Origin of the sequence: Polynucleobacter sp. MG-Unter2-18, from assembly GCF_018687675.1 — a bacterium.
Classification (GTDB): domain Bacteria; phylum Pseudomonadota; class Gammaproteobacteria; order Burkholderiales; family Burkholderiaceae; genus Polynucleobacter.
Map to the genome: position 1 here is coordinate 630,504 of NZ_CP061302.1, position 56,723 is coordinate 687,226.

The window sequence follows — 56,723 nt, forward strand, 5'->3', positions numbered from 1 at the left end:
GGAGATGCGAGCGCGCCATTCTGATGCAGAAATTCAGGCGATACTCAAGGGTCAGATTGGAGAACACCTGTTTGTGAATGAATATTTAATTGCTACTCCTACAATCATTGGATTGCCCCTAGTTGGTAAGGATGCATGTCGATGAGTCGTGTGATTGCCTTCTGTTTTTTATTGTTGGCCTCGGTGCTGGGTTATCTCCATATTGACAGTCGCCCAGTATGGTCACCGTTTGCAAGCGATTACCCAATCAATAATGCTAACCAACATGAAGATGCATCTGAGGTCACTGAGAATCCTGCGCCAGTAAAGACGCTGAAAAATCCTGCGCCAGTAAAGTCACTAAGATCCGTTCAGCCTAGCCTTCTGACAGACTGGTTGCCTGATACTGGAGATCCTTCAGTGCATGCCGCGTCTTTAATTGCGCTCAAGGATGGCACGGTGAGGGCATTCTGGTTTGCAGGTACCCGAGAAGGTGCTCCCGACGTAGCCATCTACACTTCTGTTTTTGATTCGAAGGCATCTCGATGGAGCACCCCAACAGTTGTGGTGGATCGCGTTAGTGCTGAAAAAGGCTTGTCTCGTTACATCGCCAAATTAGGCAATCCTGTTCCAGCCAGAATGGCCGATGGCCGTATGCAATTATTTTTCGTAACGGTTTCTATTGGGGGTTGGGCAGGCAGTTCAATCTCTGCAATGATTTCAGATGATGAGGGTTTAACTTGGGATCGGCCTACGCGCCTAATCAGCTCCCCACTGATTAATCTCAGCACCTTGGTCAAGTCACCAGCCATGCCATTTGTGGATGGGCGCTTGGGTTTACCTGCCTATCACGAGTGGATTGGCCGCTTTGGCGAGTTTCTAAGAATTGATGCAAGCCAGGTAATTGATAAGCGACGCATGAGTTCGGGTAGAGGCGCAATTCAGCCGGTAGTTTTTGCTGATGGCCAGCAAGAAGCAGAAGCTTTCTTTCGTCAAACTCGACCCAGTTCCCAGCCAAAGCAAATCCCTGTAAGTCAAACCAAGGATGCTGGACAATCTTGGTCAGTAACAAAAGATCTTGAGATTCCAAATCCTAATTCCGCGCTGGCTGCACTCACTTTAGCCAATGGCACGAGATTGATGGTCTTGAATAATATTGAGACAGCACGCTATCGATTGGTGATGGTAATGCGTGAGCCAAACTCCCTTCAATGGCGAGTAGTGCAGGTACTAGAGGATGATGAATCTTTGCTCAATGATCAGCATCGTGAATTTTCCTACCCGTATTTAATTTCTACTAATGGTGAAGATGCTCATCTTACTTACACTTGGAATAGAAAAAAGATTAAGCATGTTTATTTTCCAGCTGTCTGGTTTAAGCATGCCGTCAGTAGTCTTAAAGAAAAGGAAGCGCAATGATGACTCCTTATTTACAACTAATCGCTCTATTAGAGATGTCGCTTACCTGTGCGGTAGTGCTCATTATTCTCTCGCAAAAACTATCTTCAAAAGAGATTCCATTTGTGATTCGTCTGCTCGCAGCTGTCTTACTGGTAAATCTATTTTTCTGGCCACTCGGAATGTCGCTTGAGTTGCCTTTATCTGCCTATGTTCGTGGGGTGACTGGTGAGCTCAGTATTGTGACAATGCTATTGCTTTGGAGCTCCGTCCTTCCTGATGCCAAAAAGACGCCACTGGGATTTAAAGTACCGGTGGCATTGATTGCGATTGTGTTTTATCCCTTAGCGTTAGGTCTTGGGATGCTCGATCCCTATGCTTGGGGTTATGGCTCTATCGGGCTTTTAATCGCCATTATCTTCTTTGCCATACTGTGCGGCCTTGCTGCCTGGACTAAGGGCGTGTGGATCCTGTCTATTGCGATTATTGCGTGGGTAGCTCATTGGCATGAATCTGCAAATCTTTGGGACTATCTTTTAGATCCCTTCTTGGCTATTTGGGCTCTGCTAGCAATCCCGAATGCGATATATCAGAAGCGTCGCGAGAGAGCCCAGTCAGGCTATCTGTTTAGTGCGGGCTAAGGGGTGAGTTAGTGCATCAGTAGATCGGTTACTTTTAGGTAACAAAAAAGCCAGCAGAAATTTGCTGGCTTTTTTGTTTACCGCTATTCCGGAATTAATCTGGAATATTGGCTTTACGAATGACTGGACCCCAAACGTTGATTTCTTTATCAAGGTGGTCCTTGAGGCCATTGGCGGATACTTTATCCATTGATACGATATCAATGTTGGCATCATCCAATCGCTTCTTCACATCCGGATTATTCAATGCTTTCTTGAGTGCAGCATTGATTTTGTCCAGAACTGGTTTTGGAGTACCTTTTGGAGCATACACACCGTGCCATACTTTTACTTCAAAGCCTTTGAGACCTTGTTCGTTCAAAGTAGGAACGTTAGGAATGGCAGGTAAACGCTTCATTGTGGTTGTACCAAATGCCTTCACACGACCATCCTTAATGTAAGGAATGGTTTGTGTTGTCTGGTCGCACAAGAGGTCAACTTGACCGCCTAAGAGGTCAGTCAAAGCAGGGCCAGTTCCTTTGTAAGGGATGTTGGTCAAGCGAACGCCCATACGACTTTGAAATAATAGACCGCAGAGCTGTGACACAGCGCCTGGACCGGCATTTGCCATAGTTACTTTTGATCCGTTCGCTCTAATGTAAGCTTCCAGCTCTTTAAAGTTGTTTGCTGGCAAATCTTTTTTACCGAGCAATACCATTGGTACGTCAGCAACTTGGCCGATGTACTCAAAGCTAGTCATTGGGTCATACGGCAGTTTGTCGTACAAGGCTTGTGCAGTAGCCATACCCATGTGATGAATGTAGATCGTGTAACCATCTGGTGCTGCGCGTGCGACCTTAGTGGAAGCAATCGTGCCACCTGCACCAGGGACGTTCTCAACTACCACTGTCTGACCTAAAGACTGGCCCATTGGCACCGCAATTAAACGTGCGATTGAATCAGTCGGTCCGCCGGCTGCAAAAGGAACAACCAAGGAAATAGATTTCGTTGGCCAATCTTTTTGGGCGGATGCAATATTGCTGCCCAATAAAGTGCTGGCGCTGACAACTGCAGCAATTCCAGCAAAGAGGGTTTTCTTTAATTTCATTTAAGTCTCCGTTATTGTTTGATGCTTACTAATTTTGCCACTATTAAATGCTATCGGCTTTAGGGTTTACCAGCAATCGCTAGAGTTCTTTGGGCCAGCAGAACAACTGGACGGTCAATCATGCGGCCATCTAATTTCACTGCACCTCCTTTGGATGCCTTGTCTGCCTCGATAACGCGATGAGCCCAAGACACTTCTGCAGCAGTAGGCATAAAGGAATCCTTCACTAGGGAAACCTGTTTAGGGTGTATGCACAGCTTGCCACCAAAGCCCATTCTTTTGGCACGCTCCGCATCTTCCGTAATGCGCTCAATATTGTCAGTAGAGGGAGTAACCCCGTCTATTGGAGGGGCAATTTGGGCTAAGCGTGAGGCCAACACAATCTGAAAGCGTGCAGTTTGTAGTTCAGTTTCTGGTGCATCACAAACCATCCCTAGATCTGCTTGTAGATCGATATTGCCTAATGCTAGGCGCAATACTTGTTCAGAGTTTGCGATTTCATTTAGGCGATCAAGACCGATGGCAGTCTCAATCATCGGAATGATGGCTGTGTTTGGAAGCATTTGTGCTGCACCATTAATTTGATCGAGTGACTCACTTTTTGGAATGAGTAAGCAAGCTACATCTAACTCTTGAACCAAAATCAGGTCTGCCGCATAAAAATGACTGCCAGGAGAATTTGAGCGAATAATCAGACGCTTTTTTTGTTCTGCGGTAAATGAAGGCCAATCAGCACGTATTGCAGCACGGGCAGATTCCTTGTCTTCCTGGGCAACCGCATCTTCTAAATCGATGATGACGCCATCAGCACCACTATCGAGTGCTTTAATAAATCGCTCTGGACGCGTTCCTGGAACGAATAAGAAAGTGCTGCTAAAGCCGATAGGTGTATCAAGTGGATTCATGTATGTGGCTTTATAAAATATGAGGCAGAGATTTAGGAGATCAGCATGCCTATCTTGGACTGCTTGCGGATATTCCACAAGCGCTCAATAGCAGCGCTCATCTCAGTGGGACTTGCGCCGCCACTAAATGCAGCAAGGCGCATAGCCTTATCGGTAATTTCAGCGCGGCTGAGAGTATTGCCAGGATCACCTTTGGGTTCGTCAACGCGACCTTCTAAAACCTCGCCACTATTTAAATAGACTTTGACTTTGCCAATCCAGCGTTGAGGATAGGCGCCATCCACTTCGGGATCCAGAATCATCGTGACGCGATCACGGAATGCGCAAATGGCTTGATCATGAAAGTGTTGATCAAATTCTTGTAGGCCTGCAAATTGATAGTGAGCAATTAAGGCTAATACAGTCCCCATAGAGAACTTAGATTGGTGCACAGTCGCAGGATCAGTCACTGGGCCAAGCACATCAATTGCACCCTGATGAACTAAGGTTTCTACTTTAGCGATATCGCTAGGCTTGAGGTGATGTGTCAGCATCACTTGTAACAATGCATCTGCGGCAGGGTGAGTATGACGACATGAGGCATGATATTTAAAGCTCGTCTCAGCTATAGTCCAGCGACTACCCAATCGATCAATCAGCTTGCTAGGATCTGCATCACTCGACATGCCAGCTGCTAAACCTTGCTTGCCTTCCAAAATATGTTCGGCACCCGTAAACCCAGATTGCGCTAGGTAAGCTGACATCAAGCCAGTAGAGGCAGCGTGCGCAGTATGCAGTTGCTTAGAGTCAGCGGCATCGCGCAGAAATTCCCAAAGGCCGGCCGATTGCGTTCCTGCTGAACCAAAGGCGTGCAGCATTTGTGTTGGGTTTAGTTTGAGTAGATGACCTACTGCAGCGGCAGCAGCCAAGGTGCCTGCAGTACCAGTGGTATGAAATGTTTTGTAGTGTGATCGACCTAAAAATTCACCAACCCGAATACCGACTTCATAGCCTGCAACGGCGGCTACCAAAAGATCTTCACCTGATGCACCAATCGTTTGCGCCGTTGCTAATGCTGCAGGAAATACTATTGTGCCTGGATGAAAGACGGAGCCATTGTGAACATCATCTTGCTCTGCTACATGTGAAGCTGCTGCATTTGCAAGTGCTGCCAAGAAAGGGCTTGAGCTCTGACGATTAATCAGAATTTCAGCAGAACCAGGATTAGCGGTATTAAAGCCGCCCATGTTTTGCGCAAACTGCGTCATCGTTTCTACTGGGCGCGATCCTTTACCAGCAATCGCAGAGCCGAACCAATCGACTAGTAAATCTTCGGTGCGCGCAATTACCTCTTGAGGAATATCGCCAATCTTTAATTCAGAGGCAAATGTAGCTAAGGCTTTAGATAAGTGTGAAGTAGTCATTCAGTCAATATTTCCTAAGCTAAAACTGCAGTGGCTTGCATGGTGAGCCAGCCTTCGTGATCCTCGGCCCAAATGGAGATCGTTTTTCCAGAAGTATCTCTCTCCAAATCAGGCTTGGCACTGACCTTAAATAAATTGATATCAAAAGTAGGGCGTATGGCGCGGAACTCAAAGCTCTTGAGCGTGCAGCCTGGAATACTTTGGCGTACAAGATCCACTAGCAAAGTGGCAATTAATGGCCCATGAACAATTAAGCCAGGATAACCCTCTACTTCAGTAACGTATTTGCGATCGTAATGTATGCGATGGCCATTAAATGTTAGTGCTGAGTAGCGGAATAACAAAACATCATCAGGGGTAATTGTTTTAGACCATGTCGCTCCAGTAGGGGCTGGTGTTGGTGCAACTGGCTTATCGTCTGGTCCGGGAGCATCGCGATACACAATGTCATGCTCTTCAACTAAGGCCAAGCCATTTTGATTAGAGATAGTATGTTTGACCAATACAAAGATAAGATCACCAGTGCGACCCGCTTTGTGTGTAACGGATTCAATTCTAGAGACGCGTTCGATTTCATCGTCAACTGCCAGAGGCGCTAACCATTCAACTCGACTACCGGCCCACATGCGACGCGGCAATGGTACGGGGGGCAAAAAGCCACCACGCTTTGGGTGACCATCAAGGCCAATTTCGGATTGAAGAGCGCAAGGTAAAAAATAGAGCCAATGCCATAACTCTGGCAGAAAGGTTCCTGCAACGGGCGCAACGTCAGGTCGATCGAGCGTTGCTGATAAAGCTCTGACAGGTGCCGCAGTGATAATGTCTTGAAGGGTCTCAGTTTTACCGAGCCATTCCTGGAGATGAGTAATAGTTTGGGGTTCGATTCGCATAAGTTCCATTATGCCAATTTCAGCCCCTAATAAAGTCGACTTAGATCAATAAACTGGCTAACAAATAGCTCAGTAAGCCGGCTAGAGCAGAGCCAGTTAATACACTAATCACCCCTTTTTGAAACTGAAAGAGTGCCACAGCTGCAAGCAGGGCAATCACCATCGAAATCCATGAGATTGAACCTCCAAGGCCATGCGGAAAAAAGACGTGATACGCAAAGAACAAGCCCAGATTGGCGATGACGCCAACTACTGCTGCAGAGATTGCTGTGAGGGGCGCAGTAAAGCTCAGCTTGCCATGTGTAGATTCAATCAGTGGACCACCGACTAGCACCAGGAAAAAAGACGGTAAAAAAGTAAACCAGGTAGCTACGCAAGCACCAAGCACCCCAAACCAAAATGGATTGCTATTACCAATCAGATGCTGAATATGGCCGGCGAGGTAACCAACAAAAGCCACCACCATGATGAGTGGTCCTGGAGTAGTTTCTCCGAGCGCTAAACCATCCATCATCTGACCTGCACTGAGCCATTGAAATTGATCTACTGCGCCTTGGTAGACATAGGGTAGAACTGCGTATGCACCACCAAAGGTGAGGAAGGCGGCTTTAGTGAAGAACCAAGCAATTTGCGGGTAGAGTGTTTTCCAGCCAAAGATTAGTACCAAGGAAATAAACGGAATTAGCCAGAGCGCAAGAACAACCGAGCCATGCAATGCCAGTTTCTTTTTAGAGAACTTAGCGTGGTCTGGAGTAGGGGTGTGATCATCAATCATTGCGGGAGCGTGCACCTCTGTTGATTTATCGTGGGCTGCAATTTGCTGAAAATATTCTGGGTAGCGTCTACCGCCCCAAACGCCCATCAAGGCAGCACAAACAACAATCAGTGGAAATGCAAGGTTAAGAACAAAGATCGCCAGGAAAGATCCGAGCGCGATCATACGCAGCGCTTGATTGTGAATCGTGCGCTTACCAATCCGCACTGCGGCATGGAGGATGATTGCGGTGACGGCGGGTTTGATGCCAAAAAAGATTGCGGCAATCCAAGGAACTTGTCCAAAGGTAAGGTAGACCCAAGATAGTCCGATCAATATCAATAGTGAGGGTAGTACAAAGAGGGTGCCTGCGATAACACCACCCCAAGTGCGGTGCATTAGCCAGCCGATGTAAGTGACTAACTGCTGGGCTTCAGGTCCCGGCAGTAACATGCAATAGTTGAGCGCATGTAAAAAACGCCGCTCTGAAATCCAGCGACGCTTTTCAACTAGCTCTTGATGAAGGACTGCGATTTGTCCTGCGGGCCCACCAAAACTAATAAAGCCCAGTTTGGCCCAAAACTTCAGGGCCTCGCGCAGTGGAACGCTCAAACTTCGTCCATGCCACCAACCACTTGGCTAAAGCCGTTATCGACATAAATGATTTCAGCAGTGATGCCGTTTGCTAAATCAGATAGTAAGAAGGCAGCAGTGTTACCGACATCATCAATCGTGACATTGCGACGCATTGGAGCAGTTTGTTCAACTGCTTCCAAAATCTTGCCAAAGCCTTTAATGCCGGCGGCAGCCAACGTTTTAATTGGGCCAGCAGAGATTCCGTTAGCGCGAATGCCTTTAGGTCCAACCGAGCCGGCGATATAGCGTACCGAGGCTTCAAGTGAGGCCTTAGCAAGCCCCATGGTGTTGTAGTTAGGAACGTTGCGTAAGCTGCCGAGGTAAGTCAGCGTCAATAAAGAAGATTTGTCACGCAACATGGGTAGAGCTTCTTTTGCCATCGCTGGGAAGCTGTAAGCAGAGATGTCGTGAGCTATTTTGAAGCCTTCACGAGAGAGACCTTCTAAAAAGTCGCCAGCAATGGCTTCACGTGGTGCAAAGCCAATCGCATGAACAAAACCATCAAACTGCGGCCAAGTCTTAGCTAAATCCTTAAAAAGGGCGGAAATTTGCTCATCGCTACCAACGTCGCAGTCAAAAATCAGTTCGGTATTGAATTCTTTAGCAAAATCGACAATACGATCCTTAAAGCGCTCTCCAACGTAGGTAAAGGCCAGTTCAGCCCCTTCGCGATGGCATGCCTTGGCAATACCGTAGGCAATAGAGCGGTTAGAAAGAAGGCCGGTAATCAGAATTTTTTTGCCAGCGAGAAAGCCCATATTGTGTCCTTTGCTTCAAATGTGATTTGCTATCTACAATTGTTGCATATATGCCCATGCTCCCCGCCATCCGCCAAATCCCCAATTTGCTACTCTTAGCCCTTCTGGCTGGGGTGGCGCTTAATTCGGCTCATGGCGCGCAGGGGATTGCTCAATACGGTAAGCCCAAATACGCTGATGGATTTAGCCATTTTGATTACGTCAATCCTCAGGTGCCTAGGGGTGGTACCTTAACTTTGCCTAACCCCGATCGTCGCACTAGCTTTGATAAGTTCAATCCATTTACGCTGCGTGGCGTGACAGCCCCTGGTATCGCTCAACTGATGTTCGAGTCTTTGGCGGTGGGTAGTGCAGATGAGGTCTCTAGTGCCTATGGTCTGATTGCTGAAGATATTGCAGTGGCGCCTGACAAGATGTCAGTGGTATTTCGGATTCGACCTGAGGCAAAGTTTTCAGATGGCAATGCGATTTTGGCCGGTGACGTAAAGCATAGCTTTGATACCTTGATGAGCTCACTTGCCAATCCACAATTTAAAACGGTGTATGCCGATGTGAAGCAAGCAGTAGTTGTCTCGGACCGCGTGATCCGCTTTGACTTTAAGAATCGCAATCCTGAATTACCAGTGATGGTGGGTACCGTACCGGTGTTCTCTCGCAACTGGGGTAAGAAGCCCGATGGCAGTATTACCCCATTTGATAAGTTGACCTTTGAGCACCCAATAGCCAGTGGACCGTATGTGATTGAGTCTTATAAAGCTGGCAAGACCATGATCTTTAAACGTAACCCCAATTACTGGGCCGATCAAGGCGCTAAGCCACTCAATGTCCGTGTTGGTTTTTATAACTTTGATCGCGTGAACTACAAGCTCTATAGTGATGATGCCGTTCGTCTTGAGGCTTTTAAGGCCGGGGAGTTTGATGCATTAGTGGAGTACCGTGCAAAGAATTGGGCTAAGAGTTATGTGGGTCCTAGATTTAATGATGGCACCTTAGAGAAGAAGGCGTTTCTCAATCACAATGGCGCTGGCATGCAAGGTTTTGCAATGAATGTACGTCGACCGATTTTTCAGGATCCACGGGTACGACAAGCCTTAGGGTACGCGCTTGACTTTGAGTGGTTAAATCGCCAACTCTTCTTTGAGCAATACAGTCGCATCAATAGCTACTTTACGAACAGTGATCTGAGTGCTAATTTCGATGGTCCTCGCAAGCCTACTGAAGCGGAGTTGAAATTACTCAAGCCTCTAAAAGCGCAATATCCTAAATGGGTGCCTGATGCTGTCTTCGATCCAATGCCTCCAGCACCCTCAACTGCTTCGCCAGATAGCTTGCGTCAGAACCTACGCAAAGCACGTGATTTATTGGCTCAGGCTGGTTGGCAATATCGTGATGGTGCATTACGGAATATGCAGGGTGAGCCTTTCCGATTTGAGATGGTCGAAGACGGCCCATTTTTCTTAAGAGTGATTTCATCTTACGTTCGTAATTTAGAGAAGCTGGGTATTGCGGTAGACATTCGGACTAGTGACTTTGCTTTGCATCAGAAGCGTATGGATGAATACGACTTTGATATGACTACCATTCGTTTTCCTGATTCACAAAGCCCAGGTAATGAATTATGGGATCGCTTTGGTAGTGAGGCCGCAAAAGAAAAAGGCTCTGACAATGTGATTGGGGTCCAGTCACCCGTAGTTGATGCTTTGGTAGATGCGATTGTGAAAGCTCAGACTCGCGAAGAGTTACGTGCAGCTACTAGAGCTTTAGACCGTGTTCTTTGGAATAGTTACTTCGTTATTCCTCAGTGGTACAACCCGACACATCGAATCGCGTATCGTAAGGAGATGCGCTATCCGGAGCCCCCCCTGTATTACACCGCTGAATCTTGGATTCCGCTCAATTGGTGGAAAGAGGGGGCGCGCTAATGCAAGGACAAATGTGGTCATATATTTTCAAGCGTGTGCTCTTGATGATTCCCACCTTGTTAGGTGTCTTAACTCTGACATTTGCTGTGGTGCAATTTGTACCTGGTGGTCCAGTTGAGCAGTTGATATTAGAACTCAAGGGTAAGGGTGATGCCGCAGTCAGTGGAGCGGAGTCCTCTGGTGGTGGAACTAACTATCGTGGCCGCCAAGGAGTGGATGCGGAGCGTTTAGCCGAGGTGAAGGCTTTGTATGGTTTTGATAAGCCGCCAGTAGAGCGCTATTTCATGATGCTAAAGCGTTTTGCACAATTTGATTTGGGTCAGAGCTACTACCAACACCAAAGTGTTTGGCAATTAGTAGTCTCAAAATTACCTGTTTCTATCAGCATTGGTTTGTGGACTTTCTTTCTGACGTATTTGGTATCGATACCCTTGGGTATAGCCAAGGCAGTCAGAGATGGCTCTCGCTTTGATACGGTAACTAGTTCGATGATTTTGGTGGGCTATGCCATTCCAGGTTTTGTACTGGGCGTTTTATTGCTCGTCATTTTCGGTGGCGGCAGTTTCTTGCAGATATTCCCCTTACGAGGGCTAACTTCAGATAATTGGAGTGAGCTCAGCATGATGGGTAAGGTCATGGACTATTTATGGCATTTAGTTTTACCAATTACTGCTTCAGTTTTGGGCAGCTTTGCCGTGATCACCATGCTGACTAAAAACTCCTTCCTAGAGGAGATTCGTAAGCAGTATGTATTAACAGCGAGAGCCAAAGGCCTGACCGAAAAACAAGTGCTGTGGAAACATGTGTTCCGCAATGCGCTTCTTCCCCTGGTGACTGGGTTTCCGGCGGCATTTATTGGCGCTTTCTTTACAGGTTCACTATTGATCGAAACCCTATTTTCCCTAGACGGATTGGGTTTACTTTCCTATGAGTCCGTGATGCGACGTGACTACCCAGTCGTTTTTGGAACACTCTATCTGTTCACATTAATTGGCTTGTTCACGAAGTTAATTTCGGATCTTTGTTACGTCTACATTGACCCGCGCATCCAGTTTGGTGCGGGAGGTGGCTCATGAGTCGCTGGCATCGCTTTAAAAATAGTCGCATGGGTTATGCCAGCCTGTGGATCTTCATGATCCTATTTGGCCTGTCCATGGTTGCAGAGTTGATTGCGAATGACAAACCCCTCATTGTTCGCTACGAGGGGAAATTCTATTTCCCCATTGTGAAGTCACAACCTGAGCGAGTGTTTGGCGGTGACTTTGCGACGCCAACCGATTTCTTAGATCCGGATATTCGCCACAACATTACTAGCAATGGTAATTGGGCAATTTATCCACCCATCCCCTATAGCTATGAAACGCTCAATTACTTCTCAAAAGTGCCTAATCCTGCACCACCATCGCTTGATAACTGGTTAGGCACGGATGATCGTGGGCGCGATGTTTTGTCACGTTTAATTTATGGCTTTCGCTTATCGATTTTGTTTGGATTAGCTCTCACCATAGTTGGTGTCAGTGTGGGCATTCTTACCGGCTCTTTAATGGGATTCTTTGGCGGCAAGTTCGATCTGGTTTCTCAGCGTTTGATTGAGATTTGGTCGGCGATGCCAGAGCTGTATCTACTCATCATCTTTGCCTCTATCTTTAACCCAAGCATTTGGCTGCTGATTATTTTGCTGGCAGCATTTGGTTGGATGGGTTTATCTGACTATGTGCGTGCTGAGTTCTTTCGCAATCGCGCGTTAGAGTACGTTCGTGCAGCCCGAGCATTGGGCTTAACCAATCTTCAAATCATGCGCCGTCATATTTTGCCGAACAGCCTGACGCCCGTGATTACCTTTCTTCCCTTCAGAATGAGTGCGGCGATCTTATCGCTCACGAGTTTAGATTTCCTAGGTTTAGGTGTGCCACCAGGAACGCCGAGTCTGGGTGAGTTGCTCTCTCAGGGAAAAAGTAATTTAGATGCGTGGTGGATTTCACTATCGACCTTTATTGTTTTAGTAGCTACCTTACTCTTACTCACTTTTATGGGTGAGGCTTTGCGTGATGCCTTTGATTCTCGTAAATCTGGCGCGATGAGTGGAGGCCGTTCATGAGTTCCGTGAAAACTGCAGTTCCACTCCTGCGCTATGAAGATTTTTCAATCTCCTTTGGTTCGGGTCGGCGTGAAAAATTTGCCGTGAGCCATCTTGATCTAGAGATTGGTGTGGGCGAGCGAGTTGCGCTGGTTGGAGAGTCTGGTTCAGGTAAGACGCTGACTGCATTGGCGCCACTTCGCCTTGAGCCGGAGGGTGCAAAAACATCTGGTCGAATTTTGTGGAGTGGCAAGAGTACAGATGCTAGCTCTCCACCAGTGAATTTGTTGGATTTGCCTATACAAGCTATTCGTGAAATTCGTGGTCGTGAGATTGCGATGGTTTTTCAGGAGCCGATGACTGCGCTCAACCCTTTGTTTACTATCGGCAATCAGATTGTTGAGGCGGTACAAATTTATGAACCATTGATCACTAAGGCTGATGGGATATCTACGGCAATCGAGTTGCTCAAGAAAACCGGTATTCCCGAACCAGAGAAGCGCTTTCATTCATATCCTCACCAATTATCTGGTGGACAGCGTCAACGCGCCATGATTGCGATGGCATTAGCTTGTAAACCCAGATTACTCATTGCAGATGAGCCAACTACCGCTTTAGACGTCAGCTTGCGTTTGCAGATTTTGGATTTACTTAAAGAGTTGCAAGAAGAGTCTAAGGATCACGGTGGCATGGCAATCCTATTGATCACGCATGATCTGAACTTAGTTAAACATTTTGCTCAGCGCGTTGCAGTTCTCAATCAGGGCAACCTGATGGAAGTGGGACCTACAAAGCAAGTCTTTGAGCATCCAGACAATGCGTATACCAAAGCCTTGGTAAATAGTGAGCCTGTGCGCGATTTAGCGCCAGTAATGCCTTTGGCACCGGTGTTATTAAAAACGGAGAGCTTATCTGTCTCTTATCCAGGTACAGAGTCCACCGCTTGGTTTAAAAAATCTCCGCGTCATCAAGTGCTGCGTAAGGTCGGCTTTGAACTGAAGCAAGGTCAGACTATCGGAGTGATTGGTGAGTCTGGATCAGGTAAGACTACTTTAGGTATGGCGGTTTTAGGCTTGTTAGGTGATTCTGCAGCAGAGATCGCGGGCACAGTAGATATATTAGGCAAGGATTGGCAACAGTTAAAACCACAAGAGCGCCGAGCCATGCGCTCGAGTTTGCAGGTGATTTTTCAAGATCCATTTGGTTCGCTCTCTCCACGCATGAACGTAATGCAAATTGTTTCAGAGGGTTTGGATGTGCACTTTCCGAATTTGTCTGCAGCGGAGCGTGAGTCCCGCGTCCTCGATATTTTGCGAGAGGTAGGAATTGATCGTTCCGCTCTCACGCGTTATCCCCATGAATTCTCTGGTGGTCAGAGGCAGCGAATTGCGATTGCTCGCGCTTTGATTTTGAAGCCGCAGATCTTGGTATTAGACGAGCCAACTTCGGCATTAGATGTATCGATTCAAAAACAGGTGCTCGCTTTGTTGACTGAGCTCCAGAAAAAATACAACTTAGCCTATTTGATGATTAGCCATGATTTGGCGGTCATTCGGGCAATGTCACATGAGGTGATGGTGCTCAAAGGGGGTAGGGTGGTGGAGTTTGGTGATACTGAGACCCTCATTCAGCACCCTCGTCAGACTTACACCAAAGAGCTTTTTGCAGCCGCTGAACTGAGCTAAGAACTGAGTTAAATGGCTCCGCAAGGGCCTAAAGTGGTTTATTTATGCCCCATAATGGCAAATATACTATTAAAAACATAGAGTTATCCCAAGGCTAAGTGCTTGGTGAAATAGGTCTTCTTTGTTAGAATCGAGCGATGTCCCTTAAAAAAGACCTCTTGCCAACGCTGATTAAGCAGTTGCCGATCGCTGCGCTGATTGCAATCATATTGGCTGCTAATCCTGCGCGAGCGGTAGACGCTGTTGCTGATGCTGCAAAAGACGTGCCCGCAGAAGTGGCCAAAGAGACTCCAAAAGAAACTATGTTTCAGGCAGGCAAGTCTTACTTTGCTCGCGTGTCAGATCGTTTGGCAGACTCCGTTACCGGCAAATCAGAAGAATTAATTAACCGCGCTATGGAAGTGATTGGTGTGCGTTATCGCTGGGATGCCGAGTTGCCCCAATCCGGTTTGGACGGCAGTAGTTTTGTTGGCTACGTTTTTAAAGACAAACTGGGTTTTTTATTACCTCGCAAATCGACTCAAATGAGCCGAGTGGGCAAACCCATTACTCGTGAAGAATTACAACCTGGCGATTTAGTGTTCTTTAACACCATGCGTTTAACTTTCTCGCATGTCGGCATTTATGTTGGCGACAATAAATTTATTCATTCCCCATCCAAAGGCACTAGTGTGCGTGTGGACGACCTTGGTAGTCTTTACTGGGACAAGCGCTTTGATGGCGCTCGCCGCTTAGATGGCAGTGACAACTTGGGTGATGCAGAGCGTAAAGAGTTGTTGAATGAAGTGAATAAACTCAAACGCAAATCTCGTAGTCTCTAAGTCTCCAGCTGAAATATTTTCAGCCCTTCAGTCTCTCCTTAATTAGCGCCATTTGCTCCTGTGCGGCAACCTCTCCAGCAAGGATGGCGGCATTTCTGGATTTAAAGTCACCGCTACTCATTTGCTTCAGGTGAGGCGTAATTACAATATCGGCGCTCTTGAGCTCATACTGATTAATACTTCGCTGCATGATGGATATCGTTTGCTGCATAACGCCAAAGGTTCCGCTGGCATCTTGATGAACGGGTTCTGACGAGATGTTGACTGCAATCACTAGTGTTGCGCCCATCTGCCTGGCATAACTTACTGGTACTGGAGCAACTAGGCCGCCGTCAACATATTCTTTACCGCTAATGACTGCTGGCTGGAATACGCCTGGAACACTGCAGGAGGCACGTACCGCTAGACCTGTATTGCCCGAGCGAAACAAAATACCTTTGCCTGATTGCAGTTCAGTTGCCACAATCCCCAAGGGTATGCGCATTTGTTCGATAGACTTATTTTGTACTTCACGATTCACCATATTTTGCAGAGCGTCCCCTTTAATGAGGCCTCCAAACCTTCCGGCAAAGGGGAGCCCCCAGTCGGCTATGGTTGCTTCATCCAGATTTAAGGCTAGCCGATTGAGATCATTTCCGGTGGCGCCAGAGGCAAGTAGTGCCGCAATCACGCTTCCAGCACTACTACCGACCACGATATCGGGCCGAATACCTTGTGCCTCTAATGCTTTGATGACACCCACATGGGCAAAACCTCGAGCGGCACCTGCCCCTAAGACAAGGCCAATGACAGGCTTGCGACTGCCCATTAAGCTACACCCAGTTAGACTTGAGCCTCCAATGAGGGCTCCTAAACCTAAGCCTAAACCAAGAAAACGACGTCTTGTGTCGGCCTCGGGGGATAAAAGAGGGGTTATGGCTGTAATTTCGTGCATATAGCTATTGTATTGAGCCTCCCTTATAATGGCCGAAGGTGAGCGAAAAAGACTTTATTTGAGCGCAGGCAGTTCTCCAATGTGATTTTCGGAGGTCAATTGCCCGTTGTAGCTAAATAGCACCACCAGAACACTGCCAACCCATTACTGAAATACATTTTTATAGTCTCATCAGGTCCTTACCTGATAGCCCGAATTTTATGGATGATCACAATAAACGCGTAATTGAAACAGCTCTCTTGTGCGCGCAAGAACCACTCACAGTTGCTGATATGACGCGCTTATTTGTCGAAGATATTGCTGCCGGCGAAATTGACGATGCTCTTTTAGAACTTCAAAAAGCCTGGGAAGACAAAGGCATGGAGTTAGTCCACATTGCAACAGGTTGGCGCTTTCAGAGCCGCTTGGCAATGCGTGAATATCTTGATCGTTTGACCCCAGAAAAGCCGCCAAAGTATTCTCGTGCGGTGATGGAAACCTTGGCGATTATTGCCTACCGTCAGCCGGTTACTCGTGGCGAGATCGAAGAGATTCGTGGTGTTGCAGTAAGCAGCAATGTGATGAAGCAGTTAGAGGATCGGGGTTGGGTTGAGGTGATTGGTCATAAAGAGACTATTGGCCGCCCAGGTTTATATGCCACTACTAAGCAATTTCTAGACGACTTGAGCCTGACTAATTTACAAAGCTTACCAATGTTGGAAGACGCTGCGCCAATGGCGGCAGCTGCGCAATTAGGTCAGGCGGTAATGGAATTTGATCCTAGCGCTACTGTTGAGACAGTCATTGAGTTAGATGAAAACGGGCAGCCTATCATCCAATTAACAGATGAAGCATTGGTAAACGAAGAATCCATCAGTCAAGAGACAAGTGAAGTAGTAGAAGAAGTTACTCCAGAGTCTGAAGACAAGCCAGACGAACAAAAATAATTATTAATGACAAGTCATAACGAAAACGATTCATCTCCGATTAAACCGACATCGGATAATTCCTCTAGCTCTGAGTCTGCGCCCAATCATTCAGAGGGTGCAAAAGGCGAAGGGCGCGAAGGCGGTCCACGTCGTCCACGCCGTCAGGGTGCGGGTGCTGGCAAGCCATTTAATAAGAAGCGTCCATTTAATAAAGATCGGCCCCGTCGCGAGGGCGAGGGTGGTGGAGCGCGTGAGGGTGCTAATCATGCAGCCGCCAAGCTGGCTCCGAATGCAGCAGAGAGCGAAGCCTTATTTGCTTCAGTAGTCTCTGGAGAATTCGATGCTGCATTAGATGCGCCTGAAGTGCTTGAAGTTAAGAATCCAGATGGTGTGAATGAGAATGAGATTTCTCATCAAACTGGTGCAGAGCGTCGGGCACAACGCGTGCGTCATGACGATGATGCAGATGGGCCTAGCGATGATGAGATGAGCAGTTTGCAATTTGCCAACATCGATGATTTGCCGCTCAGCTTACGTGATGAAGTTTGGTCAGATTTAGATGGCTTGGATGATGAGGCTGACGACGAAGATACTGTCAAGCTGCACAAGGTATTAGCTGATGTCGGCATGGGTTCACGTCGCGATATGGAAGACTTGATTATTCAAGGGCGCGTATCAGTAAATGGATTGCCAGCCCATATTGGTCAGCGCATCGGACCTGCCGATCAAGTACGCATTAACGGCAAGCCAGTGCATCGCAAGATTCAGACTAAGCCACCGCGCGTGATCATGTATCACAAGCCTTCTGGTGAAATCGTTAGTCAGTCTGATCCAGAGGGTCGTCCAACTGTTTTTGATCGTTTGCCAAAGCCACGTCAAGGACGTTGGATTGCGGTTGGGCGTCTGGACTTTAATACTGAAGGGCTATTGCTATTTACAACTTCAGGCGAGTTAGCGAATCGCTTGATGCATCCTCGTTACGGTGTTGAGCGCGAGTACGCTGTCCGTATTTTGGGTGATCTGAGTCAAGAAAATATGACTCAATTAAAGAGCGGCGTTACCTTAGATGATGGCCAAGCCAAATTCTTACGTCTTTCTATGGGTGGTGGGGAAGGTGCAAACCGTTGGTACCACGTTGCTTTGACTGAAGGCCGTAACCGTGAGGTGCGCCGCATGTTTGAAGCAGTCGGACATGTCGTCTCTCGCTTGATTCGTACTCGTTATGGCATTTTCTTATTGCCTCCACGCTTGAGGCGGGGTAAGTGGGAAGAGATTGAAGCCGGCGGTATCTATAACTTAATGAAGTTTGCAGGCTTAAAAATGCCTCAACCCCAAGATAAGGGTCGTAGCCCAAGTTCTGGAGCTCACGGACGAGACCGGAATCCTGCTTCCAACGGAGATTTTCAGCCAGACCCAATGCAAACCTCAGTTTCTTATTGGGGTTCACGGGATGCATTAACCCAGGCTAGCGGTCATGGCGCCTTGACGCATCAAGGTCGAGGTGGCAAACCTGGCGGCGGTGGTTCGAGTGAGGGGCGCGGTCCTTTCCGGGGCCGTACTCAGGGTGGACGTCCAGGCGCAGGCGCACAGGGCGGTCAAGGTGGTGGCCAAGGCGGTCAGGGTCAGAACCGGAATAAAGGTAAGAAAGTCCATCACGGACAGTCTGCTTTTGTAACGGCAAGCCCTCAAAGCCCTGGAAATGGCCCTAAACGAGGGGCACCAAAAGGGCGCAAACCCTTCAATAAAGGCCCTCGAAAACCGCGAAATCCAAGCGAAAGCTTCTGATTTTGATGAGTTTTCCTCTAAATCGGCTATAATTTTGGACTTACAGCAGTTCGCTGCTGTTTTGTGTTGTTACCGACTGATGTTGCGATCAACGTAAGTCGGCCTGTTCTGAATTTCGAGAATATGGGCTTTGAAGCCCATTTTTTTTTGCCGTTTTGGATTGAAGGGTATTTGTGAAGGATCAGCGGATTATTTCTGCGGAGGTAGAAAACCTAGGTTACACGCTAGTCGATATTGAGCGTGAAGCCGGAGGTTTACTGCGCGTCACGATTGAAAACCCGGATTATGAGCGTTTGATTAATGTCCAGGATTGCGAAAAGGTAAGTCATCAACTGAGCTACACCTTGCCAGTTGAAAACATTCCCTTTGAGCGTCTAGAGATTTCTTCTCCTGGTCTAGATCGCCCTGTTAAATCAGCGGCTGATTACGAGCGCTTCTCCGGAATGGAAGTGGATTTGAAATTGCGGGTTGCCGCTGGCGATCGCAAGAAGTTTCGTGGTGTATTGCAAGGTTTGCTGAGTGGTGAGTTGGATTCACCTGATGCGAAATTTGGTTTGTTGTTTGAAGGCGCTGATGGCGCTGAGTCTCAATTGGAGTTTTCTTTAGCCGAGGTCGATAAGACTCGGTTGGTCCCTGTTATTGATTTCAAAGGAAGAAAGTCATGAGCCGAGAAGTTCTCATGTTGGCAGACGCCTTAGCGCGTGAAAAGAACGTAGATCAAGCGATTGTGTTTGAGGCGCTAGAAATGGCGTTGGCATCAGCCACTAAGAAGCGTTATCCGACAGAAGATGTGGATATTCGTGTATCGATTGATCGCGAGTCTGGTGAATACGAAACCTTCCGTCGTTGGTTGGTTGTTCCTGATGAAGCGGGTCTCCAAGAGCCTGATAAGGAAATTCTGCATTTCGAAGCCCTCGAGCAATTTCCGGATATGGAAGTTGGTGAATACATCGAAGAACAAATTGAGTCTTTAGCCTTTGGCCGTATTGGCGCACAAGCTGCTAAGCAAGTGATCTTGCAACGCATTCGGGATGCTGAGCGTGAGCAGATTCTGAACGACTACCTTGAGCGTGGCGAAAAAGTCATGACCGGCACTGTAAAGCGTGCCGACAAAAATGGTTTGATTATTGAGTCTGGTCGCGTTGAAGCCTTGCTGCGTCGCGATCAAATGATTCCAAAAGAGAATCTGCGTTCTGGCGACCGTGTTCGTGCTTACATCCTCAAAGTGGATCGTGAAGCCCGTGGCCCACAGATTGAGCTCTCACGTACCTGCCCAGATTTCTTGATCAAATTATTTGAGAACGAAGTTCCAGAAATGGAACAAGGTTTATTGGAGATTAAGGGTGCAGCACGTGATCCTGGTATCCGCGCAAAGATTGCTGTGATTACTTATGACAAGCGTATCGATCCAATCGGTACCTGCGTTGGCGTTCGTGGCACACGTGTTACTGCAGTGCGTAACGAGGTGGCTGGTGAGGCAGTGGATATTGTGTTGTGGTCTGAAGATCCAGCGCAGTTTGTGATTGGTGCCTTAGCTCCAGCGCAAGTATCTTCTATCGTGGTTGACGAAGAGCGTCATGCGATGGACGTAGTGGTTGATGAAGAGAACTTGGCAATTGCAATTGGCCGCAGTGGACAGAACGTTCGCTTGGCTAGTGAATTGACTGGTTGGCAGATCAACATCATGACTCCAGAAGAATCTGCTGAGAAAACTGAAAAAGAAGCTGCTTCTGTACGCCAATTGTTCATGGATAAATTGGACGTTGACCAAGAAGTTGCTGATATCTTGATCGAAGAAGGTTTCAACACATTGGAAGAGGTTGCTTATGTACCCCTTTCTGAAATGTTAGAAATTGATTCTTTTGATGAAGATACCGTAAACGAATTGCGTACTCGTGCGCGCGACTCTCTCTTGACTATGGAATTAGCTAAAGAAGAGCGTGTTGGCGAAGTCTCACAAGATTTACGTTCCCTTGAGGGAATGACCACTGAATTGGTTGCAAAGCTTGCTGACAATCAAGTTCATACCCGTGACGACTTAGCTGAACTAGCTGTTGATGAGCTAGTTGAGGCGACACAAATTGACGAAGAAACCGCGAAAACGCTCATCATGAAAGCGCGCGAACATTGGTTTACTTCATGAGAGGAAGTAGTGCATGGCAACAACAGTAAAAGTACTCGCTAAAGAATTAAAACGTACCGCGCCAGACCTTCTGGAGCAATTGAAGGCGGCCGGTATCGAAAAAGGTTCTGAGGACGACAGCATTACCGAAAAGGACAAGACTGTCCTGCTTGAGCATTTGCAGAAAGAGCATGGCAGTGCTGATACAGGTAGTCGTAAAAAGATTACTTTAATCAAGCGCGAAAACTCTGAGATTCGTCAGGCAGATTCTGCTGGGCGCACTCGCACCGTTCAGGTTGAGGTTCGTAAAAAGCGCGTGCTCGTTAAGGCCGGAGAAAAAGCTCCTGAAGAGACTCCAGCCCCAGCGGCCAAGGAAGTTTCTCCTCCGGCATCTGCTAAGCCCATTCTTTCTGCTGAAGAGCTAGAAAAACGCGCAGCTGAAGCTACTCGTCAAGCCGAGTTGTTAGCTCGTCAAGAAGCTGAAATGAAAGCTGCAGAAGATGCTCGCCAAAAAGAAGCTGATGCGGCAGCGGCTGCAAGTGTGGCTGAGTCAGCGATTGAGAAATCCTCCAAATCGGATGGAGATGCAGCGGTAGCTAAAGCTGCGGAAAAGAAAGCGCAAGCTGACAAGGCTGCTAAGGACATCGCTGATGCCAATAAGGCTCAGTTAGCGGATATTACAAAACGTCGTGCCGCTGCTGAAGCTGAAGCTCTAGCGATTCGCGACATGATGAGTACGCCTGCACGTGTTCTCAAAGCGCCAAGTGAAATTGCTACTGAAGAAGCTAAAAAAGGCACTTTGCATAAACCTGCCAAGGTTGAAGGTGCTGACGATAAGAAAAAAGCAGTTGCTAAAGTTGGTGGTAAGACAATTAAGTCTGCAGAGACTTCATCTACTTGGCAAGAAGAGGGTGCCAAGAAACCGGGCGGCCTTAAAACTCGTGGTGACAGCTCTGGTGGTGTGGGTGGTTGGCGTTCGGGCGGTGGCAGAAGAAAGCAACGTCAAATTGCTGAAGCCAATGTCGATACCAATTTCCAGGTACCTACGGAAGCTATTGTTCGTGATGTCAATGTTCCAGAAACCATTACTGTTGCCGAATTAGCTCACGCCATGGCCGTGAAGAGTGCTGAAGTGATTAAGCTCTTGATGGGTATGGGTCAGATGGTCACGATTAACCAGATCTTGGATCAAGATACGGCAATGATCATCGTTGAGGAAATGGGCCACACAGCACATGCTGCCAAATTAGATGACCCCGATTTAGATTTGGGTACAGCTGGTCACGATGCGGAGTTATTGCCACGTCCACCAGTAGTCACAGTGATGGGTCACGTTGACCACGGTAAAACATCTTTGCTCGATAAGATTCGTGCGGCTAAGGTTGCTACTGGCGAAGCTGGTGGCATTACTCAGCACATTGGCGCTTATCACGTCGAAACCCCACGCGGCATGATTACCTTCCTCGATACTCCGGGTCACGAAGCCTTTACGGCTATGCGTGCTCGCGGTGCTAAGGCAACGGATATCGTGATCTTAGTAGTTGCGGCAGATGATGGTGTGATGCCACAAACCAGGGAAGCGATTCACCATGCTCAAGCAGCGGGTGTTCCTATCGTTGTGGCAATCAATAAGATTGATAAGCCTGAGGCTAATTTAGAGCGCGTCAAAACTGAGTTGGTAGCAGAGCAAGTAGTTCCCGAGGAATACGGCGGCGATGTGCCATTCATTGGTGTTTCTGCCAAAACAGGCGACGGTATCGATGCATTACTCGAGAACGTACTCTTACAAGCCGAGGTTTTAGAGCTCAAAGCAGCGCAAGAAGCTCCAGCTCAAGGTCTAGTGATTGAGGCGCGTTTAGATAAAGGACGTGGTCCAGTTGCTACTGTTCTTGTTCAATCTGGAACGCTGAAGCGTGGTGATATGTTGCTGGCCGGCTCAACCTATGGTCGTGTTCGTGCGATGTTGGATGAAAACGGTAAGCCATGTAATGAAGCTGGCCCATCTATCCCCGTAGAGATTCAAGGTTTATCTGAGGTCCCTGCGGCTGGTGAATCAGTGCAAGTAGTCCCTGACGAGCGTAAAGCACGCGAGATCGCACTGTTCCGTCAAGGCAAGTTCCGTGATGTGAAGTTAGCCAAACAGCAAGCATTCAAACTTGAAACCATGATGGAAAACATGGAAGAGGGCGCGATAGAAGCTAAGTTGTTGCCGCTGATCATTAAGGCAGACGTACAAGGTTCCCAAGAAGCATTGTCACAGTCATTGCAAAAGCTCTCTACTGTAGAGGTGAAGGTTCAAATCGTTCATGCAGCAGTGGGTGGCATTACTGAAACTGACGTGAACTTAGCAGTTGCTTCTAAGGCAGTCATTATTGGCTTTAACTCTCGCGCGGATGGTGCGGCGCGTAAGTTGGCTGAGAATAATGGCGTGGATATTCGTTATCACAACATTATTTATGACGCAGTTGATGAAGTGAAGGCAGCCTTGAGCGGTATGTTGACACCAGATAAGAAAGAAGAAATCACCGGTATGGTGGAGATTCGTCAAGTCTTCTTGGTATCTAAAGTTGGCGCGATTGCAGGTTGCTTGGTGCTCGATGGTGTTGTCAAGCGTAACTCTAGTGTTCGTCTCTTGCGTGAAAACGTCGTTATCTGGAGTGGTGAGTTAGATTCTCTCAAGCGCTTTAAAGATGATGCAAAAGAAGTTCGTGCCGGTGTTGAGTGTGGCTTGTCATTAAAAGGCTACAACGACATTAAAGAGGGTGATCAACTGGAAGCATTTGAAGTGACTGAAGTCGCTAGAACGCTTTAAGAGCTACCCAGTTAATGCATAAAACTAGCCCTCATCGTAACCAGCGTCTCGCCGATCAAATTCAGCGAGACCTGGCCGAGCTCATTCCTCGTGAATTGCGTAGCCCGAGTCTAGGTTTGATTACTTTACAAAGTATTGAACTGACGCCAGATCTGGCACACGCAAAAGTCTTCTTTACTGTTTTAGGCGCTGAGCCTGAGGTGGCATTGAAGGCACTCCAGGATAAAGCGGGTTATTTACATTCCTTATTATTTAAGCGTTTGCATATTCATACTGTGCCAACCCTGCATTTTCACTATGACAGTTCAGTTGAGCATGGCATTGAAATGTCTCGCTTAATTGATCAGGCAGTGGATAGTGATCGCAAAGACGAGAACGCGTAAATAGCTATGTCTGTACGTATCGATGGCGTTGTCTTGCTTGATAAACCTGCTGGCATGAGCTCGCAAGGAGCTGTTACTGCTGTGAAGCGTGCATTTAATGCGGAAAAAGCTGGTCATACAGGTACATTGGATCCAATGGCTACAGGCCTACTACCTATTTGTTTGGGTGAGGCAACGAAATACTCTCAGGATTTATTGGAAGCCAATAAGACTTACATCGCCCAAGTGAAATTTGGTCAGCGTACTGATACTGGCGATGCTGAAGGCCTCATCATAGAAGAGTTGCCGCTCCCAGTATTTGCTGATGAAGTTGCACTGAAGCTGGCCTTAGAGTCATTGCTACCAGCATTTACTGGCCCCATTAGTCAGGTTCCACCAATGTATTCTGCGCTTAAGCGCGATGGTAAGCCTTTATATGAATATGCTCGTGCTGGTGTTGAGTTAGAGCGTGCTCTACGAAATATTACGATTCATGCGATTCGTTGGACCAATATCAATTGGCCTGAAGCTACTCTAGAAGTCAGCTGTAGTAAAGGTACTTACATCCGCGTCTTGGCAGAGGATATTGGCAAAGCTTTGGGTTGTGGTGCGCATTTGGTTGGCTTGCGCCGCACTGAAGTAGGTCACCTCACTTTAGAGCAGTCTTTCACAATCGAATCCATTCAGAAAGGCTTGCAAGAAAGCTCAAGCTATATCTTGCCAGTCGATGCACTCTTGCAAACCTTGCCGCATCTCACGGTAGATGAGCAGCAGGCAAAACGTTTAGAGATGGGTCAACGAGTCCCACTCAATTTAACCTCGATAGAGGCGCTAGTACGCATCTATCGCGCAACTGCTGCTCCCCACAACTTTATCGGTACTGGAGATTGGCGCTCAGGGGTATTGCATCCCAAGCGGTTAATTTCTTCTGCCCATTAAATCATTTTGACTTATTTGTTTATTAACCTTAATTAACCCGAATTTCATATTCTTAACTTTAGAAGCTTCACATGACTAAACGCGCACTTCGTAATATCGCCATCATCGCCCACGTTGACCACGGTAAAACTACTTTGGTTGACCAACTCTTACGCCAATCTGGCACATTCCGCTCAAATGAAAAAATGACCGAACGTGTCATGGACTCAAATGACTTAGAAAAAGAGCGTGGCATTACTATTTTGTCCAAGAACTGTGCGGTTGAATATGACGGTACACACATCAACATCGTAGACACACCAGGACACGCCGACTTCGGTGGTGAAGTAGAGCGCGTGCTCTCCATGGTTGACGGTGTTTTGCTTTTGGTTGATGCGGTTGAAGGCCCAATGCCACAAACTCGCTTCGTAACCAAGAAAGCCTTAGCTCTTGGATTAAAGCCTATCGTGGTGATTAACAAGGTTGACCGTCCAGGCGCACGTTGTGACTACGTAATTAACGCCACTTTTGAATTGTTTGATAAGTTAGGCGCTACGGAAGAGCAGCTAGATTTCCCAATCATCTATGCATCAGGCTTAAACGGCTATGCAGGCACAACGGAAGATGTCCGTGAAGGTGATATGCGTCCATTATTTGACGCTGTTCTGAAATATGTACCTGTGCGTGATGATGATCCAGATGGTCCTTTGCAATTCCAGATTTCTTCTATCGACTACAACAGCTATGTCGGTAAGATTGGTGTTGGCCGTATTAGCCGTGGACGTGTGAAGTCAGGCATGGAAGTGGTCTGTATGAACGGTCCTGATGGCGTGCCATTTAAAGGCCGTATTAACCAAGTATTGAAATTTAAAGGTTTGGAGCGTGAAATCGTTGACGAGGCATTTGCAGGCGATATTGCGCTCATCAACGGTATTGAAGAGTTGGCGATTGGTACAACAGTTTGCGCGGTTGATAAACCAGATCCATTGCCAATGCTCAAGATTGATGAGCCTACTTTAACCATGAACTTCATGGTGAATACCAGCCCATTAGCTGGTCGTGAAGGCAAGTTTGTAACTAGCCGCCAAATTCGCGAGCGTCTTGATCGTGAGTTGAAAGCCAATATGGCTTTGCGCGTTAAAGAAACTGATGATGACACCGTATTTGAAGTATCAGGCCGTGGCGAGTTGCATTTGACTATTTTGGTTGAAACCATGCGTCGTGAAGGTTACGAGATGGCAGTTTCCCGTCCTCGCGTTGTCTTCCACGAAGAGAATGGCGTCAAGATGGAGCCGTACGAGAACTTAACGGTTGACGTAGAAGATGCTACTCAAGGTTCTGTGATGGAAGACTTGGGTAAGCGTAAGGGCGAGTTACAAGATATGGTGAGTGACGGAAAAGGTCGTACCCGTCTTGAGTACCGTATTCCTGCGCGTGGCCTGATTGGCTTCCAAGGCGATTTCATGACCATGACTCGCGGTAACGGCTTGATGAGTCATACATTTGATTCTTATGCCCCAGCTAAAGACGGCATCTTGGGCGAGCGTCACAACGGTGTATTGATTAGCCAAGATGATGGCGAAGCCGTTGCTTATGCTATTTGGAAACTACAAGACCGTGGTCGTATGTTTGTAAAGCATGGCGATCCTGTTTATGAAGGCATGGTGATTGGTATTCATAGTCGCGATAATGACTTAGTTGTGAACCCAATTAAAGGTAAGCAATTAACTAACGTACGTTCCTCAGGTACTGATGAAGCGGTTCGTTTGGTGACACCAATCGACTTGACTTTGGAATACGCTGTTGAATTCATTAGCGATGATGAGTTGGTTGAAGTAACGCCGAAAAGCGTTCGAATCCGTAAGCGTTATCTGAAAGAGCATGACCGTAAGAAAGCTTCCCGCGAGTAATTTCGCGAAGTTGCTACACTGAGGCGCTTTAATCAGTCATCTAGTTAGTTAATAAGAGTCACCTTTGGGTGGCTCTTATTTTTACTCCAATGCAATATTCTCAAAACCTTAGTAAATTAATCATTTCATGCTGCCATCAATCGAACAACGCCTTGCCCAAGAGTTATCCGCTAAACCTGCACAAGTGGCTGCTGCCATTGCATTAATGGATGAGGGTGCAACAGTTCCCTTTATTGCACGTTATCGCAAAGAAGCAACTGGCGGTCTGGACGATACTCAGTTACGTTTATTAGAAGATCGACTCGGTTATTTACGAGAGTTGGAAGAACGTCGCAAAGCAATTGTTGCGTCGATTGAAGAGCAAGGCAAGATGACCCCAGAGTTACTCAAAGCCATCATGTTGGCAGAAGATAAGACCCGCTTAGAGGATCTCTATCTCCCTTATAAGCTCAAGCGTCGCACCAAGGCACAAATCGCTTTGGAGGCTGGACTAGAGCCTTTGGCTAATGACTTATTGACTAACCCCATGTTGGATCCAGAAGTGGAAGCAGCCAAATACCTCAAAGAAGCATTTACATCCGATCAGGGTGATAACCCTGGTGTGGTTGATACCAAGGCCGCCCTTGAAGGTGCACGTCAGATTTTGATGGAGCGCTTTGCTGAAGATGCCGGGCTGGTGCAATCACTTAGAACGTATTTGCAAGAGCATGGCGTTGTGGAATCTAAAGTCATTGCCGGTAAAGAGCAAGAGGGCGAGAAATTCTCGGACTACTTCGATTACTCAGAGCCTATCTCGGCAATTCCGTCGCATCGCGCTTTGGCATTATTTAGAGGTCGTCGTGAGCAAATGCTCATGGTTAACTTGCGTCTAGACACTGAAGAAGAAAAACCCAAATGGGACGCACCACACAATCCTTGCGAATCCCGTATTGCCAATCAGTTCAAGATTAAAAACGAAGGCCGCCCTGCCGATCAGTGGCTCGCAGAGACCGTGCGTTGGACTTGGCGTATCAAGTGCTCCATGCACTTGGAATCTGAGTTGATGAGTTCCTTGCGTGAACGCTCTGAAGCGGAGGCGATTAATGTCTTTTCACGTAATCTCAAGGCTTTACTGTCGGCTGCACCTGCAGGACCAAAGGTTACTATTGGCCTTGATCCCGGCATGAGAACCGGTGTCAAAGTTGCAGTAGTAGATGCGACAGGTAAGGTGGTGGATACCGATGTGATTTATCCCCACCAACCTAAGAATGATTGGGATGGCTCACTGCATAAGCTGGCTAAATTAGCTGAGAAACATCAGGCTAACTTAATCTCGATCGGCAACGGTACAGCCTCACGTGAGACTGATAAATTGGCGCAAGATTTAATCAAAGCTAAACCCGAACTCAAGCTGATCAAGATTGTAGTTTCTGAAGCGGGGGCATCGGTTTACTCTGCCTCTGAGTACGCCTCAAAAGAATTGCCTGGCATGGATGTATCTTTACGTGGAGCGGTATCGATTGCTAGAAGGTTGCAGGATCCTCTGGCCGAGCTGGTGAAGATTGATCCCAAGTCCATTGGGGTGGGCCAATATCAGCACGATGTGATGCAGACTCAGTTAGCCAAGTCATTAGTGGCAGTAGTGGAAGATTGCGTCAATGCGGTCGGTGTTGACGTGAATACGGCATCTGCACCCTTATTGGCAAGAGTCTCAGGTTTGAGTAGTACGGTTGCTGAAGGTATCGTGACTTATCGAGACAGCCATGGTGCTTTTCAGACACGGGCAGACTTGCGTAGCGTGCCACGCTTAGGAGATAAGACTTTTGAGCAGGCGGCTGGTTTCTTGCGCATTATGAATGGCAAAGATCCTTTGGATGCCTCTGCTGTCCACCCAGAATCTTATCCTTTGGTGGAGAAGATTCTGAAAGACATCAAGAAGGGCGTCAAAGAAGTCATTGGCGATATCGCAATACTCAAGGGGCTGAATCCAGAAAAGTATGCCGATGAGAAGTTTGGTCTTCCTACAGTTACCGACATCATTAAGGAATTAGAAAAACCTGGACGCGATCCGCGTCCGGAGTTCACTACAGCGACATTTAAAGATGGTGTCGAAAAAATCAGCGATCTTAAGGTAGATATGATCTTAGAAGGCGTTGTCACGAACGTGGCAGCCTTCGGTGCTTTTGTTGATATTGGTGTTCATCAGGATGGCTTAGTGCATATCTCCGCATTGGCCAATACCTTTGTAAAAGATCCACACACGGTAGTCAAAGCAGGGCAGGTTGTGAAGGTTAAAGTGTTGGAGATAGATGAGAAACGCAAGCGGATTGCACTAACCATGAGACTCTCTGATGAAGCGCCTAAAGTGTCGGCAGGCTCAAAGCCTGAGCAAAGGGCAAATAGACCTGGCATTTCAAGAGCCCCAGAAGCTAGAAGACCGCAGGAAGATAGAAGATCTGCGCCTCCAATGAATAATGCAATGGCTGATGCCTTACGAAAGCTTAAGGGTTAAAAAATCATTAAACTTTAATAATGGAATGCACCAAACTATAGGTATAGAGATATCAGCTAAATGAATCCGATCAAATATGTTCTTCTGACTTTTTTGGCTTTGTATGTCTCCGCATCTTTAGCTCAAACAGCGCCAACAGTAGCTGCAGCCTCAGATCTCAAGTTTGCTCTGGAAGAAATTGCCGCTAACTATAAGGTCGATAAGGGGCAAGAGGTGAGGCTGGTATTTGGTTCATCTGGAGTGCTCTGGCAGCAAGTCAAAAACGGAGCCCCCTTTGGCTTGCTGATGTCTGCAGATGAAGCGTATATCGATGACTTGTATAAAAATGGCTTAACGATAGACCAGGGAAGTCTTTACGCTATCGGCAGAATAGCTCTCTTGCAGAAAAAGGGGGGTTCAATCAAACTTGGCACAGATAAAGATGGTTTGATTAAAGCGATGACACAAGCAAAGAAAATTGCTATAGCCAACCCAGAGCACGCTCCTTACGGCAGGGCTGCAAAAGAATATCTCACTACCATTGGAGTTTGGGATTTAGCTCAGCCTAAGCTGGTGTTTGGGGAAAACATTTCTCAAGCAACCATGTTTGCCTTAACCGGCTCAGCAGATTTTGCAATTGCAGCTCTATCCTTAGCGATATCACCTCAAGTACAAGTTCAATCTACTTATGTCTTAATACCGGATCACTTGCATAAGCCCTTAAGGCAAAAGATGGCCTTGATCAAAAATAACTCATCTAGCGCTAAAGATTTTTATCAATACTTACAAGAGCCTAAGTCACGGCAAATCATGAGTAGGTATGGCTTTACTGCTCCCTAGTCATCTATTTGTAATATAGTTCGATTATTATCGAATTATGAAAAATACCGAAGCTATTGTGGCATTCATTGCCCTAGGGCAAGAATCCCGATTAAACGTCTATCGCCTGATTGTTCAAAAGGGCGATCAGGGTTTATTACCCTCGCAAATCCATGAAATGTTGGGTATCCCCAATGCAACATTAAGTTTCCATTTAAAAGAACTCTATCAAGCGAATCTCATTACTGTCGAGCGCCAAGGTCGCAATTTGATCTATAGACCTAACCCGGGAATGGTTGAAGATCTCAGTCAATTCCTGTTGGCTAACTGCTGTGGCGGTAAGCCCTGTAAAACCACAAAAACCGTCAAAAAGGTAAAAGCCAAATGAAACAGTACAACATCCTTTTCTTATGCACTCACAACTCTGCTCGTTCAGTACTGGGTGAGGCTTTAGCATCTACACACCCAAGTGGAAAATTTATCGGGTATTCAGCGGGTTCCACCCCGGGTACAAGCGTGAATCCTATTGCTGCTGAGATTGCAGAAGAGTTGGGCATGGACCGTACTCTTTTGAGATCGAAGAGTTGGGATGAGTTTGGTTTAGTAGACTCGCCAAAGATGGATTTTATTGTGACGGTTTGCGATAACGCTGCTGGTGAAGTGTGTCCATTTTGGCCAGGTCAGCCTGCGACAGCGCATTGGGGATTCCCTGATCCATCCCAAGTGCAAGGTACTGATTTAGAAAAAAAGGCGGCATTTAATGAGGTGAAGAATGGCCTTAAAAGACGTTTAGATATTTTGGCTGCAATGCCGTTAGAAAAGCTCGATTCTATGAGTCTTAAAGAAATTCATAGCAAAGCATGAGCTCGATCACTAAAAAACTCTCCTTCCTGGATCGCTATTTAACGGTCTGGATCTTTGCAGCAATGGCCTTAGGCATCGCCTTGGGCTACTTTATTCCTGATGTAGAAAGCTTTATTAATTACTTTCAAGTCGGAACCACTAATCTCCCAATTGCCATTGGTTTGATATTAATGATGTATCCACCGTTTGCCAAGGTGCGTTACGAAGATCTGCCTGATGTTTTCAAAGATAAGCGTATCTTTCTGATCTCGCTATTGATGAACTGGATCATTGCGCCAACTTTAATGTTCTTTTTAGCGATTACTTTTGTACCAGATCAGCCTGAGTACATGGCAGGCCTCATCTTGATTGGAATCGCACCTTGTGTTGCGATGGTGATTATTTGGAACGACCTAGCTAAAGGTTCTACTGAATACGCTGCTGGTCTAGTGGCATTTAATGCTATTTTTCAGGTGCTGTTCTTTAGTGTCTACGCCTATTTCTTTCTCACTGTCTTGCCTCCTTACTTTGGACTTGTTGGATCCAGTGTCAGCATAGGCATGGGTCAGATTGCGCAGAGTGTATTCGTCTATTTGGGCATTCCCTGTATCGCCGGAATATTGACTAGGGTAGTGATGCTCAAGTTCATGACTAAGGCGCATTATCATGAGCATGTTGTGCCTCGTATTGGTAAGCTTACCTTGATCGCCTTACTCTTTACCATCGTTGTGATGTTTAGTCTCAAGGGCGGTGTTATGTTGACGCTCCCGATGGATGTCCTTACCATCGCCGTTCCGTTGCTGATTTTCTTTCTGATCATGTTTTTGCTGACATTTTTTGTCACTGGCAAGATGGGGATCGACTACAAGCGTTGCTGCACGCTCTCATTTACAGCTTCGAGTAACAACTTTGAGTTGGCTATTGCAGTAGCAATTGCAGTATTCGGAATCAATTCTGGAGCAGCATTTGCAGCGGTGATAGGCCCTCTAGTAGAGGTGCCCATCATGGTAGGCTTAGTTACTGTAGCGCTGTGGTTTAAAGCAAAGTTCTTTATAAAGGATCCGACCTAAGTGTTCGAGTCTCCACTGCAATTCCCAGCTTTAGCTGAGGATCTTTTCCAGATCCCTGACATTGAAAAATTGAGCATCCAATCTGGTGATCATGCGCCAAGATTTTTAATGCTCTATGGTTCACTGCGTGAGAGATCCTATAGCCGACTTCTCACTTTCGAAGCAGCTAGATTGCTAATGGCCATGGGTGGAGAAGTAAAAATATTTGACCCTACTGGACTGCCTTTAGTCGATAGCGTGCCTGATACTCATCCAAAGATCCAAGAGTTACGTCAATTAGCTTTATGGGCAGAGGGCATGGTTTGGACTTCGCCAGAGCGGCATGGGGCTATGACAGGCCTCTTAAAAACGCAGATTGATTGGATTCCATTGGCAGATGGTGCTGTCAGACCAACCCAAGGTAAAACTTTGGCTGTGATGCAGGTGTGTGGCGGATCACAATCTTTTAATGCTGTTAATCAAATGCGCATCTTGGGTCGTTGGATGAGGATGGTTACTATCCCGAATCAATCTTCGGTTGCCAAAGCTTTTACAGAATTTGAGGAGGATGGGCGCATGAAGCCTTCCTCTTTCTATGATCGCGTAGTGGACGTGATGGAGGAGCTCTACAAGTTCACATTACTCACTCGTGGAATTAGTGAGTACCTAACCGATCGCTACAGCGAGCGAAAAGAATCTGCCGAGGAGTTATCTCAACGGGTAAATCAGCGCTCACTTTAATTGGCTAGTACATTAGGCCCTGTAAGGCCCTACCAAACTCTCCAAGCCAAATGCATCATTCGCATGTCTGAGTTGTTCAATTGACTCCCTGAGCACTTTCACTTCTTTGCATTTCAGTTTTTGTAGTTTCTTGCGATCCATTCCATAGGTATCTACTAGGTAACGAATCCTAGATAGGCATATTTGTAGACGAATAAGCCAGTAGATGGCAAATATTCCTGGTGCGAATAGAAGCAGCAAAATACTCATTTAAGTATCCATAAAAAAGGCCGTCACATAGACGGCCGATTAAAGTTAATCCGGTGATTAACCTTTAATGCTTACTTAATCAGCAAGACAGCTTGCTTTGCAGTATTGCCTACTCTCTGTGCAACTGAGCCCATCATGGCATCAACAATACCACTGCGACCTTTTGAGCCCATGACGATCAGATCAAACTTTTCTTTATTAGCGAGTGCAATAATTTCGTTGGCAATGTTACCGCGCTTAATGACCATACTGTGTTTTACACCAGCCGTATCTAATACCTTTTGGGCCCCCTTGAGTTCTTTCTCGCTCACTTCACGGAGGTAATCATCAATGACGCTATTTGCCACAAATTGCTTCACATGACCAAGGCCAATATCATCATGAACACTAATTAATGTCACCGTGCACTTGCTGCTCAATTGCTTAGTTAATTTTGCAACATACTTAGCTGCATTGAGCGCAGATTTTGAGCCATCAACTGGTAATAAAATTTTCATAACACCCTCATTTGTAATAAATAAACTAACGCTACATATACTTAATTTACTCTTTATGTCCCTATAAATCCACAAAGTATTTCCAATATCCTACTAATTAGCGCATCTATTTCTTATAAAAGATTTACTTCAAGAAGGCGTCATAGAAGGTTTTGATGATGAGTATAGTGACCAAAATGAAGAAGCCCTTACGAATAAAGGAGTTGCCGTGCTTGATCGCAATCCTGGTGCCAATTTGACCGCCCACCAGATTTGCGCTGGCCATAAGTAAGCCGAGTTTCCAGTCAAAGTAACCTAGATAAAAAAATACGCAGAGCGCACCTAGATTGGAAGCAATATTGAGGTACTTGGCAGGTGCTGCAGAACGCAAAAAATCAAATCCCAAAACACGGGTGTAAAAGAGTTTATAAAAGGCTCCAGCTCCAGGCCCGAGGAAGCCATCATAAAAACCAATGATGCCGGCGCCAGTCGAGGCGATGGCTTTTTGTTTATGGTGATTGTGTTTGGGGGCGTGAACTAGGCCCGCGTTGGATTTGATATTGAAAATCAGTAGTGCTAGCAATAAAAATGGCAGGGCGCCTCTAAGCCACTCTGTTGGTATGCGAGTAACGAGGTAAGCCCCTGCAACTGAGGCAAAAAAAGCAAAGGTAGAAGAGATGATCACCAAGCCCCAGGGGCTTTTATTAACTCGACTGTACTGAATAGCTGAACCAATTGTGCCTACGATAGAGCCAAACTTATTGACTGAGAGTAGCGTGGCTGGCGGAAAGCCCGGTAGGGCTGCAAACAGTGCTGGGACCTGAATCATCCCTCCGCCACCAATAATGGAGTCGACCAATCCCGCAAATAATGCGAGGGAAAATAATAAGCCAAGGTCAAATGCAGAGAGTTCAAGCATGCTGTCTATTCACATTCTAGTTCTAATAGGTGCTACCGCCCCATTTTAGATGGTTTCATTTGGGTGTACTTAGATTGCGTTGCTTACCTTGGTGGCAGTGGATAATCTAGTGCAAATGAAAGTCAATTCTGAAGGAGTCTCCTCTTCTAGGGTGTATTTGCCTGCTGGGCAGAGCTATGCTTCTTTACTGGATTTCTTCATTAACAATTTCCCGCACATTGATCAAGATGAGTGGGAGTCTCGTTTTGCAGAGGGTCTAGTGCTGACTCAAGATGGAGGAGCACTTGCAGCTAGAGATGCTTACCTACCTAATACCCATTTACTGTATTTCAGGCGCTTAGCTCGTGAACCAGAAATTCCTTTTGAGGAAGCTATCCTCTTTCAGGATGAGCATATTTTGGTTGCTGATAAACCCCATTTTTTACCAGTGACTCCAAGTGGTCTTTATCTACATCAAACGCTACTTAATCGCTTAAAGAAAAAAACAGGTATTCAAGACTTAAGTCCTATTCATCGCATCGATCGCGATACCGCAGGGTTAGTCATTTTTTCTATCAATCCCCAAGAGCGGGCGCAATACCAAAATCTGTTTAGAGACCGAGAAGTCAAGAAAGTATACGAAGCTATAGCACCGTATTCAGAAGAGCTTCTCAAAAAACTACCGCTGACTTATGAAAGCCATATAAAAGAGTCTGAACATTTCTTACAAATGGAAGAGGTGGATGGCATGGCAAATACAGATACCTATATTGAGTTGATTGAAGTAAATAAGCCTTGGGCTAAATATCGCTTAACTCCGGGTAGTGGCAAGAAGCATCAATTACGCTGCCACCTTAATGCCCTCGGGGTTCCAATACGTCATGATCAGATCTATCCAATCCTGACCCCTTATCAAGAGTATGATTTGGACTTTTCTAAACCCTTACAGCTCTTAGCAAAAGAGATTCATTTCAAAGACCCGGTAACGGGGCAAGAACGATTTTTCATGAGTCAAAGAACCTTAGCTTGAAATCTGCATGACTTTAAAGCCTGCCAAACGATTAGCTGTTGCCCCAATGATGGAGTGGACTGACCGTCATTGCCGCTCTTTTCATCGCTCACTAACTAAAGAAGCTGTTTTGTATACCGAGATGGTTACAACAGGCGCACTCATTCATGGGGATGTGCCACGCCATTTAGATTATTCGCAAGATCAACATCCCGTTGTATTACAGTTGGGTGGTTCAGAGCCTTCCGATTTAGCTAAGGCCGCAGACTTAGCTCAGCAGTGGGGCTACGACGAGATTGATCTTAATTGTGGCTGTCCATCTGAGCGAGTGCAACGTGGAGCATTTGGTGCATGTTTAATGGCTGAGCCACAACTGGTTGCCGATTGCGTCAAAGCCATGAGGGCTGTTGTCGATATTCCGATCACAGTAAAGCATCGCTTGGGTTTGGATTCAATGGATGCAGTAAGCTCTGAAAAAGATTATCAGTTTGCACTGAACTTTATTCTTGCAGTAGCGGATGCAGGTGCTAGCCAAGTCACCATCCATGCTCGTAATGCCGTACTCAAAGGCCTATCTCCCAAAGAGAATCGCAGTAAGCCACCTCTTCGTTATGAAGTTGCGGCTAAGCTGCGCCTTGATGCGCAAAAACAATTTCCTAATCTCAAAGTCTTACTCAATGGTGGCTTAGAAACTAATGAGCAAATTGCTGGTCACTGGGATGACTTTGATGGTTTTATGGTGGGTAGGGCGGCATATCATTTTCCGGCGATGTTGCTTGGTTGGGATGATTTAATTAAGACCAATGGTGAAGCCGCTGGATATCTTTTTAGCGAGACCGAGTGGCATCGCATACAGATTGCATTGGTGAGGCAGGTGCAGGCATGGTTTGATGAGTGCCAATTGAAAGGCAAGCCGTTTTATATCGGAGCTTTTACAAGGCATATCCTTGGCTTAGCCCACGGCAGAGCGGGGTCGCGTTATTGGCGCCAGCGCCTTTCTGATCACCACGCTCTAGCTAAGGTACAAAGTAAAGCGGCGATCGTTGATTTCTTCATTGATGCCAGCCTCACCTTGGGAGATTGGGCTGCTTTTGAGTTCGATGGTTCCTAAATCGGTTAACCAAGGCTTTTTTGACAGGGTTTTGGCCCAAAAGCTATAATCTAGATCTTCAGTGGCGGACGTAGCTCAGTTGGTAGAGTCCCAGATTGTGATTCTGGTTGTCGCGGGTTCGAGCCCCGTCGTTCGCCCCACCGAATATTGCATTATCCTAAGGCTCCCCTCGTGGAGCCTTTTCTTTTTGAGATTTTATTCATGAAAAAATTCGATATTCTTCCAATCCTATTCGGTGTTTTACTATCGGTCATTGCGCTCTATTTCATGTTGAGACCCTCAACTGCTACTAGCGCACCTGCATCAACCATCCCCATAGTTAAAGTTGGCAATGTATCTTGGGATCAAACTGAGATGACGATTGCCGATATGAAAACGTTTGCGACTGCTACTGGATTTGTCAGTCAGGCTGAGAAAAACGGTGGTGGACTCAATTACGAATCTGGATTTGTCAAAAAGCCGGGCTGGGTTTGGAAAACCCCCTACGGCGTTCCTGCAAAAGATACTGAGCCCGCAGTGCACCTCAATCAATCTGAAGCGGCATCTGCCTGTCGTTATTTTGGCAAACGTTTGCCTACTGAGGCTGAGTGGATTTCTGCGGCATTTGTAGAGCAACGAGCCAATCCACCTTCAGGCTTTGTTAAGGGTGAGCGTTATCCATTTCCTGGTGGTAGTACGCCTGCAGTTTCTCATTGCTTAAGTGGCTGTGGTGATTACAAAGGTGTCGCACCAGCAGGCGCATTAAACCGAGGCACTGGTCATGTTCCCACGGGTACCACTAAGCCTGGAGTTAATGGTCTATTAGATATGGGCGGCAATGTTTGGGAGTGGACGGCTACTGAGCGCAATGGTGGCTTCATTACTCGTGGTGCTTCTTGGTGGTATGGCCCGGAGAGACAAAAAGAATCTGATGTTGAGTCTAAGCCAGCAGATATTGGAGTCGTTTACATTGGATTTCGGTGTGTGGCCGATGCCGTGAAACAATAGGGAATGACCAATCTTGCAGTCGATCCAGCCGCTATTGAAATCACCCCTGAATACCAGGAGGTAATCGATGCCATTGAGCGTCACGACCCTTATATTTTTGTCAGTGGTAAAGCGGGTACTGGTAAGACCACTTTAATTGGCTATCTGCGTGAGCATATTCACGGTAACGTTGTAGTAGTCGCACCAACTGGCGTAGCTGCATTGCAGGTGAAGGGTGTTACGATTCACTCCTTTTTTCGCTTACCACCGCGCTTGATCTTTCCCGAAGAAGATATCAAGCCTCTAAAAGATAAGCGTCTCTATAAAGATATCCGCCTACTCATCATTGATGAGATCTCGATGGTGAGAGTAGATGTAGTGGATGCAATTGATCTATTCCTGCGTGCTAATGGACCCCAGAAGAGTGAGCCCTTCGGCGGCATAAAGGTCATGTTTGTAGGGGACTTGTTTCAGCTGCCGCCGGTGGTATCTCAAACGGATATGCAAGTGCTCTCTGAGCGCGGTTACGAAGGTCCTTACTTCTTTTGCGCAAATGCGTTGCATCGCAAAGATGTCACCATGGTGGAGCTATCCAAGATCTTCCGTCAAAAAGACGCGCACTTTGCCGGTCTACTTAATCAGATCCGCATCAATCAAGACATTGATGAAGCACTCAGCACTTTAAATGCCGTCTGTTATGAAACCAAAAAAGAAATGGATGAGCAAACCATCACGCTAACCACCACTAACGCCCGTGCGGACCAAATTAATGGCGCTGGATTACGAGCGCTCACAACCGATGCCAAAGTCTATATGGGCAATAGCACCGGTAAGTTCAATGTAGATGATCGCAATCTGCCATCACCCAATCAGCTCACTCTCAAGGTTGGCGCCAAGGTCATGTTCACGGCAACTGATAGCAATTTTCCGAAGCGCTGGGTGAACGGTACTATTGGTGTCGTTCGCGAATTACTACCTAACACTGTGAAGGTGATGGTGCAAAACGGCCCTTACTCTAATACGGTCGAAGTCAAAGGACATCAGTGGGAATCGTATCGCTATGACCATGACATGATGTCTGGCAAGATCTCACCAAACATCATTGGCACCTTTGTGCAGATCCCGCTAATGCTAGCGTGGGCTGTGACTATTCATAAGAGTCAGGGCAAGACTCTCGATAAGATCAAGGTAGATTTATCTTCAGGAGCTTTTGCATCAGGGCAAGTTTATGTCGCCTTGAGTCGCTGCACCTCTATCGAGGGCATTACTCTTGAGCGTCCTATACAGCCCAAGGATGTGAGCTGTGACCAAGAGGTGAAGCGTTTCTATCTGAATTGCTTACCAAGTTAGATTTTCTATCGGCTTGACGCCGCGTTAAAATAGTTATAACATTGTTATTACTATGAAAAAACAGTTGCACCTTCAAATCCGTCAAATAGGTAACTCTCGTGGAGTGGTTATTCCTAAGGCTATTCTTGAGCAGATAGGTTTTGACGATCAGGCTGATTTGGTGATTGAGGGTGACAAACTCGTCTTGAGTAAACCCAAAAAAAATCTCCGCGAAGGTTGGGCTGAGGACTCAAAAGCAATTGCCGCGGCCAGTGAAGACGGATTAGTGTTGGGCGACTTTATGAATGAGGGCGATGAGGATTGGGTTTGGTAAAAAGTATTGTTTCACGCGGAGATATTTGGTTAATTAATTTAGATCCAACCATAGGTAGTGAAATTAAAAAGACTAGACCATGCGTTGTTGTATCTCCACAAGAGATGCATGACTTTTTGCGAACCGTCATTATTGCGCCAATGACTACAAAAGGTAGGTCAGCATCCTATCGCGTGCCAATTACTCATGATGGTAAAAAAGGTTTGGTACTTTTAGACCAGATTCGCACTATAGATAAGGCACGTCTAGTCAAGCGATTAGGCGCCGTCAGTAACAAAACATTGGGGGCTAGCCTCGATATTCTCCAGGCAACTTTTGCCCCTTAGTGAAAAATTAAAAGCCAGCCGCCAACCCATCCCGACGATGATCACTTCCGGCAATATAAGCATCCTGAGTTTCTTCACCCAATAAGGCAATCGCTTGCGCACTACCAAAGTCTAAGCTATTCGCTGGCATGACAGTCACTTCATGCCCCATTACTTTAAGTCCATCGACGACTGCTGTTGGCATAGAAGCTTCAACAGTGAGATTACCCACATCATCAATTCTCCAGCGAGGCGCATCTGAGCAAGCCTGTGGATTGAGATATTCATCGACAAAGCGCATCACAAACTGAAGATGTCCTTGTGGCTGCATATTGCCACCCATCACACCAAATGCCATTGCTGGCTGACCGCCTTTGGTGAGGAATGCGGGGATGATCGTGTGGAAAGGACGCTTACCTGAAGCCACTTGATTCGGATGGCCATCGACCAAACTAAAGCTCATGCCGCGGTTATGAAAGGCAATGCCACCCGGGGCAACTACACCAGAACCAAAGCCTTTGAAGTTTGACTGAATATAAGAAATCATCATGCCGCTCTCATCAGCAGCGCAAAGATAAACGGTGCCACCAGCGTGTGGATCTCCAGCGCCGTAGCTGCCTGCTTGATTGTGATTAATCAGTGCAGCGCGGCTAGCTAAATAATCCCTATCCAATAGAGCGCTCGCTGGCACTTTCATGGTGCTGGCATCTGAGACATGAGCATAGGCGTCAGCAAAAGCAATACGCATGGCCTCCACTTGCAGGTGAATACGCTTTGCGGAATTAGCTGGATATTGTTTTGCATTAGCCGCTTGCAAAATACCCAGCGCCATCTGCGCCACAATGCCTGAACCGTTCGGAGGAATCTCATGCAAGGTGTAATCACCATAATCAAATGCTAAAGGCTCAACCCAGTCCGTTTGATTGGCAGCAAAATCTGCCATGGTGAAACAGCCGCCTGTGCTTTGAGCAAAGTCGACCATGCTTTGGGCTAATTTACCGGTATAAAAAGATTCACCTTCAGTGTTAGCGATCTCGCGCAAAGTATTAGCTTGGGCAGGATAGCGCCAAAGTTGACCAGCAGTAGGCGCCTTGCCATCAATCAAAAAGGATTCACTAAAACCAGGTTCATTCTTCAGAATGGGAATTGCTTCGCGCCATTGACGAGCGATGACTGGGGAGACTGGAAAGCCATTTTCAGCATAGTCGATAGCGCGCTTAAAGAGTTGCGCAAAAGGCAGCTTGCCAAACTTGCGAGATAACTCAATCCAACCTGAAACCATCCCAGGCACAGTCACGGTATTCCAGCCAATCAAATCCATTGCCGTTTTGCCAGAAAAATATTCTGGCGTCCAAGCTGCTGGGGCACGGCCAGAGGCATTCATGCCATGAAGTTTTTTACCATCCCAAATTAATGCAAAGCCATCACCACCAAGACCATTCATCGTGGGTTCAACTACGGTGAGTGTGATCGCAGTAGCTAAGGCTGCATCAACCGCATTACCACCGCTTTGCAAAGCTTCAATGCCCGCTTGTGTAGCCAATGGCTGTGAGCTAGCAACTGCATTTTTAGCAAGGACTGGTGCACGGCCGCCACCAAAGGGAGGGGAAATCAGCATGGATCGAATCGATTCTTTAAAAGGGGAATGGAAATAATTTCAGTATTGATTAATCGATTTTAATATTTGCTGATTTAACGGCTTTAGCCCATTTGTCTTTTTCACTCAGGGTAAGCGTAGCAAGTTGTTCAGAGTTCGCAAACTGAGGGTGGATTCCTTGAGTTGCTAAGCGTGCCTTGAAATCAGGATTAGTCAAAATCTTCCGAATTTCTCTTTCGAGCTTCGCAATAATGACGGGTGACGTTCCCTTTGGCGCGTAAACGGCAAAAAAGTTTTCAACGTCAAACTGCTTCATGCCATCTTGAGCCAAGGTAGGTACATTCGGCATGAGGGGTGAGCGGTCCGAGGCGGCAATAGCAATTGGACGTAATTTGCCGCTTTGAATATGCGGTAGTGATGCAGTCACACTATCAAACATCATTAGAGTATTGCCAGCAATTAAATCCGGCAAAGCGAACGCGCTACCCTTGTAGGGTATGTGTGTACCAGTAGCCCCAATACGCTGCATAAACAGGGCAGACTCGAGGTGAGAGAGACTACCATTGCCTTGAGAGGCGTAGTTAAAGTCACCCTTCTTGGATTTGATGAAGGTGATGAGTTCCGGTAGATTTTTTGCAGGCACCGAGGGGTTCACCACAATCAGGTGGGGGATGGCGCCTAACAAAGCAACAGGCGCAAAATCCTTGGTCAGATCTGCTGGAGGATTTTTAAAGAGTGCCTGTGAGATGGACTGATTAGTCAACGCACTAATGTGAATCGTATAGCCATCTGGAGCGGCTTTCGCAGCGGCACCCAAACCAATCATCCCGCCGGCACCCGGTTTATTTTCAATAACGATGGGCTGACCCAGTGCTTCACCCAGCGGAACAGAAACTGCACGGGCAAATACGTCAGTAGAGCCGCCAGCAGGGAATGACAAAACTGCGACGATGGGTTTTTTGGGCCAATCCTTATCTGGGGCAGCTATCACCTGTCCAAACAAGCTTGAAAGGATTGCGAGTCCGAGAAATGGTTTTGAAAGACGATTCAAGAAGTTCATGTAATTATCCAGTGGGTAAGTAGGTAAGAGTAAGTAGGTAATATAGTATTGGAAACCACCCAAAGGGTGTAAAGCGAATAATAAAAATTAAATTGAGATAACTATGACTGCAGCACTTAAGACTCCTTCAGCTATTGACATGTCGGCCTACTGGCTGCCTTATACGCCAAATCGCTACTTTCATCAGCATCCCAAAGTGATGCAGTCAGCTAAGGGAGCTTACTACTTCGATGACCATGGCCGAAAATTATTTGATGGATTATCGGGCTTATGGTGCTCGCCTTTGGGGCATGCTGATCCACGAATTGGTGCAGCCATTCAAAAGCAGTATGAAACTATGGACTATTGCCCCGCATTTCAGATGGCGAGTGAGGCAACCTTTACTTTAGCCAGTCGCATTGTCGATATGGCGCCAACAGGTTTGGATAAAGTATTTTTTACCAACTCTGGATCTGAAGCAGTAGATACTGCGCTCAAAATGGCGGTTGCCTATCATCGCTGTATTGGTAACGCATCACGCTTTCGGATGATTGGGCGTGAACGCGCTTATCACGGCGTTGGTATTGGTGGCATCTCTGTTGGTGGCATTGTGGCTAATCGCAAAGCATTCGCTGGAATGATGATGCCGGGAGTAGATCATCTGCCGCACACTTTCAATCTCTCGCAAATGGCTTACTCAAAAGGGCAGCCTACGTGGGGCGCACACTTAGCCGATGAGCTAGAAAATATCGTCACTTTGCATGACGCCAACACGATCGCTGCTGTGATCTTGGAGCCTGTACAAGGATCGACAGGGGTGCTGGTGCCCCCACAAGGCTATTTGCAGAAGATTCGGGATATTTGTACAAAGCATGGCATCTTGCTGATCTTTGATGAGGTCATTACGGGCTTCGGGCGCTTAGGAGCGAACTTTGGTGCAGATCGATTTGGTGTGACGCCAGATATGATCACCTTTGCAAAAGCCATTACCAATGGTGTGATTCCGATGGGTGGTGTATTGGTGCGCGGTGATATTTATGATGCGGTCATGGGCCAGGGTGGTCAAGAACAAGCGATTGAATTCTTCCATGGCTACACTTACTCTGGCCATCCCATTCCCACGGCAGCTGCTCATGCCGTACTAGATATTTTTGAATCCGATGATCTAGTCAATCGCGCAAAAGCACTTGAACCAGTCTTAGAAAATTCCTTACATGCTCTCAAAGGAAAAACAGGCTTACTTGATATTCGTAACTTTGGCCTTTCTGGTGCGGTTGATATAGTTCCGATTGCTGGTAAGCCAGGATTACGAGCCATGAAGACTTTAGAGGCCTGTATTGAAAGGGGTGCCTTAGTGCGTATTACAAACGACACGATTGCCGTTGGCCCCCCATTCATATCAACGCCAGCCGAAGTGGAGTTCTTAGTGAGCGTTCTCAGTGATGCGATTGATGATGCGATGAAAATCGATTAATACTGAATGGCAGTCAGCGGGACCTTAGTTGAATAAGTGATACAGAATGGGGATAGCTACCGCGCTAATCACCCCATTCATTCCCATAGCTAGACTGGCATAAGTTCCTGCCTCTGGATGAATGCTAAATGCACGCGAGGTGCCAATGCCATGGGCGCCAATGCCAATGGCAAAACCACGCTGCCACCACGCTTTCATGCCCAGTGCATTCAGAATAAAGGGCGCCAGAATTGCTCCGAGGATTCCGGTAGTCACGGCAAAGATCGCGGTTAAGGTTGGAGATACGCCGATACGCTCAGCGATACCCATGGCAATGGGTGCAGTAACTGATTTGGGGTACATGGCGCCCGTAATGCTGGAGTCAGCCCCTAATAACTTGGCAATGTTGACAGCGCCAATAATGGATACCAAGCCACCCGCAATTAAAGATGCCAGCAAGGGAAGGGATCGACCCTTTAAGCTACTTAAGCCTCTATAGATCGGTATGGCTAAAGAGACGGTTGCCGAGCCTAATAAGAAGTGAATAAATTGCGCACCTTCAAAGTAGGTGGAATAGGGCATTTCAACAAATTGAATGATGCTGGCCACCAAAATGATCGCAATTGCTACTGGGTTAGCTAAGGGATTCTGTTTTGTAGCCTTATAAATCGAGAGGCCAATTTGATAGGCAGCCAAAGTAATGAAGAGGGCAAATAAAGGGCTGCCCGAGAGGTAAACCCAAATCTCCACAATTGAATGCTTTTCGTTCATTGCCCCGTCTCTTTTGGCTTTGCGCTCAAAAAGCGGACAACCAGTGCGCTAGTGGCAATGGTGAGGATCACACTACCGACCAAGGCGCTGATGATTGCGAGGGCATTAGCCTGCAGTTGGGGTAAAAATAACACCACCCCAACGGCTGCCGGAACAAATAAGAGGCCAAGGTATTGGCTAAAGCCGTCCGCCACCAATGCAAGCTCACTGTTAATTCCTTTGCGCAATACTAGCCAAATAATCAGTAATACCAAGCCAATGACGGGGCCTGGAAGGGTGGGCAGGACAAACTTAGATACAAGCTCACCGAGGCTTTGAAAGAGCAGGATTTGGACTAGACCGGAGATCATGGCTTGATCTTACTGCTCTGCAATATATGTTGCATAGCAATAAATAATTTCTTGGTTAATATAAACATATCAAAAGCAGGGTCTTTGGTAATCAGTAAGACTTCAAAATAAATCAATTAAGGAGAGCACGCATGGCTGACTTAAACGTCAACGGTAAAAAGTACAAGGTGGATGTTGATCCAGAAACCCCTTTGTTGTGGGCGATCCGTGATCATGTTGGATTAACGGGTACTAAATATGGTTGCGGTGTGGGTCAGTGCGGCGCATGTACTGTTTTATTTGACGGTCAGGCAATTCGGAGCTGTGCAATTCCAGTGAGTGCGGCTGTTGGCAAAAAGATTGAAACTATAGAGGGCTTAGAAAAAAATGGTCAGCTCTCTAAAGTGCAAAAAGCATGGGTTGATAACCAGGTACCACAATGCGGTTATTGCCAGTCAGGCATGGTGATGGCCACTACCGCCTTATTGCGTAACACTCCAAAACCAACTGATGCTCAGATTGATGCTGCGGTAACTAATATTTGCCGCTGTGGAACCTTCCAACAAGTGCGTGATGCTATTCATGCTGTGAGCAAGGCATAAGGAGCAATCATGACTAAAATAATCAATACAAACACAACCAATACTTCACGTCGCCACTTTATTATTGGCTCTAGCGCGATTGCTACGGGTTTAGCAATCGGCTTTGATTTCTCATTAATGTCTTCGGCTCATGCCGCCATGGGTACTAGCACAACAGCCATGACTCCGCTTGCAACTCCAGAGATTGGCGTTTGGGTAGTAGTAAAACCAAATGACGACATCGTAGTCCGCATCGTGCGCTCTGAGATGGGTCAAGGAACTATCACTGGCTTAGCCCAGATGGTTGCAGAAGAATTACAGTGCGACTGGAAAAAAGTTACTTATGAGTATCCGTCGCCCGGCGAAAACCTCAAGCGCAATAAAGTATGGGGTAGTTACTCCACTGGTGGAAGCCGTGGTATTCGTACTTCTGAGCAATATGTTCGTAAAGGTGGTGCAGCGGCTCGCATCATGCTGGTTCAGGCTGCGGCTAATCAGTGGAATGTACCTGCAGCAGAGTGCGTTGCTAAAGACAGCGTGATTACGCATACACCATCGGGCCGTAAAACAACCTTCGGCAAAGTATCTGTAGCTGCTTCTCAGTTAGAAGTGCCTAAAGAAGTTCCTTTAAAAGATCCTAAAGAGTGGAAAGTTATTGGTAAGTCAGTAAATCGTATTGATGGCACTGCTGACAAGGTAAACGGTAAGCAGATCTATGCAATTGACTTAAAGTTACCCGGCATGTTGGTAGCAACCATTCATGAGTCTCCAGTCTTTGGTGGCAAAGTGAAGAGCTATGACGCTAGCAAAGCTTCCAGTATGAAGGGGGTAAAGAAGGTGATTCAGGTGGGTGATTCTGCTGTAGCAGTCATTGCCGATACTTTCTGGCAGGCCAAGACTGGCTTAGATGCAGTCAAAATTACTTGGGATAACGGTAGCAATGGCGATGTCTCTAGTGCTTCTATTAAGAAGATGCTTGAAGGTGGCTTAACTGCTAATGAGACTTTTGTCGGTAATTCGAATGGTGATGCTAAAGAGGCAATCTCCAAAGCATCTAAAACGATCGAGGCAACGTACTTCTATCCATTCTTGAACCACGCAACTCTGGAGCCACAAACTGCAACTGCAAAATGGACGACAGATTCTTGCGAAGCTTGGGTTCCAACTCAGGATGGTGAAGCTTCTTTGGCCGCAGTGATTGCCGCTTCAGGCTTGCCTGCTGAAAAATGTAATGTCTACAAGGTAAACCTTGGCGGTGGCTTTGGTCGTCGTGGCGCCTTCCAGGATTACACAACTCAGGCCGTCAATATCGCCAAGCAAATGCCAGGCACTCCAATCAAATTGATTTGGACTCGAGAAGAGGATATGACCCAAGGCCGTTACCACCCGGTAACGATGTGTAAGATGACAGCCGCCATTGATGATAAGAAAAATATCACTGGTTTGGATATGCGTATCTCCAGTCAATCTATTTTGGCTGCCGTGCGTCCAGCGGTAGTTGCTGCCAACAAGGGTAAAGATCCAGTGGTGTTCCAAGGCTTAGATGCTGCGGGTGAGCACGGCATTACTTATAGCTTCCCGAATTTGATGATTGACCATGCAATGCGTAATACACATGTGCCACCAGGTTTTTGGCGCGGCGTAAACGTCAATCAAAATGCAATCTTCCTAGAAACTTTTATGGATGAGATGGCCGAAGCTACTGGTGTGGATGCAGTCGAGTTCCGTCGCAAGCACATGGAAAAGTTCCCGCGTGCAGTAGCGGTATTAAATGCGGTTGCTGACGGCATTGGTTGGACTAAGCCTGCTAAGCCAGGCGTATTCCGCGGCGTTGCCCAAATGCGCTCATTCGGAAGTTACGTTGCTGCCGCTTGCGAGTTATCTGTGACCAATGGCAATGAGGTGAAAATTCATCGCATTGTGGCTGCAACTGATCCTGGCTATGTTGTTAATCCAGCCCAAGTAGAGCGTCAGGTTTCCGGTTCATTTGTATATGGTCTATCCGCTCTCTTCGAAGAAGAAATTACGATCGAGAAGGGTGCAGTTGTGCAGAAGAACTTTGATACCTTTAATTCCATTCGCCTGTCTCAGATGCCTAAGGTAGAGACGATCATCATCCAAGGTGGCGGCAAAGACTGGGGTGGTGTTGGTGAGCCAACTATTGCAGTTGCAGCGCCTGCTGTTCTCAATGCAATCTACCGTGCGACAGGCAAGCGCTTGCGTACAGTCCCATTGAAAAACAGCGGTATTAAGTTGGTGTAATGGTGATGGGCAAGCAGGAATGAGACGAACGCTAGTAGTTTTACTGCTAGGGACCTCGACTCTTTTCCTGCCTTGCTTAGCCCATTCTCAAACCTGGGTAGGGGATTCGATTGTGAATCCCCTCACTTCTTCTTCAGGTGATGCTGTTAAGGGGCGCGCGATTGTGGCCAATCGTCAAGTTGGTTTATGTTTGCTGTGCCATAGTGGTCCATTTCCGGAAGAGCGCTTCCAGGGTAATTTAGCGCCAGATTTGATTGCTAGCGTGGGTCAATCCACTCCAGCTCAATTACGGGCTCGATTAGTTGATCCAGGGCGCCTGAACCCAGAAAGCATCATGCCAGCCTACTATCGCACTACAGGTCTGAGTCGTGTGGCTCCCAAGTTTATCGATCAGACTATTCTTACTGGCCAAGAGATAGAAGATGTTGTAGCCTTTTTAGTAAGCCTTCAATAACTAACTGAAATTACGAAATCAATATGACTGAGATTAATCTGAGTTCAAACCCCATCAAACCGAGTCGGCGTAGGTACTTGTCTGCGTTAGGTCTTTTAGGTCTATCGAGTTGGATTACTCCGAGTTTGACCATGGCTAAAAAGCCAGAGGCTATGGAGGCGATCGCCAAAATTATTGGTTCGAATACCGTTCGTGACGCCCGAGTGAACCTGGTGATTCCGCCTTTGGTCGAAAGTGGCAATCTGGTAGTTCTCAAACTGTCCATAGATAGTCCGATGACTGCAAATGATTACGTTAAGGCAGTGCATGTAATCTCTGAGGCTAATCCTTCTCCTAATATGTTTACTGCTTATTTCACACCTCGCTCTGGCCGCGCTGAGTTAACGACTCGTGTGAGATTGGCAGACTCACAGCGAGTATGGGCTATCGCACAAATGAGTGACGGTAGCTTTTTCCGAGGGTATGCCGATACCTTAGTGACTCTTTCAGCCTGCACGGAGATGATATGAGCAAGACCTCCCGCACGGGCATTACGATGCCAGCTCAGGCAAAAAAAGGAGCCCTGATTGAAATTCGGGCAATCGCCCAGCATGATATGGAGACGGGCTATCGATACACTGAAGACGGTAAGCGAATCCCACGTGACATTATTCAACTCTTTACTTGTCAATATAACGGCGAGGAAGTATTCAGAGCGGATTTTTATCCAGGTACCGGTGCTAACCCCCTCGTCATTTTTACTACCGTGGCAGTTGCTTCCGGTACGCTTGTATTCAAGTGGGTAGGAGACGGCGGCTATGAAGCAGTCAATCAAGCACAAATTACTGTTTCGTGAATCTGTTCGTTTTTTGTCTTCGTGTATTACCGTTATTAGTCATCCTGATTGGGGTTGATTCTAGTCAAGCACTTGAAGCTCCAAAAGATACTCGGCAATCCAGTTACTACTTAATGACGCCAGAGAATCGGGCAATGCAAGATGATTCCAATCTCAACCCCGCTGTATTTTGGGTAATGGACGGTCACAGTCTCTGGAAAGAAAAGGCCGGAATAAAGAATGTATCTTGTGCATCTTGCCACGGAGATAGTGGGCAAAAGATGACTGGTGTAGCAACACAGTTTCCGAAGATGCAGAAAGGAAAGTTGCAGACCTTGGAGGGTCAAATTAATCAATGTCGTACCGTACGGCAAGAAGCTCCGGTACTCGCTTATGAGAGCAAAGAACTCTTAGCTTTAACAGCATTTGTCGCAACCCAATCCAAGGGCTTGCCAATCGCCGTTCAAGAAACATCTCAGAACAAAAAAGATTTACAGCAAGGCCGTCAATTCTTTAATGAAAGAATGGGTCAACTCAATTTATCTTGCGCCCAATGTCATCAAGATCGAGCTGGCTTGAAATTAGGCGGAAGTCTGATTCCTCAGGGTCACCCAACTGCCTACCCAATTTACCGAATTGAATGGCAGACCATGGGATCTTTACAAAGACGTTTACGTAATTGTATGAGTGGGGTACGCGCTCAGCAGTTTGAGTATGGCTCGCAAGAGATGGCTCAGTTAGAGCTATTTCTGATATGGCGAGCCAGAGGCATGCCCCTGGAAACTCCAGGGGTCCGGCCTTAAGTGCTACTTAGTCTGAGAAGACGACTGAAGTCGCACCATTAATCAAAACACGGTCATGCAAGTAGTAACGTAAGGCGCGTGAGAGTACGGTACGCTCTAGATCTCGACCCTTGCGAACCAAGTCTTCAGGCGTATCGCCATGGGTAACGCGAGTGACATCTTGCTCAATGATTGGACCTTCATCTAAATCGCTAGTAACAAAGTGCGCGGTAGCGCCAATCAACTTGATGCCACGAGCATGGGCTTGATGATAAGGCTTGGCACCTTTAAAGCTTGGCAAGAAGGAGTGGTGAACGTTAATGCAACGTCCAGATAATTTCGTGGATAAATCATCCGACAAAATTTGCATGTAGCGCGCCAAAATAACCATATCCACCTTGGAATCAGCCACGATTTCTAGAAGCTTCGCTTCTTGGGTTGACTTTGTCTCTGGCGTAACCGGTAAGTGATAAAACGGAATATCCGCAAAATCAATACTGGAGTAAACCCCACGCGGATGATTAGAAACAATTCCGCTGATAATCATTGGCAGCTCACCGATGCGCCAACGATAGAGAAGATCTACTAAGCAATGATCTAGCTTGGATGCCATGATCAGCACTCGCTTTAAATCTTTTACGGCGCGCAAGTCCCAAGTGAGGTCAAAGCGTTTAGCAATTTCTATAAAGCCAGCCTTCAGAGATTGGCTATCAGCGCCGCAGCTAAAGCTCACGCGCATGAAAAAGCGTTTCGAGGCCTTGTCATCAAATTGCTGAGCTTCCTCAATATCACCACCTAATTCAAAGATGTAGGTTGAAACGGCAGCAACAATGCCTGGTCGATTTGGGCAGGTGAGTGTGAGGTAATAATTTTCTGTAGTCATGGCTTAAAAGAGGAGAAATTACTTGTAGGACGTAATTTTAGACTGCTTATTTGGAGGTAGTCAGGTTATCTGCTGGACCTGGGTAGGGCTCGCTCATATCTTTGATTTTAGGAATGGGTATATCAGAGCAAATCGGCTTTGGTCCCAAGGCATTTAAAAAGTTGCAATCTTGTTTTGTTGCTGCAGAGGCAGCGTGTTCTAAAGGGGATTTACCAGTAGTTACAGTGGAGACTGCGCTTACTGCAGTCGAAGGGTTGGCCACTGCTGCTGATACCACTACTGAACCTGCAGAGCTTGCAGCTGTAGTAGCAGATCCCCCCAAGGCCATTAATGGCGCCGCACAACCGCCCAAATTGAGACAGAGAACTATGTATCCAAAAGCAAACCATCCCGATAGGCTTGGCCTGCTTTGAAGTGTAATGAAAATGAGATGTTTAATTACGTTGACAGACAACGTTGAAAACTCCAGCTGTCCAGGACTCATTCACAACAGGCTCAAATTCACTATCGGGAGTTTTGTTATCTGAAACCACCTTGCCACTACCTTTATTGCCAGCAAACTCTTTATATTCGATTGGGCGGTAGCTGATAGCCGGGCAGTTGTACTCATTGATGCCGATGATTGAGCTAACGGGTTGTTTGGTTTTTGGATTAACGCCTGGTTTTTTAAAGTCGAGCATAGACATAATTTGCGCTTTTTCACCTGATGCGCTGACCGTATCCAGATCGACATACACCACCATCACCGCATTGGATCCTAACTCTTTCCACTCAGCAAAGCTGCTGGAGAAGGGTAATAAAGAGAGCGCAGAAAAGACGGTGAGTGCGTATATTTTTTTCATCATATTTGGTGTTGTCGCATTGTTATTTAAGTAAGTTCAGCCCTGAGAGGACTCTTCGTACTATTCTAAACTCCCCCGACTCATTTATCCTTAATAGCCAGATCTAGTTGACGTCCGACCTTCCGGGGTTTCATTTGTAGGGGGAGGTATTCATTTCGAGCCCAAAGCCCACTCATGTTACGGTAAAGCTTGTTCTGCACCCAGCCAGACTGTCCAGATTGATAAATAAAGAGGGATTGCTCTAAATCCGATAGGTCATATAGTGTTCGCAGGCTTGGTGCCTGCTTAGTTTCAAAAGGATTGTCAGCCCTCAGAAGTTCAAGGCGACCCACATTGATGCTAAAGCTATCGCCTGGAAAAGGCTGCATCAAATTAAAGAAACTGCCAAGCAGTGGTAGCTTGCTCAAAGGGCGATGCTCGGAGACTGCAATGTGCGCGTTACCCCATACCCAATTTTTAGGGTTACTGCCAAATTGGGAGCGCAGTTGCTCAAGAGCTTTATCAAACGCTGCATTCGAAGTATCAGCACAACTCTCAATCTGTTCAGTTTTGGGGTCGTTACACCAAGGGCTATTAGGGTTTTGTAATTGCAATATCAATGAATGTCTAAAACTGCGCGCACCGTAATTCTCGGTGAATAAATATCCTAAGCGCGAATAGAGTTTGCGTGTGAGTTGGTCAGCCCAAGCATTGAATATCAGTGCGCCAGCGCTATCGATTTTCATATCTCCATCGAAGTTTTTACTAAGCTCAATTGCTTGTTGGGCTAGTGGGTGTGTTGACTGCACCGATTTAAATAATTCCAATAATGGCGTAGCGCCTAAAGATAAGGTATCTGCTTGCATTGCCTTCATGGAAGCAAAGTCGTGTGTTGGTCTAGATTTAATGAGATCCACAATTCTGTCGTAGCGGGTGGGTAGATCCCAGTCGCCAGTCAGTGGATTTGGATCATTATTGGCAATTATTTTTTGGTTGGCTGTAGCAATCCAATTTGAGTCAGGATTGCTACTATTCGGTAATTGTTCAAACGGGACGTATCCAGTCCAGTCATATTGCTTTTCCCAGCCCAATGCTGGCGCCACTCCATATAAGCCCTGATGTAAGGTGCGTTTGGGTGCGACACCGGCTGTCTGAAAGGAAATGTTTCCATCTACATCTGCTATCACAACGTTTTGCATTGGCGCATAGTTTTTGCGTAGTGCTTGCTTGAATGCCTCCACATCTTTTGCGTGATTCATATCCATTAAGCCAGCAACCGATTGATTTTCAACATCCAGCGCAGTCCAGTGTAAAGCTAAAACAAAGCGATCGGTATCTATTGCCCGCTTGGCCCGTGCATACGATTCAGAAATCACTGGACCATGTCGAGTCTCTTTGACTATAAAGCGCAGCGGAGGCTCGCCTTTGATGTCGATAATTTCTTGGCGAACTTTAAAAGGGAGCGGTCCCTCAGGACCTCGATATGCTTCGGGATTTTTTGGATCTAGCTCCTCAATATATAAATCCTGAACATCAGGGCCGGTATTGGTAAAGCTCCAAGCAAACTTATCGGTCCTGCCTAGTACCACCGCCGGAATGCCGGGGAGGGTTGCACCAATGACATTAAGACCTGGCGCATCTAAGTGAGCCATATACCAAATCGCCGGTGCTGATAGTCCTAGATGGGGGTCGTTTGCCAGCAAAGGCTTACCAGAGCTCGTCAGTTTTCCACTAAGCGCCCAGTTATTAGATCCAATGCCTTCCTTGCCACCTGGGACTTCATTAATGGCTAATTCAGTGGCAGGTAACTTCTTTGACTTCTGGTCTCTGACAAGTGGATTGGGATTAAAGACATTGAGATCTCGATACATTTTCGCAAAGTCAACATGACTCACAGGTTCATCAGGTGTGTAAGCCGGCATCACTTCCCACACTTGCTGAGTTGTTAAAAACTGCGAGAGTTCAAGGCGTTGTAATTCTTTTTTCCAGTTACCACCAAGATCAAGCGCCATCATCAGCATCCACGCTACGCTATCGGTAGGTGACCAGTGCCCTGGTTTAGATCCAGTTAAAAAGTATTCAACTGGCAGGGCCCAGCCTAAGTGGGCATTGCCGGCGTTAACTCCATCTGCATAAGACTGAAGTAATCGCTTGGTAGCAATAGGGTAGCGATCAAACTGTTTTTCTGCGGTGCGCTTAATACCCAGCGTCCGAATAAAGCGGTCAATTGCGAGGGTCTCTTTACCGAGAATTTCGGAGAGTCTTCCGCTAGCTAGTCGGCGATTAATCTCCATTTGCCAAGAGCGTTCACTGGCATGTAAATAACCCAATGCAAAAATTGCATCTGAAGCGCTCTTTGCCTGAATATGGGGAATATCACTCTCATCGAAGGAGATCGCAACGGAATCCCCCAGGGACTTAATGATTCGCTTGCCAGAAGGATTGGTTTGAGCTGAGAGTAGGTAGATTATTCCAGCAGCGGTGATCAAAATGAGGGCCGCAAAACTGAGCCAAAAGATACCCTTAAAGGTAGATTTAAGACCTGAGTTTGGCGATGATATTTTCATGGGAATAGTTTAGTGGGTTTGTCTAAACTTGACCCCAGGCTTGATGAAAGCAGGCTTCCTGCCTCAGATAGCGCTCACATGATAAAATTTTGCTTGTCTTGATTTATTTAGTACGGCTTAATTGCTCGTGCGAGCCCGAGTGGTGAAATCGGTAGACACAGCAGATTTAAAATCTGCCGACTCAAAAAAGTCGTGCCGGTTCGATTCCGGCCTCGGGCACCAATCGATTGACATCAGGCATCCTTGAAATACCTTTACTTTATCTCCTTACTTCTGTGTGCCGCCCCCAGTTTGGCTGCCGATACCCTGGTTTTTACTTGTGAACGTTCGGAAAATAATTACACCGAAACGTATCAACTCAAAGTGATGACAACCTCAAAAAATCAGAAGGCTAAGGTTTTCGTCGATGACCGAGATTTAGACCGGGTTAGCGAGTTAGGTCAGCAAACTGTCAAGAGCATTCTCATTGATGAATACACGGTCCTCATTTCAATGGAATCACAATTTCCCCCAGAAAGTTTTGATGGTTTCCAGTATGGCGCTGGTTCTGTAAGCACGATGATCGCAATTAATCGACCAACGGGTCAACTAAGAAAGGTGCAGACGGTTAAAGGTGGAATTCTCTCCGCAACTCTAGGCGAGGGTAAAAAGATTTATCAAGAGCAATGCACTGCTTTTACAAAGCCTTAATTGGGCTCGGTCACAAATCCCAGCTTGGTTAAGCCAGCGCGTCGGGATGCGGCTAATACCTGAGCAACATATTCATACTTCACCGACTTATCGGCACGTAAATTGATTTCTGGTTGGGGTTCTTTCTGAGCAGCTTTTTCTGCATAGCCATCAAAAGTCTTTAAATCAATTGGCGTACTATTCCAGAATATTTTGCCCTGAGCATCAATCGAGAGCTGTACTGACTCTGGTTTGACTTCGTTGCGCACACTATTCGCCTTCGGCAGCTCGACCTTCACCGCCTGCTGAATGACTGGTAGGGTGATGATGAAGATAATCAGGAGTACCAACATGACATCCACCATCGGAGTCATGTTGATTTCGGCCATGATGCCGCTTTCTTCTGGATCGTTCTGAAGATTAAAGGACATATTTATTCCCCGGACTTTACGCGGGCACCGGTTACAAAGTAAGCGAGGAGATCATTGCCAAAGCGATTGAGATCAGCAACTAATAATTTATTGGCGCGATTAATTGCATTAAAGCCTAATACTGCTGGAATCGCTACAGCCAAACCTAAAGCAGTCATGATGAGTGCTTCGCCAATTGGGCCAGCAACTTGATCAATCTGCGCGCTACCTGAGCTGCTAATTGCAATCAAAGCATGGTAGATGCCCCATACCGTTCCAAACAAGCCAATAAACGGTGCCGTTGCGCCGGTCGAGCCAAGGAAGGTGATCCCCTTTTGGAGTTGGGCGGCAACACCATCAATACTGTTCTTAAGACTTCTTGCCATCCACTCGGAGTAGTTTAGGGTTTGCAATAGTTCGCGATGATTGGTCGATTGACTTTGGTGGTGGGTAGAGGCTCCACTAGCGGCTTTAGCAATCTGATAGTAAGGATTACTTGCGTGGCTGGTAAATGCATTAAGACCCTCATCATAGGAAGTGGCGCGCCAAAACAGATCAAGCTCAGGTTTGAGTTTGCGTAGATTGCGCAGATCCCAAAAACGGGATAGCAAAATTACCCAGGTCACAATAGAGCAGATGAGGAGTGCAATGGCCACAAAGCGTGTAACTGCATCGCCTTCAAGCCATAAATTTGCTAAGCCAAATGGTGTATTCATAATATTAATTCTTTAAATTAAATTTAATTAAAAGGTTGGTAGAAATTCTTTGGGGCGAACCATTGACTAAAAATGGTTTAAAGCGATAACGACGGCCAATTTCCGTTGCTGCTCTGTCTAATCTTGGAAATGAGCTGGAACGTAATAAGGCAACATCCTCAACACTACCTGATTCATCAATAATCAGTCTCACCACCACTTCTCCTTGCTCTCCAGATCTTTTGGAAAAAGAAGGGTAGTAAGCATCTGCATCTGGTTGATATACAACGACTAGTTTACCAATGTCAGTCTGAATTGGTGTGCCACTTGATCCAGAGGTAGTAGCTGGTGCAACCGTAGCATTCGGAGCTTGCGATTCACTTTTGGATTGCTGGGGTGTTGGCGGTGTTGGAGCCTGTTGTTGGTTTTGGGGTGGGGTTGGTGCCTGCGTGGATTTTTCATCCACAGTTTTCTTCTGCTCTTGCTTGGGTTTTGGTGGAGGCGCAGCTGGGGCGGCCTGGGGCTGTTTAGCGGCCTCTGGACTTACCAAATTGGCCATCACTCGCGCATCATCTTGATTGCTATCGTTGTCCGGCTTCATGCCGCTTTGAAAGCCAATCAAAAATAAAAAATGCAAGGCAACAACAATACCAATGATGATACGTTCGGTCTTATCGAATGGTAGACGTATATTCATTTGATTTAAAAAGGCACTCATGTAAATGAGCTCACTAGCTGAGATTGAATGCTATGTTCATCAAGGTCTGATTGCATGAGCTCGCACGCCATGTGATGTAATTTCTGCGCATCTTTACTGCTGATGAATTTAATAAAACCATATTCTTCATGATCTAAGTGCTTATCCTGCGACTCTAGTTTTCGTTTAAGTTGGCGTACCACTGCCTCGCTGGTATCAATGAGGTTAATGGAATCGCCTAATAATTTACGTATGGCTTTTCGTAAGAAAGGGTAGTGTGTGCATCCTAGAACCAGAGTGTCTGCTCCCGCTTCCTGAATGGGTTCTAAATGTTTGGCAATTAGCTCCAAAGTCTCTTCAGAATTAGCCTGGCCCGCCTCAATCAGGGGAACTAAGCCAGCCCCCGCTTGTTTAACAAACTGACAATTGGGTAGGGTAGCCAGCAGAGCGCTAAACTTATCACTATTGAGGGTGGCCTCAGTTGCGAGCACGCCAACAATGCCATTACTTGACTGCATTGCTGCAGGCTTGATGCCTGGCTCTACACCGATGATTGGAATATTACTCAGCTCATGACGAATATTTGCAATGGC

At 46.7% G+C, this 56,723-nt stretch carries 58 protein-coding genes and 2 tRNA genes (2 of these 60 cut by a window edge); 39 read left to right on the top strand and 21 right to left on the bottom strand.

Annotated elements, in window-relative coordinates; translation table 11 throughout:
* The 3 genes in view from C2759_RS03345 to C2759_RS03355 are tightly spaced (each overlapping or abutting the next) and all read left to right on the top strand, a layout consistent with a single transcriptional unit that may run on beyond the window.
* Positions 1-145, top strand: partial view of a glycosyltransferase family 39 protein gene (locus C2759_RS03345; RefSeq protein WP_215356270.1) — the end only. 1,577 nt of this gene lie to the left of the window's left edge; 145 of the gene's 1,722 nt are visible here — the last part of the coding sequence; its start codon lies beyond the left edge, outside the window; it ends in the stop codon at positions 143-145.
* Positions 136-1,398 carry an exo-alpha-sialidase gene (locus C2759_RS03350; protein ID WP_251367013.1) on the top strand — a complete coding sequence of 421 codons (1,263 nt, stop codon included), beginning with the start codon at positions 136-138 and terminating at the stop codon, positions 1,396-1,398. The genes C2759_RS03345 and C2759_RS03350 overlap by 10 nt, the downstream gene beginning before the upstream one ends.
* Positions 1,395-2,018, top strand: a complete 624-nt coding sequence (locus C2759_RS03355) for a hypothetical protein (RefSeq protein WP_251367014.1) — start codon at positions 1,395-1,397, stop codon at positions 2,016-2,018. Before C2759_RS03350 ends, C2759_RS03355 begins: the two co-directional genes overlap by 4 nt.
* Before the next feature lie 94 nt (positions 2,019-2,112).
* On the opposite strand, the gene C2759_RS03360 is transcribed toward C2759_RS03355, so the two are convergent.
* The 6 genes from C2759_RS03360 to fabI are packed head-to-tail and all read right to left on the bottom strand — an operon-like array spanning position 2,113 to position 8,451.
* Entirely contained in the window at positions 2,113-3,105 is a 993-nt protein-coding gene (locus C2759_RS03360) for a tripartite tricarboxylate transporter substrate binding protein (protein ID WP_215356271.1), read from the bottom strand.
* 59 nt (positions 3,106-3,164) lie between these two features.
* Positions 3,165-4,010 (bottom strand): CoA ester lyase, encoded by an 846-nt coding sequence (locus C2759_RS03365; protein WP_215356272.1) that lies wholly within the window; start codon positions 4,008-4,010, stop codon positions 3,165-3,167.
* A gap of 32 nt (positions 4,011-4,042) precedes the next feature.
* Positions 4,043-5,413 (bottom strand): MmgE/PrpD family protein, encoded by a 1,371-nt coding sequence (locus C2759_RS03370; protein ID WP_215356273.1) that lies wholly within the window; start codon positions 5,411-5,413, stop codon positions 4,043-4,045.
* 14 nt (positions 5,414-5,427) lie between these two features.
* Complete coding sequence (locus C2759_RS03375) at positions 5,428-6,312, bottom strand: MaoC family dehydratase N-terminal domain-containing protein (RefSeq protein WP_215356274.1); 885 nt, start codon at positions 6,310-6,312, stop codon at positions 5,428-5,430.
* A 31-nt stretch (positions 6,313-6,343) separates the two neighbouring features.
* On the bottom strand, positions 6,344-7,669 hold the full coding sequence (chrA, locus tag C2759_RS03380; protein ID WP_215356275.1) for a chromate efflux transporter: 1,326 nt from the start codon (positions 7,667-7,669) through the stop codon (positions 6,344-6,346).
* Complete coding sequence (gene fabI, locus C2759_RS03385) at positions 7,666-8,451, bottom strand: enoyl-ACP reductase FabI (RefSeq protein WP_215356276.1); 786 nt, start codon at positions 8,449-8,451, stop codon at positions 7,666-7,668. Before fabI ends, chrA begins: the two co-directional genes overlap by 4 nt.
* Before the next feature lie 50 nt (positions 8,452-8,501).
* On the opposite strand from fabI, the gene C2759_RS03390 reads away from it, so the two are divergent.
* The 5 genes from C2759_RS03390 (at position 8,502) to C2759_RS03410 (ending at position 14,956) form a co-directional block, all read left to right on the top strand.
* Positions 8,502-10,373 (top strand): extracellular solute-binding protein, encoded by a 1,872-nt coding sequence (locus tag C2759_RS03390; RefSeq protein WP_215356277.1) that lies wholly within the window; start codon positions 8,502-8,504, stop codon positions 10,371-10,373.
* A gap of 11 nt (positions 10,374-10,384) precedes the next feature.
* Entirely contained in the window at positions 10,385-11,449 is a 1,065-nt protein-coding gene (locus tag C2759_RS03395) for a microcin C ABC transporter permease YejB (protein ID WP_215356624.1), read from the top strand.
* A complete protein-coding gene (locus C2759_RS03400) occupies positions 11,446-12,471 on the top strand; it encodes an ABC transporter permease (protein ID WP_215356278.1) in 1,026 nt (341 codons plus the stop codon). Before C2759_RS03395 ends, C2759_RS03400 begins: the two co-directional genes overlap by 4 nt.
* A complete protein-coding gene (locus tag C2759_RS03405) occupies positions 12,468-14,135 on the top strand; it encodes an ABC transporter ATP-binding protein (RefSeq protein ID WP_215356279.1) in 1,668 nt (555 codons plus the stop codon). Before C2759_RS03400 ends, C2759_RS03405 begins: the two co-directional genes overlap by 4 nt.
* Before the next feature lie 137 nt (positions 14,136-14,272).
* Positions 14,273-14,956, top strand: a complete 684-nt coding sequence (locus C2759_RS03410) for a C40 family peptidase (protein WP_215356280.1) — start codon at positions 14,273-14,275, stop codon at positions 14,954-14,956.
* Positions 14,957-14,975: 19 nt separating this feature from the next.
* On the opposite strand, the gene C2759_RS03415 is transcribed toward C2759_RS03410, so the two are convergent.
* On the bottom strand, positions 14,976-15,890 hold the full coding sequence (locus tag C2759_RS03415) for a patatin-like phospholipase family protein (protein ID WP_215356281.1): 915 nt from the start codon (positions 15,888-15,890) through the stop codon (positions 14,976-14,978).
* Between the two features lie 200 nt (positions 15,891-16,090).
* Between C2759_RS03415 and scpB the strand changes: the two genes are divergently transcribed.
* The 14 genes from scpB (at position 16,091) to arsH (ending at position 32,629) form a co-directional block, all read left to right on the top strand.
* Positions 16,091-16,816, top strand: a complete 726-nt coding sequence (gene scpB / locus C2759_RS03420; RefSeq protein WP_215356282.1) for an SMC-Scp complex subunit ScpB — start codon at positions 16,091-16,093, stop codon at positions 16,814-16,816.
* 6 nt (positions 16,817-16,822) lie between these two features.
* Positions 16,823-18,583: a 23S rRNA pseudouridine(2605) synthase RluB gene (gene rluB / locus C2759_RS03425; protein WP_215356283.1), complete on the top strand. Its 1,761-nt coding sequence runs from the start codon at positions 16,823-16,825 to the stop codon at positions 18,581-18,583.
* A 173-nt stretch (positions 18,584-18,756) separates the two neighbouring features.
* Positions 18,757-19,248 (top strand): ribosome maturation factor RimP, encoded by a 492-nt coding sequence (rimP, locus tag C2759_RS03430; RefSeq protein WP_046329859.1) that lies wholly within the window; start codon positions 18,757-18,759, stop codon positions 19,246-19,248.
* A complete protein-coding gene (gene nusA, locus C2759_RS03435; RefSeq protein WP_046329860.1) occupies positions 19,245-20,726 on the top strand; it encodes a transcription termination factor NusA in 1,482 nt (493 codons plus the stop codon). The genes rimP and nusA overlap by 4 nt, the downstream gene beginning before the upstream one ends.
* A gap of 13 nt (positions 20,727-20,739) precedes the next feature.
* On the top strand, positions 20,740-23,517 hold the full coding sequence (gene infB, locus C2759_RS03440; protein ID WP_215356284.1) for a translation initiation factor IF-2: 2,778 nt from the start codon (positions 20,740-20,742) through the stop codon (positions 23,515-23,517).
* Between the two features lie 14 nt (positions 23,518-23,531).
* Positions 23,532-23,900 (top strand): 30S ribosome-binding factor RbfA, encoded by a 369-nt coding sequence (rbfA, locus tag C2759_RS03445; protein ID WP_015420788.1) that lies wholly within the window; start codon positions 23,532-23,534, stop codon positions 23,898-23,900.
* A 6-nt stretch (positions 23,901-23,906) separates the two neighbouring features.
* On the top strand, positions 23,907-24,818 hold the full coding sequence (gene truB, locus C2759_RS03450; protein WP_215356285.1) for a tRNA pseudouridine(55) synthase TruB: 912 nt from the start codon (positions 23,907-23,909) through the stop codon (positions 24,816-24,818).
* Between the two features lie 71 nt (positions 24,819-24,889).
* Complete coding sequence (gene typA / locus C2759_RS03455; protein WP_215356286.1) at positions 24,890-26,707, top strand: translational GTPase TypA; 1,818 nt, start codon at positions 24,890-24,892, stop codon at positions 26,705-26,707.
* Positions 26,708-26,834: 127 nt separating this feature from the next.
* A complete protein-coding gene (locus tag C2759_RS03460) occupies positions 26,835-29,198 on the top strand; it encodes a Tex family protein (protein WP_215356287.1) in 2,364 nt (787 codons plus the stop codon).
* 60 nt (positions 29,199-29,258) lie between these two features.
* Entirely contained in the window at positions 29,259-30,017 is a 759-nt protein-coding gene (gene modA / locus C2759_RS03465) for a molybdate ABC transporter substrate-binding protein (protein WP_215356288.1), read from the top strand.
* Positions 30,018-30,054: 37 nt separating this feature from the next.
* Positions 30,055-30,384 (top strand): helix-turn-helix transcriptional regulator, encoded by a 330-nt coding sequence (locus tag C2759_RS03470; RefSeq protein ID WP_215356289.1) that lies wholly within the window; start codon positions 30,055-30,057, stop codon positions 30,382-30,384.
* The gene (locus tag C2759_RS03475) at positions 30,381-30,860 is read left to right on the top strand and encodes an arsenate reductase ArsC (protein ID WP_215356290.1); all 480 of its coding nucleotides are present in this window, start codon (positions 30,381-30,383) and stop codon (positions 30,858-30,860) included. The genes C2759_RS03470 and C2759_RS03475 overlap by 4 nt, the downstream gene beginning before the upstream one ends.
* A complete protein-coding gene (gene arsB / locus C2759_RS03480; protein WP_215356291.1) occupies positions 30,857-31,909 on the top strand; it encodes an ACR3 family arsenite efflux transporter in 1,053 nt (350 codons plus the stop codon). Before C2759_RS03475 ends, arsB begins: the two co-directional genes overlap by 4 nt.
* Positions 31,910-32,629: an arsenical resistance protein ArsH gene (gene arsH, locus C2759_RS03485; RefSeq protein ID WP_256441205.1), complete on the top strand. Its 720-nt coding sequence runs from the start codon at positions 31,910-31,912 to the stop codon at positions 32,627-32,629.
* A gap of 12 nt (positions 32,630-32,641) precedes the next feature.
* Here the strand turns inward: arsH and C2759_RS03490 are convergent, their stop codons facing one another.
* The 3 genes from C2759_RS03490 to C2759_RS03500 form a co-directional block, all read right to left on the bottom strand.
* Entirely contained in the window at positions 32,642-32,878 is a 237-nt protein-coding gene (locus C2759_RS03490) for a hypothetical protein (protein ID WP_215356292.1), read from the bottom strand.
* A gap of 71 nt (positions 32,879-32,949) precedes the next feature.
* Entirely contained in the window at positions 32,950-33,375 is a 426-nt protein-coding gene (locus tag C2759_RS03495; protein ID WP_215356293.1) for a universal stress protein, read from the bottom strand.
* Positions 33,376-33,499: 124 nt separating this feature from the next.
* Positions 33,500-34,273, bottom strand: a complete 774-nt coding sequence (locus tag C2759_RS03500; RefSeq protein ID WP_215356294.1) for a TSUP family transporter — start codon at positions 34,271-34,273, stop codon at positions 33,500-33,502.
* Positions 34,274-34,388: 115 nt separating this feature from the next.
* On the opposite strand from C2759_RS03500, the gene C2759_RS03505 reads away from it, so the two are divergent.
* From C2759_RS03505 to C2759_RS03535, 7 genes are all read left to right on the top strand, one after another.
* A complete protein-coding gene (locus C2759_RS03505; RefSeq protein WP_215356295.1) occupies positions 34,389-35,282 on the top strand; it encodes a pseudouridine synthase in 894 nt (297 codons plus the stop codon).
* A gap of 7 nt (positions 35,283-35,289) precedes the next feature.
* Positions 35,290-36,372 carry a tRNA dihydrouridine(20/20a) synthase DusA gene (gene dusA / locus C2759_RS03510; protein WP_215356296.1) on the top strand — a complete coding sequence of 361 codons (1,083 nt, stop codon included), beginning with the start codon at positions 35,290-35,292 and terminating at the stop codon, positions 36,370-36,372.
* A gap of 64 nt (positions 36,373-36,436) precedes the next feature.
* Positions 36,437-36,512 (top strand) — tRNA-His (locus tag C2759_RS03515).
* A 61-nt stretch (positions 36,513-36,573) separates the two neighbouring features.
* Entirely contained in the window at positions 36,574-37,359 is a 786-nt protein-coding gene (locus C2759_RS03520) for a formylglycine-generating enzyme family protein (protein WP_215356297.1), read from the top strand.
* A gap of 3 nt (positions 37,360-37,362) precedes the next feature.
* A complete protein-coding gene (locus C2759_RS10625) occupies positions 37,363-38,688 on the top strand; it encodes an ATP-dependent RecD-like DNA helicase (RefSeq protein ID WP_215356298.1) in 1,326 nt (441 codons plus the stop codon).
* Positions 38,689-38,740: 52 nt separating this feature from the next.
* Complete coding sequence (locus tag C2759_RS03530; protein WP_251367015.1) at positions 38,741-39,001, top strand: AbrB/MazE/SpoVT family DNA-binding domain-containing protein; 261 nt, start codon at positions 38,741-38,743, stop codon at positions 38,999-39,001.
* Between the two features lie 5 nt (positions 39,002-39,006).
* Positions 39,007-39,327, top strand: a complete 321-nt coding sequence (locus tag C2759_RS03535) for a type II toxin-antitoxin system PemK/MazF family toxin (RefSeq protein WP_215356627.1) — start codon at positions 39,007-39,009, stop codon at positions 39,325-39,327.
* Positions 39,328-39,334: 7 nt separating this feature from the next.
* Here the strand turns inward: C2759_RS03535 and C2759_RS03540 are convergent, their stop codons facing one another.
* Together C2759_RS03540 and C2759_RS03545 are read right to left on the bottom strand one after the other, a co-directional pair.
* A complete protein-coding gene (locus C2759_RS03540; protein ID WP_215356299.1) occupies positions 39,335-40,924 on the bottom strand; it encodes a gamma-glutamyltransferase family protein in 1,590 nt (529 codons plus the stop codon).
* A gap of 49 nt (positions 40,925-40,973) precedes the next feature.
* Complete coding sequence (locus C2759_RS03545; protein WP_215356300.1) at positions 40,974-41,963, bottom strand: tripartite tricarboxylate transporter substrate binding protein; 990 nt, start codon at positions 41,961-41,963, stop codon at positions 40,974-40,976.
* A 103-nt stretch (positions 41,964-42,066) separates the two neighbouring features.
* On the opposite strand from C2759_RS03545, the gene C2759_RS03550 reads away from it, so the two are divergent.
* Positions 42,067-43,416, top strand: a complete 1,350-nt coding sequence (locus tag C2759_RS03550) for an aminotransferase class III-fold pyridoxal phosphate-dependent enzyme (protein ID WP_215356301.1) — start codon at positions 42,067-42,069, stop codon at positions 43,414-43,416.
* A 24-nt stretch (positions 43,417-43,440) separates the two neighbouring features.
* Here C2759_RS03550 and C2759_RS03555 read toward each other — a convergent pair whose 3' ends face one another.
* Together C2759_RS03555 and C2759_RS03560 are read right to left on the bottom strand one after the other, a co-directional pair.
* Positions 43,441-44,166 (bottom strand): LrgB family protein, encoded by a 726-nt coding sequence (locus tag C2759_RS03555; protein ID WP_215356302.1) that lies wholly within the window; start codon positions 44,164-44,166, stop codon positions 43,441-43,443.
* Positions 44,163-44,516 (bottom strand): CidA/LrgA family protein, encoded by a 354-nt coding sequence (locus C2759_RS03560; protein ID WP_215356303.1) that lies wholly within the window; start codon positions 44,514-44,516, stop codon positions 44,163-44,165. Before C2759_RS03560 ends, C2759_RS03555 begins: the two co-directional genes overlap by 4 nt.
* Positions 44,517-44,647: 131 nt before the next feature.
* Between C2759_RS03560 and C2759_RS03565 the strand changes: the two genes are divergently transcribed.
* The 6 genes from C2759_RS03565 to soxA are packed head-to-tail and all read left to right on the top strand — an operon-like array spanning position 44,648 to position 49,409.
* A complete protein-coding gene (locus tag C2759_RS03565; protein WP_215356304.1) occupies positions 44,648-45,097 on the top strand; it encodes a (2Fe-2S)-binding protein in 450 nt (149 codons plus the stop codon).
* Positions 45,098-45,106: 9 nt separating this feature from the next.
* Positions 45,107-47,338: a molybdopterin cofactor-binding domain-containing protein gene (locus C2759_RS03570; protein ID WP_215356305.1), complete on the top strand. Its 2,232-nt coding sequence runs from the start codon at positions 45,107-45,109 to the stop codon at positions 47,336-47,338.
* 19 nt (positions 47,339-47,357) lie between these two features.
* Positions 47,358-47,792, top strand: a complete 435-nt coding sequence (gene soxX, locus C2759_RS03575) for a sulfur oxidation c-type cytochrome SoxX (protein ID WP_215356306.1) — start codon at positions 47,358-47,360, stop codon at positions 47,790-47,792.
* A gap of 23 nt (positions 47,793-47,815) precedes the next feature.
* Positions 47,816-48,301, top strand: a complete 486-nt coding sequence (locus C2759_RS03580; protein ID WP_215356307.1) for a SoxY-related AACIE arm protein — start codon at positions 47,816-47,818, stop codon at positions 48,299-48,301.
* Entirely contained in the window at positions 48,298-48,627 is a 330-nt protein-coding gene (locus tag C2759_RS03585) for a thiosulfate oxidation carrier complex protein SoxZ (RefSeq protein WP_215356308.1), read from the top strand. Before C2759_RS03580 ends, C2759_RS03585 begins: the two co-directional genes overlap by 4 nt.
* Positions 48,624-49,409, top strand: coding sequence for a sulfur oxidation c-type cytochrome SoxA (soxA, locus tag C2759_RS03590; protein ID WP_251367016.1), 786 nt, complete (start codon positions 48,624-48,626; stop codon positions 49,407-49,409). Before C2759_RS03585 ends, soxA begins: the two co-directional genes overlap by 4 nt.
* Positions 49,410-49,416: 7 nt before the next feature.
* On the opposite strand, the gene purU is transcribed toward soxA, so the two are convergent.
* Positions 49,417-50,271, bottom strand: a complete 855-nt coding sequence (purU, locus tag C2759_RS03595) for a formyltetrahydrofolate deformylase (RefSeq protein ID WP_215356309.1) — start codon at positions 50,269-50,271, stop codon at positions 49,417-49,419.
* A 113-nt stretch (positions 50,272-50,384) separates the two neighbouring features.
* On the opposite strand from purU, the gene C2759_RS03600 reads away from it, so the two are divergent.
* Entirely contained in the window at positions 50,385-50,684 is a 300-nt protein-coding gene (locus tag C2759_RS03600) for a hypothetical protein (RefSeq protein ID WP_215356310.1), read from the top strand.
* Between the two features lie 21 nt (positions 50,685-50,705).
* On the opposite strand, the gene C2759_RS03605 is transcribed toward C2759_RS03600, so the two are convergent.
* A complete protein-coding gene (locus tag C2759_RS03605; RefSeq protein WP_215356311.1) occupies positions 50,706-51,116 on the bottom strand; it encodes a surface-adhesin E family protein in 411 nt (136 codons plus the stop codon).
* Between the two features lie 77 nt (positions 51,117-51,193).
* Positions 51,194-53,659 carry a penicillin acylase family protein gene (locus C2759_RS03610; RefSeq protein ID WP_215356312.1) on the bottom strand — a complete coding sequence of 822 codons (2,466 nt, stop codon included), beginning with the start codon at positions 53,657-53,659 and terminating at the stop codon, positions 51,194-51,196.
* Between the two features lie 133 nt (positions 53,660-53,792).
* Here C2759_RS03610 and C2759_RS03615 point away from each other — a divergent pair.
* Both C2759_RS03615 and C2759_RS03620 read left to right on the top strand, forming a co-directional pair.
* A tRNA-Leu gene (locus C2759_RS03615) sits at positions 53,793-53,881 on the top strand.
* 21 nt (positions 53,882-53,902) lie between these two features.
* On the top strand, positions 53,903-54,349 hold the full coding sequence (locus C2759_RS03620) for a hypothetical protein (protein ID WP_215356313.1): 447 nt from the start codon (positions 53,903-53,905) through the stop codon (positions 54,347-54,349).
* On the opposite strand, the gene C2759_RS03625 is transcribed toward C2759_RS03620, so the two are convergent.
* The 4 genes in view from C2759_RS03625 to murI are tightly spaced (at most 4 nt apart) and all read right to left on the bottom strand, a layout consistent with a single transcriptional unit that may run on beyond the window.
* Complete coding sequence (locus tag C2759_RS03625; protein ID WP_215356314.1) at positions 54,346-54,759, bottom strand: biopolymer transporter ExbD; 414 nt, start codon at positions 54,757-54,759, stop codon at positions 54,346-54,348. The two genes, C2759_RS03620 and C2759_RS03625, sit on opposite strands and share 4 nt — an antisense overlap.
* Before the next feature lie 2 nt (positions 54,760-54,761).
* Positions 54,762-55,454 (bottom strand): MotA/TolQ/ExbB proton channel family protein, encoded by a 693-nt coding sequence (locus tag C2759_RS03630; RefSeq protein WP_215356315.1) that lies wholly within the window; start codon positions 55,452-55,454, stop codon positions 54,762-54,764.
* Between the two features lie 4 nt (positions 55,455-55,458).
* Positions 55,459-56,151, bottom strand: coding sequence for an energy transducer TonB (locus C2759_RS03635; RefSeq protein WP_215356316.1), 693 nt, complete (start codon positions 56,149-56,151; stop codon positions 55,459-55,461).
* Positions 56,148-56,723: the 3' portion of a glutamate racemase gene (gene murI, locus C2759_RS03640; protein ID WP_215356317.1), read on the bottom strand. Its footprint extends 231 nt past the window's final position; the window shows 576 of its 807 coding nt (coding positions 232-807); its start codon lies beyond the right edge, outside the window — the gene reads right to left on this strand; it ends in the stop codon at positions 56,148-56,150. The genes C2759_RS03635 and murI overlap by 4 nt, the downstream gene beginning before the upstream one ends.

Coding starts and splice junctions, on each gene's coding strand:
- infB (WP_215356284.1), top strand. CDS start 20,740: ATGGCAACAACAGTAAAAGTACTCGCTAAAGAATTAAAACGTACCGCG.
- nusA (WP_046329860.1), top strand. CDS start 19,245: ATGAGCCGAGAAGTTCTCATGTTGGCAGACGCCTTAGCGCGTGAAAAG.
- C2759_RS03610 (WP_215356312.1), bottom strand. CDS start 53,659: ATGAAAATATCATCGCCAAACTCAGGTCTTAAATCTACCTTTAAGGGT.
- arsB (WP_215356291.1), top strand. CDS start 30,857: ATGAGCTCGATCACTAAAAAACTCTCCTTCCTGGATCGCTATTTAACG.
- C2759_RS03370 (WP_215356273.1), bottom strand. CDS start 5,413: ATGACTACTTCACACTTATCTAAAGCCTTAGCTACATTTGCCTCTGAA.
- C2759_RS03540 (WP_215356299.1), bottom strand. CDS start 40,924: ATGCTGATTTCCCCTCCCTTTGGTGGCGGCCGTGCACCAGTCCTTGCT.
- C2759_RS03395 (WP_215356624.1), top strand. CDS start 10,385: ATGTGGTCATATATTTTCAAGCGTGTGCTCTTGATGATTCCCACCTTG.
- C2759_RS03520 (WP_215356297.1), top strand. CDS start 36,574: ATGAAAAAATTCGATATTCTTCCAATCCTATTCGGTGTTTTACTATCG.
- C2759_RS03530 (WP_251367015.1), top strand. CDS start 38,741: ATGAAAAAACAGTTGCACCTTCAAATCCGTCAAATAGGTAACTCTCGT.
- scpB (WP_215356282.1), top strand. CDS start 16,091: ATGGATGATCACAATAAACGCGTAATTGAAACAGCTCTCTTGTGCGCG.
- C2759_RS03365 (WP_215356272.1), bottom strand. CDS start 4,010: ATGAATCCACTTGATACACCTATCGGCTTTAGCAGCACTTTCTTATTC.
- dusA (WP_215356296.1), top strand. CDS start 35,290: ATGACTTTAAAGCCTGCCAAACGATTAGCTGTTGCCCCAATGATGGAG.
- truB (WP_215356285.1), top strand. CDS start 23,907: ATGTCTGTACGTATCGATGGCGTTGTCTTGCTTGATAAACCTGCTGGC.
- C2759_RS03495 (WP_215356293.1), bottom strand. CDS start 33,375: ATGAAAATTTTATTACCAGTTGATGGCTCAAAATCTGCGCTCAATGCA.
- C2759_RS03605 (WP_215356311.1), bottom strand. CDS start 51,116: ATGATGAAAAAAATATACGCACTCACCGTCTTTTCTGCGCTCTCTTTA.
- C2759_RS03410 (WP_215356280.1), top strand. CDS start 14,273: ATGTCCCTTAAAAAAGACCTCTTGCCAACGCTGATTAAGCAGTTGCCG.
- modA (WP_215356288.1), top strand. CDS start 29,259: ATGAATCCGATCAAATATGTTCTTCTGACTTTTTTGGCTTTGTATGTC.
- C2759_RS03625 (WP_215356314.1), bottom strand. CDS start 54,759: ATGTCCTTTAATCTTCAGAACGATCCAGAAGAAAGCGGCATCATGGCC.
- C2759_RS03630 (WP_215356315.1), bottom strand. CDS start 55,454: ATGAATACACCATTTGGCTTAGCAAATTTATGGCTTGAAGGCGATGCA.
- C2759_RS10625 (WP_215356298.1), top strand. CDS start 37,363: ATGACCAATCTTGCAGTCGATCCAGCCGCTATTGAAATCACCCCTGAA.
- rluB (WP_215356283.1), top strand. CDS start 16,823: ATGACAAGTCATAACGAAAACGATTCATCTCCGATTAAACCGACATCG.
- C2759_RS03350 (WP_251367013.1), top strand. CDS start 136: ATGTCGATGAGTCGTGTGATTGCCTTCTGTTTTTTATTGTTGGCCTCG.
- soxX (WP_215356306.1), top strand. CDS start 47,358: ATGAGACGAACGCTAGTAGTTTTACTGCTAGGGACCTCGACTCTTTTC.
- rbfA (WP_015420788.1), top strand. CDS start 23,532: ATGCATAAAACTAGCCCTCATCGTAACCAGCGTCTCGCCGATCAAATT.
- C2759_RS03415 (WP_215356281.1), bottom strand. CDS start 15,890: ATGCACGAAATTACAGCCATAACCCCTCTTTTATCCCCCGAGGCCGAC.
- C2759_RS03470 (WP_215356289.1), top strand. CDS start 30,055: ATGAAAAATACCGAAGCTATTGTGGCATTCATTGCCCTAGGGCAAGAA.
- C2759_RS03405 (WP_215356279.1), top strand. CDS start 12,468: ATGAGTTCCGTGAAAACTGCAGTTCCACTCCTGCGCTATGAAGATTTT.
- C2759_RS03550 (WP_215356301.1), top strand. CDS start 42,067: ATGACTGCAGCACTTAAGACTCCTTCAGCTATTGACATGTCGGCCTAC.
- C2759_RS03390 (WP_215356277.1), top strand. CDS start 8,502: ATGCCCATGCTCCCCGCCATCCGCCAAATCCCCAATTTGCTACTCTTA.
- C2759_RS03600 (WP_215356310.1), top strand. CDS start 50,385: ATGGGTATATCAGAGCAAATCGGCTTTGGTCCCAAGGCATTTAAAAAG.
- C2759_RS03475 (WP_215356290.1), top strand. CDS start 30,381: ATGAAACAGTACAACATCCTTTTCTTATGCACTCACAACTCTGCTCGT.
- C2759_RS03585 (WP_215356308.1), top strand. CDS start 48,298: ATGAGCAAGACCTCCCGCACGGGCATTACGATGCCAGCTCAGGCAAAA.
- C2759_RS03375 (WP_215356274.1), bottom strand. CDS start 6,312: ATGGAACTTATGCGAATCGAACCCCAAACTATTACTCATCTCCAGGAA.
- C2759_RS03460 (WP_215356287.1), top strand. CDS start 26,835: ATGCTGCCATCAATCGAACAACGCCTTGCCCAAGAGTTATCCGCTAAA.
- purU (WP_215356309.1), bottom strand. CDS start 50,271: ATGACTACAGAAAATTATTACCTCACACTCACCTGCCCAAATCGACCA.
- C2759_RS03490 (WP_215356292.1), bottom strand. CDS start 32,878: ATGAGTATTTTGCTGCTTCTATTCGCACCAGGAATATTTGCCATCTAC.
- C2759_RS03355 (WP_251367014.1), top strand. CDS start 1,395: ATGATGACTCCTTATTTACAACTAATCGCTCTATTAGAGATGTCGCTT.
- C2759_RS03360 (WP_215356271.1), bottom strand. CDS start 3,105: ATGAAATTAAAGAAAACCCTCTTTGCTGGAATTGCTGCAGTTGTCAGC.
- C2759_RS03635 (WP_215356316.1), bottom strand. CDS start 56,151: ATGAGTGCCTTTTTAAATCAAATGAATATACGTCTACCATTCGATAAG.
- C2759_RS03500 (WP_215356294.1), bottom strand. CDS start 34,273: ATGCTTGAACTCTCTGCATTTGACCTTGGCTTATTATTTTCCCTCGCA.
- C2759_RS03565 (WP_215356304.1), top strand. CDS start 44,648: ATGGCTGACTTAAACGTCAACGGTAAAAAGTACAAGGTGGATGTTGAT.
- C2759_RS03400 (WP_215356278.1), top strand. CDS start 11,446: ATGAGTCGCTGGCATCGCTTTAAAAATAGTCGCATGGGTTATGCCAGC.
- typA (WP_215356286.1), top strand. CDS start 24,890: ATGACTAAACGCGCACTTCGTAATATCGCCATCATCGCCCACGTTGAC.
- C2759_RS03555 (WP_215356302.1), bottom strand. CDS start 44,166: ATGAACGAAAAGCATTCAATTGTGGAGATTTGGGTTTACCTCTCGGGC.
- C2759_RS03505 (WP_215356295.1), top strand. CDS start 34,389: ATGAAAGTCAATTCTGAAGGAGTCTCCTCTTCTAGGGTGTATTTGCCT.
- C2759_RS03545 (WP_215356300.1), bottom strand. CDS start 41,963: ATGAACTTCTTGAATCGTCTTTCAAAACCATTTCTCGGACTCGCAATC.
- C2759_RS03560 (WP_215356303.1), bottom strand. CDS start 44,516: ATGATCTCCGGTCTAGTCCAAATCCTGCTCTTTCAAAGCCTCGGTGAG.
- C2759_RS03570 (WP_215356305.1), top strand. CDS start 45,107: ATGACTAAAATAATCAATACAAACACAACCAATACTTCACGTCGCCAC.
- fabI (WP_215356276.1), bottom strand. CDS start 8,451: ATGGGCTTTCTCGCTGGCAAAAAAATTCTGATTACCGGCCTTCTTTCT.
- C2759_RS03580 (WP_215356307.1), top strand. CDS start 47,816: ATGACTGAGATTAATCTGAGTTCAAACCCCATCAAACCGAGTCGGCGT.